General features: G+C 58.9%; 32 protein-coding genes (1 of these 32 running past the window's edge). 19 read left to right on the top strand and 13 right to left on the bottom strand.

All coding sequences use genetic code 11. The features are described 5' to 3' along the window. Positions 1-149: 149 nt before the first annotated feature. The 9 genes from gatB to HMPREF2779_RS02980 form a co-directional block, all read right to left on the bottom strand. Complete coding sequence (gene gatB, locus HMPREF2779_RS03020; protein ID WP_070686403.1) at positions 150-1,655, bottom strand: Asp-tRNA(Asn)/Glu-tRNA(Gln) amidotransferase subunit GatB; 1,506 nt, start codon at positions 1,653-1,655, stop codon at positions 150-152. Then, positions 1,655-3,259, bottom strand: a complete 1,605-nt coding sequence (gene gatA / locus HMPREF2779_RS03015) for an Asp-tRNA(Asn)/Glu-tRNA(Gln) amidotransferase subunit GatA (protein WP_105360794.1) — start codon at positions 3,257-3,259, stop codon at positions 1,655-1,657. Before gatA ends, gatB begins: the two co-directional genes overlap by 1 nt. 15 nt (positions 3,260-3,274) lie before the next feature. Next, positions 3,275-3,571, bottom strand: a complete 297-nt coding sequence (gene gatC / locus HMPREF2779_RS03010) for an Asp-tRNA(Asn)/Glu-tRNA(Gln) amidotransferase subunit GatC (RefSeq protein WP_005507016.1) — start codon at positions 3,569-3,571, stop codon at positions 3,275-3,277. A 217-nt stretch (positions 3,572-3,788) separates the two neighbouring features. Next, a complete protein-coding gene (locus tag HMPREF2779_RS03005) occupies positions 3,789-4,541 on the bottom strand; it encodes a transglycosylase family protein (RefSeq protein ID WP_105360793.1) in 753 nt (250 codons plus the stop codon). 697 nt (positions 4,542-5,238) lie between these two features. Next, entirely contained in the window at positions 5,239-7,470 is a 2,232-nt protein-coding gene (gene ligA / locus HMPREF2779_RS03000) for an NAD-dependent DNA ligase LigA (RefSeq protein ID WP_105360792.1), read from the bottom strand. Positions 7,471-7,681: 211 nt separating this feature from the next. Beyond that, a complete protein-coding gene (locus HMPREF2779_RS02995; protein WP_070686398.1) occupies positions 7,682-8,575 on the bottom strand; it encodes a PP2C family protein-serine/threonine phosphatase in 894 nt (297 codons plus the stop codon). Further along, the gene (locus HMPREF2779_RS02990) at positions 8,572-9,723 is read right to left on the bottom strand and encodes an adenylate/guanylate cyclase domain-containing protein (RefSeq protein WP_105360791.1); all 1,152 of its coding nucleotides are present in this window, start codon (positions 9,721-9,723) and stop codon (positions 8,572-8,574) included. The genes HMPREF2779_RS02995 and HMPREF2779_RS02990 overlap by 4 nt, the downstream gene beginning before the upstream one ends. Before the next feature lie 324 nt (positions 9,724-10,047). Further along, the gene (locus HMPREF2779_RS02985) at positions 10,048-10,536 is read right to left on the bottom strand and encodes a glucose ABC transporter permease (RefSeq protein WP_105360790.1); all 489 of its coding nucleotides are present in this window, start codon (positions 10,534-10,536) and stop codon (positions 10,048-10,050) included. Between the two features lie 122 nt (positions 10,537-10,658). After that, positions 10,659-11,600 (bottom strand): biotin--[acetyl-CoA-carboxylase] ligase, encoded by a 942-nt coding sequence (locus HMPREF2779_RS02980; RefSeq protein ID WP_105360789.1) that lies wholly within the window; start codon positions 11,598-11,600, stop codon positions 10,659-10,661. 220 nt (positions 11,601-11,820) lie between these two features. Here HMPREF2779_RS02980 and HMPREF2779_RS02975 point away from each other — a divergent pair, with 220 nt between their 5' ends. The 6 genes from HMPREF2779_RS02975 to HMPREF2779_RS02950 all read left to right on the top strand — a co-directional run bounded on the left by HMPREF2779_RS02975 (position 11,821) and on the right by HMPREF2779_RS02950 (position 20,780). After that, positions 11,821-12,102, top strand: coding sequence for a YciI family protein (locus HMPREF2779_RS02975; RefSeq protein WP_070686390.1), 282 nt, complete (start codon positions 11,821-11,823; stop codon positions 12,100-12,102). Positions 12,103-12,412: 310 nt separating this feature from the next. Further along, on the top strand, positions 12,413-14,014 hold the full coding sequence (locus HMPREF2779_RS02970) for an acyl-CoA carboxylase subunit beta (protein ID WP_105360788.1): 1,602 nt from the start codon (positions 12,413-12,415) through the stop codon (positions 14,012-14,014). A 66-nt stretch (positions 14,015-14,080) separates the two neighbouring features. After that, entirely contained in the window at positions 14,081-14,479 is a 399-nt protein-coding gene (locus tag HMPREF2779_RS02965; protein ID WP_233992230.1) for an acyl-CoA carboxylase subunit epsilon, read from the top strand. A gap of 297 nt (positions 14,480-14,776) precedes the next feature. Continuing rightward, the gene (locus tag HMPREF2779_RS02960) at positions 14,777-15,865 is read left to right on the top strand and encodes a restriction endonuclease (protein ID WP_233992228.1); all 1,089 of its coding nucleotides are present in this window, start codon (positions 14,777-14,779) and stop codon (positions 15,863-15,865) included. 460 nt (positions 15,866-16,325) lie between these two features. Further along, positions 16,326-18,788 carry a restriction endonuclease gene (locus HMPREF2779_RS02955; protein WP_105360787.1) on the top strand — a complete coding sequence of 821 codons (2,463 nt, stop codon included), beginning with the start codon at positions 16,326-16,328 and terminating at the stop codon, positions 18,786-18,788. Between the two features lie 231 nt (positions 18,789-19,019). Then, entirely contained in the window at positions 19,020-20,780 is a 1,761-nt protein-coding gene (locus HMPREF2779_RS02950; RefSeq protein WP_105360786.1) for a DUF885 domain-containing protein, read from the top strand. Between the two features lie 172 nt (positions 20,781-20,952). Here the strand turns inward: HMPREF2779_RS02950 and HMPREF2779_RS02945 are convergent, their stop codons facing one another. Together HMPREF2779_RS02945 and HMPREF2779_RS02940 are read right to left on the bottom strand one after the other, a co-directional pair. Continuing rightward, positions 20,953-22,245, bottom strand: coding sequence for a glutathionylspermidine synthase family protein (locus HMPREF2779_RS02945; protein ID WP_105360785.1), 1,293 nt, complete (start codon positions 22,243-22,245; stop codon positions 20,953-20,955). Between the two features lie 134 nt (positions 22,246-22,379). Beyond that, positions 22,380-23,306, bottom strand: a complete 927-nt coding sequence (locus tag HMPREF2779_RS02940; protein ID WP_105360784.1) for a hypothetical protein — start codon at positions 23,304-23,306, stop codon at positions 22,380-22,382. Positions 23,307-23,746: 440 nt separating this feature from the next. On the opposite strand from HMPREF2779_RS02940, the gene HMPREF2779_RS02935 reads away from it, so the two are divergent. The 4 genes from HMPREF2779_RS02935 (at position 23,747) to HMPREF2779_RS02920 (ending at position 29,934) form a co-directional block, all read left to right on the top strand. Beyond that, the gene (locus tag HMPREF2779_RS02935) at positions 23,747-25,165 is read left to right on the top strand and encodes a dicarboxylate/amino acid:cation symporter (RefSeq protein ID WP_105360783.1); all 1,419 of its coding nucleotides are present in this window, start codon (positions 23,747-23,749) and stop codon (positions 25,163-25,165) included. Positions 25,166-25,479: 314 nt separating this feature from the next. Further along, entirely contained in the window at positions 25,480-26,187 is a 708-nt protein-coding gene (locus tag HMPREF2779_RS02930; RefSeq protein ID WP_070686370.1) for a Maf family protein, read from the top strand. Positions 26,188-26,338: 151 nt separating this feature from the next. After that, a complete protein-coding gene (locus HMPREF2779_RS02925; RefSeq protein WP_105360782.1) occupies positions 26,339-28,159 on the top strand; it encodes an acetyl/propionyl/methylcrotonyl-CoA carboxylase subunit alpha in 1,821 nt (606 codons plus the stop codon). A gap of 374 nt (positions 28,160-28,533) precedes the next feature. Then, entirely contained in the window at positions 28,534-29,934 is a 1,401-nt protein-coding gene (locus HMPREF2779_RS02920) for an MFS transporter (RefSeq protein ID WP_070686366.1), read from the top strand. A gap of 153 nt (positions 29,935-30,087) precedes the next feature. On the opposite strand, the gene HMPREF2779_RS02915 is transcribed toward HMPREF2779_RS02920, so the two are convergent. Then, positions 30,088-31,506 (bottom strand): NAD(P)H-quinone dehydrogenase, encoded by a 1,419-nt coding sequence (locus HMPREF2779_RS02915; protein WP_012903993.1) that lies wholly within the window; start codon positions 31,504-31,506, stop codon positions 30,088-30,090. Positions 31,507-31,662: 156 nt separating this feature from the next. Then, complete coding sequence (mfd, locus tag HMPREF2779_RS02910; RefSeq protein ID WP_105360781.1) at positions 31,663-35,409, bottom strand: transcription-repair coupling factor; 3,747 nt, start codon at positions 35,407-35,409, stop codon at positions 31,663-31,665. A gap of 547 nt (positions 35,410-35,956) precedes the next feature. On the opposite strand from mfd, the gene HMPREF2779_RS02905 reads away from it, so the two are divergent. The 9 genes from HMPREF2779_RS02905 to HMPREF2779_RS09115 all read left to right on the top strand — a co-directional run. Beyond that, positions 35,957-38,323 (top strand): fibrinogen-like YCDxxxxGGGW domain-containing protein, encoded by a 2,367-nt coding sequence (locus HMPREF2779_RS02905; protein ID WP_105360780.1) that lies wholly within the window; start codon positions 35,957-35,959, stop codon positions 38,321-38,323. Positions 38,324-38,850: 527 nt separating this feature from the next. After that, positions 38,851-41,316: a fibrinogen-like YCDxxxxGGGW domain-containing protein gene (locus HMPREF2779_RS02900; RefSeq protein ID WP_105360779.1), complete on the top strand. Its 2,466-nt coding sequence runs from the start codon at positions 38,851-38,853 to the stop codon at positions 41,314-41,316. 346 nt (positions 41,317-41,662) lie between these two features. Further along, positions 41,663-42,529, top strand: coding sequence for a hypothetical protein (locus tag HMPREF2779_RS02895; protein WP_105360778.1), 867 nt, complete (start codon positions 41,663-41,665; stop codon positions 42,527-42,529). A 189-nt stretch (positions 42,530-42,718) separates the two neighbouring features. Continuing rightward, the gene (locus HMPREF2779_RS02890) at positions 42,719-46,201 is read left to right on the top strand and encodes a fibrinogen-like YCDxxxxGGGW domain-containing protein (RefSeq protein WP_233992226.1); all 3,483 of its coding nucleotides are present in this window, start codon (positions 42,719-42,721) and stop codon (positions 46,199-46,201) included. A 477-nt stretch (positions 46,202-46,678) separates the two neighbouring features. Further along, a complete protein-coding gene (locus HMPREF2779_RS02885; protein WP_070847254.1) occupies positions 46,679-47,467 on the top strand; it encodes a CDP-alcohol phosphatidyltransferase family protein in 789 nt (262 codons plus the stop codon). 11 nt (positions 47,468-47,478) lie between these two features. Next, positions 47,479-48,429, top strand: a complete 951-nt coding sequence (locus tag HMPREF2779_RS02880) for a glycosyltransferase family 2 protein (RefSeq protein ID WP_049355040.1) — start codon at positions 47,479-47,481, stop codon at positions 48,427-48,429. A 17-nt stretch (positions 48,430-48,446) separates the two neighbouring features. After that, positions 48,447-49,802 (top strand): O-antigen ligase family protein, encoded by a 1,356-nt coding sequence (locus HMPREF2779_RS02875; RefSeq protein WP_105360776.1) that lies wholly within the window; start codon positions 48,447-48,449, stop codon positions 49,800-49,802. After that, positions 49,799-51,793 (top strand): oligosaccharide flippase family protein, encoded by a 1,995-nt coding sequence (locus HMPREF2779_RS09120; protein WP_233992224.1) that lies wholly within the window; start codon positions 49,799-49,801, stop codon positions 51,791-51,793. The genes HMPREF2779_RS02875 and HMPREF2779_RS09120 overlap by 4 nt, the downstream gene beginning before the upstream one ends. A gap of 66 nt (positions 51,794-51,859) precedes the next feature. Then, a protein-coding gene (locus HMPREF2779_RS09115; RefSeq protein WP_049355037.1) for a Wzz/FepE/Etk N-terminal domain-containing protein crosses the window boundary here: on the top strand, positions 51,860-52,439 show its beginning. It continues 653 nt past the right edge of the window; only the first 580 of its 1,233 coding nucleotides appear in the window; its start codon is at positions 51,860-51,862; its stop codon lies off the right edge, out of view.

Here is a 52,439-nt window from a genome sequence, read left to right as displayed (position 1 = left end):
TAGCGCACCCACCCCCTACCTGTAGGAACGAGAACGATAACCGCCTTTCCAAGCGGAACCATGCGGGACTAGAGAGCACAAAAGAGGCGCCGCCTCCCACCTCGGGAGACGGCGCCTCTATTACGTTAGAGCCGGGTCAGCGGAAAAGCTTAGCCTTCCACGCCGCACTCAGCCAGAATCAGCTCACGCACGCGGGCGGCGTCAGCCTGACCGCGGGTAGCCTTCATGACCTGACCGACGATAGCGCCAGCAGCCTGAACCTTACCGGCACGAATCTTGTCGGCAACGTCGGGCATTGCTGCCAGTGCTTCCTGAACAGCTGCGGTGAGCGCACCGTCGTCAGAGACCACAGCGAGGCCGCGTGCCTCAACGATTTCGGCGGGGGTGCCTTCACCGGCGAGGACGAACTCAAGCACCTGGCGGGCGATCTTGTCGTTGATCTTGCCTTCGGAGATGAGCGCTTCGAGGGCGACCACGGTTGCGGGCTCCACGCCGAGGGCGGTGAGCTCAACTTCAGCCTGCTTTGCGCGGCGGGCGATTTCGCCCATCCACCACTTGCGGGCTGCTGCTGCGGTTGCGCCTGCGGCGACGGTCTCTTCGATAACGTCGAGTGCGCCAGCGTTGACTACGTCGCGGAACTCTTCGTCAGAGTAGCCCCACTCGCCCTTGAGGCGGCGGCGGCGCTCTGCCGGGGGTTCGGGCAGTTCGGCGCGCAGACGCTCAATCCACTCGCTGTTGGTGACGACCGGTACGAGGTCCGGTTCGGGGAAGTAACGGTAGTCGTCGGCGTCGGACTTGGGGCGACCCGAGGAGGTTTCGCGGGTGTCTTCGTGCCAGTGGCGGGTCTCCTGGGTGACCTTCTCGCCGCGTTCGAGGATCGCTGAGTGGCGGCGAATCTCGTAGCGGACGGCTCGCTCGACGGAACGGAGGGAGTTCACGTTCTTGGTTTCGGAGCGGGTGCCGAACTTCTCTGCGCCCTTGGGCATGAGGGAGACGTTGGCGTCGCATCGGACGTTACCGCGTTCCATGCGGGCGTCGGAGATGCCGAGGGAGCGTACGATGTCGCGGATTGCGGCAACGTAGGCGCGTGCCAGTTCGGGTGCGCGCTCGCCGGCACCGACGATGGGTCGGGTGACGATCTCGATCAGGGGCACGCCTGCGCGGTTGTAGTCGACCAGAGAGGAGGTTGCACCCTGGATTCGGCCGTCTGCGCCGCCGACGTGGGTGAGCTTGCCTGCATCTTCTTCCATGTGGGCGCGCTCAATTTCGACGGTGAAGATGGTGCCGTCTTCGAGCTCGACGTCCAGGGAGCCGTTTTCCGCGATGGGGCCGCCAGCCTGGGAGGTCTGGAAGTTCTTCGGGGAGTCCGGGTAGAAGTAGTTCTTGCGGGCGAAGTAGGACTTGTCTGCAATGTCGCAGCCCAGTGCCAGGCCGAGCTTGATGGCGGACTCAACAGCGGTCTTGTTCACCATGGGCAGTGCGCCGGGCAGGCCGAGCGATACGGGGGTGACGTTGGTGTTGGGTTCGTCGCCGAACTCGTTGGGTGCGGAGTCGAACATCTTGGTTTTGGTGTTGAGTTCGACGTGCACCTCGAAGCCGAGGACCGGGTCGTATTTTTCGATGGCTTCTTCGAAGCTGAGGACTTCTTCACTCATTACTTGGTTCCCCCAAAGTCAAAGTCGCGGATCAGAGTTTCGGTGTCGGGCAGGCTCTTGTAGAGCGGTGCGCCCCATTTTGCGGTGAGCAGTTCTTCCAGTGCTGCGCCGACGCGGTACAGGCGTGCGTCTTCGCGTGCGGGTGCGGTGAACTGGATGCCGACGGGCAGGTTGTTCTCTTCGGAGAGGCCGCCGGGCAGGGAGAGCGCCGGGACGCCTGCCAGGTTGACGGGCACGGTTGCGACGTCACCCAGGTACATTGCCATGGGGTCGCCTTCGGTCTTCTCGCCGAGCTTGAACGCGGTGGAGGGCGCGGTCGGGGAGATGAGCACGTCGCACTTTTCGAATGCTGCTGCATAGTCGCGCTGGATGAGGGTGCGTACGCGCAGTGCGGCGCCGTAGTAGGCGTCGAAGTTACCTGCGGACAGTGCGTAGGTGCCGAGGATGATGCGGCGCTTGACCTCGTGGCCGAAACCTGCGGAGCGGGTTGCGGACATGACGCGTTCGATGGTGACGGGGCCGTCTTCGGGTACGACGCGCAGGCCGTAGCGGACGCCGTCGTAGCGTGCCAGGTTGGAGGACACCTCGGAGGACATGATCATGTAGTAGGCGCTGATGGCTTCGGTGACGGAGGGCAGGGAGACCTCGATGATCTCTGCACCTGCTGCACGAAGTTCTTCGACGGATTCGCGGAAGCGTGCGAGGACGCCTGCTTCGAAGCCTTCGCCGTCGCCGCCACCGAGTTCCTTGATGACGCCGATGCGCAGGTCGGACAGGTCGCCCTTGCGTGCGGCTTCTGCGCCTGCCTTGGCTTCTTCAACGAAGTTGCCGGGCTCATCGGGCAGGGAGGTTGCGTCGAGCGGGTCGTGGCCTGCGATTGCTTCGTGGAGCAGCGCGGTGTCCAGAACGGTGCGGGCGACAGGGCCTACCTGGTCGAGGGAGGATGCCATGGCGATGACGCCGTAACGGGAGACGGAGCCGTAGGTGGGCTTGACGCCGACGCTACCGGTCAGCGCTGCGGGCTGGCGGATGGAGCCGCCGGTGTCGGTGCCGAGCGCCAGGGGTGCCTGGAAGGCGGTGACGGCTGCTGCGGAGCCGCCGCCGGAGCCGCCGGGTGCGCGGTCGAGTGCCCAGGGGTTGCGGACTACGCCGAATGCGGAGTGCTCGTTGGAGGAGCCCATTGCGAATTCGTCGAGGTTGGTCTTGCCGAGGATGGGCATGCGTGCTTCGCGGACCTTGCGGGTGACGGTACCGTCGTAGGGGCTCATCCAACCTTCGAGCATGCGCGATGCTGCGGTGGTGGGCTGGCCCTTGGTGACGATGAGGTCCTTGACGGCGATGGGTACGCCTGCGAGCGGGGGCAGTTCCTTGCCTGCTGCGCGGTCTGCGTCCACTGCTGCTGCGGTGGCAAGTGCTTCTTCGGCGTTGATGTGCAGGAAGGCGTTGAGGCCGTTCTTGCCGTCTGCTCGGTTGTCGCTCAGGGGTGCGCCGTCGGTGGCTGCGATGCGGTCCAGGTGTGCCTGGGTGAGCTCGACGGAGGTGATTTCGCCGGATGCGAGCTTTTCTGCTGCTTCTGCGGCGGTGAGCTGGATCAGTTCGTTCACTTGGTTGTTCTCCTCTTAGTCTTCGTCGAGGATTGCCGGCACGCGGAACTTGCCGTCCTGTGCGTCGGGGGCGCCGGAGAGCGCCTCTTCCTGGGTGAGGGTGGTGACGGGTACGTCTTCGCGGAAGACGTTCTCGAGGGGGATGGGGTGGCTGGTCGCGGGGATGTCGGCAGTTGCTTTCTGCGACATGGTCTCAACGGATGCGACGATGACGTCCAGCTCAGACGCCATCGCGGTGAGTTCTTCATCGGTCATCTCAATGAGTGCCAGCGATGCCAGGTGCTTTACCTGTTCAAAGGTGATGGCAGACATGGTTCTCCCGTAGTTTGTTTTTCTTGTCTCTTCTCTAGTGTAGTGGAGGTTGCGTTTTCCGTCTCATTGGGGGTTGGAGGGTTTACCTGCTGGTTTGTGTGTTCAGGCGGTGTTCTCCCTCCCCTGTTTTCGGGTTAAATGCTCAACGCCCCGCTCCTCGTGTGAGGTGCGGGGCGTTGGGCTACAACGTGTCCACGTTACGCTTAAGGGTTAATCCTTAGGCGGGGATGGTCAGAACCTGGCCGGGGAAGATCAGGTCAACGTTGTAGATGATGTCGGTGTTCGCAGCTGCGATTGCCTGGTAGCCGCCTGCAACGCCGAGCTTTGCAGCGATCAGCGAGAGGGAGTCACCGGGAACCACGGTGTAGGTGCCTGCTGCAGCCTTGGGAGCTGCTGCTACGGGAGCCTCAACTGCCGGTGCTGCTGCGGGAGCTGCGGGAGCCTCAACTGCGGGTGCAGCGGGTGCTACCGGTGCAGCGGGAGCTGCTGCGGGTGCCTCAACTGCTGCGGGTGCAGCCTGAGCTGCAGGAGCTGCGGGTGCAGCCTGTGCCGCGGGAGCGGTGTAGGTCTGCTGGGTCTGCGACTGTGCAGCCACGGTGGTGGTGGGCTCGGTGTAGGTGGGAGCTGCGCCGGTCTTGCCGTAGAGGCCAAGCTTAGCGGAGCATGCGGGCCATGCGCCCCAGCCCTGGATAGCGAGCAGACGCTCGCCAGCCTCGATCTGCTGTGCACGGGTAGCGGTCGCGGGGGAGCCGGACATGCCGACGCCGTTCCAGGACTGCTGGGTGAACTGCAGACCGCCGTAGAAGCCGTTACCGGTGTTGATGGACCAGTTGCCACCGGACTCGCACTGTGCCAGTGCGTCCCAGGTAGCACCGTCTACTGCGTTTGCAGCGGGCATCGACATGGTAGCTGCTGCAACGCCACCGATGGCGAGAGCTGCTGCGGTACGACGAATGGAAGTGTTCTTCATAATGCTCCTTGGGGCCGTCCCCGCTCGTTCCGTCCCCGGAACTCTAGCGCGCCGCCGCTCACCCTTTGATAACGAAGTAGGTTACTCATGTTCTGGCTCTACCATGTGAGCGGCTCTCCACCGATTTCATGTCACCGTGAGCGATTCTGCACTAGTGTGCGGAATCCGGGTGGCACTTCCTCGATGGGGACGTGCGGTAGAACCGGGCATCGTTTCAAGCATTCCAAGCTTGAAACCACACAGGCGATTCCCTTGCGAGAATCTATCTGGTCTCCAAGATAGCCGAGGTTTTTTATGATTCCAACCCGATTTCAAGTTCACAGCGAACGCCCCGGGTTCTCCCAGGGTTCTTCCAGGTTAAAAGTGCAGGAAACATTAATTAAGACCTCGAGCCCCACGTGCCTCATGGGCTTTACCCCGGAATTTCGGGGTTTTCTAGGGGTTGAACTCGGAGGCGCTCCCCCTGCCGAGTTTTCCGATTCGGGGTTGACGGGCGCAACCTTTAAGGGTTTTGAACGGCGTGTAAATATTTTTTAAATATTTCTTCGCTTTGGGAGTGTTTTAAGGCGCTTCCGCCTTAAAAGCTGTGGTAATTACAAATGCCAGAAATTGGCATTCAGGCTCTGAAGCACGCACTCCAGAGCCTGAATGCTCTATATATTGCAGGGGTCAGATTCAGGTGACCCCGCTACCGGGTCTACTCGGCGGTAGCTTCAACAGCCTCCGGACCACCCTCAAGCAGAGCGGTGAAGCCCTCCTCATCCAGCACCTTCAGTCCCAGTTGCTGAGCCTTATCCAGCTTCGAACCGGCGTTCGCGCCAGCAACCACAAAGTGGGTCCTCTTAGATACAGAACCGGATGCCTTACCGCCGCGAGAAATAATGGCTTCCTTCGCACCGTCACGGGTGTAACCGTTCAGGGTGCCGGTCACAACCACGGTCAAGCCCTCCAGGGTGCGTTCCATGGACTCGTCACGAGTATCTTCCATGCGTACGCCGGCGGCGGCCCAGGAGTCCACAATCTCAGCGTGCCAGTCCTCAGCGAACCACTCAATAATCGAATCGGCAATCGTGGTGCCCACACCGTCCACAGCGGCAAGGCGTTCACGGTCAGCCTCGCGGATCGCCTGCATCGAACCGAACTCCGCGGCGAGCGCGCGGGCAGCGGTCGGGCCCACGTGGCGAATCGAGAGGGCAACCAGTACGCGCCACAGCGGCTGCTGCTTTGCCTTCTCCAGCTCGGCGAAGAGGTTCAGCGTATTCTTCGTGGGCTTCGGCTCGGGGCGTGCCTTGGTCGGCTTGGTGTAGAAGTAGGGCACGCGCTCCATCTTTCCGGTGCCCATGCCCTTGACCTTCTTCTCACGTTCAATGGTGACCTCGCGCAGGTCCTCAATGTTGAGGCTGAACAGGTGCGCTTCGGTGGTCAGCGGAGGGGTGTCCGGGGTTGCGGGGCTGGTGAGGGCCTTTGCTGCTTCGAAGCCGAGCGCCTCAATGTCGAAGGCACCGCGGCTTGCCGCATAGTACACGCGCTCGGTCAGCTGCGCGGGGCAGGAGCGCGGGTTCGTGCAGCGCAGGTCCACGTCGCCTTCCTTGCCGGGGGCAAGGGGCGAACCGCAGGAGGGGCACTCGCTGGGCATGACGAACTCGCGTTCGGTGCCGTCACGTAGGGCAACCACGGGGGCTACAATCTCGGGGATCACGTCGCCTGCCTTGCGCAGCACCACGGTGTCACCGATGAGCACGCCCTTAGCCTTGACCACGTCCTGGTTGTGCAGGGTGGCGCGTTCGACAGTCGAGCCGGAGACGAACACGGGCTCCATGACTCCGTAGGGGGTCACGCGGCCGGTGCGTCCCACGTCCATGCGGATGTCCACTAGCTTGGTGTTCACCTCTTCGGGCGGGTACTTGTACGCCACGGCCCAGCGCGGCACGCGGGAGGTGTAGCCCAGCTGAGCCTGTGTCGCGAAGTCATTGACCTTAATGACAATGCCGTCGATTTCGTGCACCAGGGAGTGGCGCTGCTCGCCGTACTTGTTAATGAAGTCGAACACCGCCTCGGTGTTGGCGGCGATTTCGCTGTAGGGGCTCACGGGCAGACCCCAGGAGGCGAGCAGGTCGTAAGTCTCGTACTGAGTGGCAATATCCAAGCCGGTGCGCGAACCGATGCCGTGCACGTACATGCTCAGCGGGCGCGAGGCGGTAATCGCCGCGTCCTTCTGGCGCAGCGAGCCTGCCGCGGCGTTACGCGGGTTCGCGAAGGGGTTCTTGCCGGAGGCAATCATGGACTCGTTGAGCTTCTCAAAATCGGCGGAGGAGATGAACACTTCGCCGCGGATTTCAATCTCTTCGGGGTGGTTCTCGCCGGTCAGCTGCTGCGGGATGCTCGCAATGGTGCGCACGTTGTGGGTGACGTCTTCGCCGGTGGTACCGTCGCCGCGAGTTGCCGCGCGTACGAGGGTGCCGTTGCGGTAGAGCAGGTTCACCGCCAGGCCGTCGATTTTCAGCTCGGTCAGCCACTGCGGTGCGCTACCGGTGAGGTTCCGGGAGCTCTCTTCGGTCTTGGTCAACCAGGTGCGCAGCTCTTCGAAGGAGAAGACGTCCTCGAGGGAGTACATGCGCTGCAGGTGGGTGACGGGTGCGAAGGCCTCGATGGCTTCGCCGCCGACTTCCTGGGTGGGCGAGTCGTTGGCGATGATGAGCGGGTGCTCCGCCTCAATGATTTCGAGGCGGCGGTAGAGCTTATCGTACTCGGCATCGGAGAGGAAGGGTGCGTCCTCGTTGTAGTAGGCGCGGCGGGCGGCACGAATCTTATCGGTCAGTTCCGCGTACTCGGCACGCAGGGCCTCGGTAATCTCCACGGAGTTTTCTGCGGGGCTCGCTGCTCGAGTCTCGGCGGGGGCAGTCTGCTGGGTGGTGTTGTTCTCAGTCACCCGTCCAGTCTAGCGTTTTTGCTCCGCCTCTCCCCTATCGCTCGTCATATTGGCGGGTTCCGCGAGCGCGAACGATGAGGCAAGAGCGCCGTAGCCACTTACCGAGTCACGCTTCCTTAGTTTCTGTGCGCGGATGCAGTTCACCCCCGCCTCCTGCAGGCGCTCAATCAAGCGCCCGAAGAAAACGGGGATGAATCATAAGGTATGAAGTTTAGGCTTCGACAGCGTCGGCAACAATCACGGTAATGTTGTCGCGGCCGCCGGAACGCAGCGCCTCGTGCTGGAGCACGTCAGCGGCATCCTGCGGGTGGCGGATCGAGGTGAGTACGCGCGCCATGTATTCGTGCGAAAGCTCACCGGAAAGACCATCGGAGCAGAGCATCAGGCGGTCACCGGCGCGGGCGGGCAGAACCCAGAAGTCCGGTTCCCAGTAGTTGCCGGTACCCAGCGCGCGGGTAATCACGTTGCGGCGCGGGTGGGTCAGCGCCTCCAGGGCGGTAATCTGACCCTCGTCGACCAGGTACTGCACCTCGGAGTGGTCAGTGGTGACCTGCTCCAGCGAGGCGGAACCCTCGGAACCGGGTAGCTTCTCCATGGCGGAGTGGTGAATACCATCGTCCTCACGCAACAGGCGGTAGGTTCGGGAGTCACCCACGTTGAAGATAACCCACAGGTTGCGGTCGCCAATACGGGTCAGCCATGCACCGGTCAGGGTCGTACCGCCGGAGCGGGAAAGCGCCTGCTTAATTTCTTCGTTGGTTTCGCCAATGATGTCGTGCAGGCGGTTGAGGGTGCCCACAATTTCGTTGTTGAGCAGGGTGTTCGCGCGGCGGCGGCGCTTGGTGGGGTCTTCCTCGTCAATAGCGGCGAGGCGCTCAGCATATGTCTGCTGTTCCTCTTCGCTACGGCCACCGGGCATGGTGAAGAAGGGCGAGTAGGCGAGCTGACGCACGCACAGGCGCGAAGCAACCTCGCCCGCCTCGTGGCCTCCCATACCGTCCGCGACCACGCAAAGAGAACCTGCGACGACCATCGAATCTTCGTTGTTTTCTCGATGTGCGCCGCGGTGCGTTGCACCACCGGTACGTAGTTTCAGTTCAGTCATGAGAGGTCTATCTCCATTGTGTAGTTCACGCGACGAGTCACCGCCACGGGGTCTACGTTACCAAAGCTTCTAACATTTCGCGTTCCCTGAGAGGTGAGATTGTAGCGATTTCCCACCTGTCGGAGCGTGTTTGCTGTCTCATTATCGGTCAGCACAGTACCCGGTTCAGCCAGGGAAACCAGGCGAGCAGCCAGGTTCACGCTGGAGCCGTACACATCACCGCGGTTAGCCAGGACCTCGCCCCAGATGAAGGCGACGCGGGAGTCCGGCAGCTGCGGGTCGGCACCAATCTTTTCGGAGAGCTGCAGGCTGATTTCTGCGATAGCGTCCGGGGTTTCGGTGAGGAAGAAAACTTCGTCACCGAGAGTCTTAATAATGCGACCACCCAGGGGTGCGATAACGTCCAGGCAGCTCTGCTCAAAGTGGTTGATGAGCTGAGAAAGAGCCGCTGCGTCTAGGTTACGTACCAGAGAGGTGTACGAGACCAGATCCACGAATCCCACGCCGCGCACCAGGGGCAGGCGGGAAAGGCCGGAGGTGGTCACATTGTTCTCACGCAATCCCAGGCGCAGGATTCCGGCGTACATCTGACGACGGTATGCGTATAGCGCCAGACGCTCGAGAACCTCGAGGTAGCGCGGGAAGTCTTTGAGGAGCTTGCGGCGGGCATCATTATCGCTGAGGTTTTCGGTGACCATGATGTTGTGCACGAGCGCCTCAATCTGCCAGGCGACGGTGCGGTCGGTCAGTTGACCTTCGGCGCGCACGAGGGATGCCACATATTCCATGCGGATGTCGCCTTCTGCGTCCAACTTCTGTAGGTCGGCGAGCATCTGCACGTCTGTTTCGGTGAAGTATGGCGAGTGGTTGGGAATAGTCGGGAAGCCCATGTTGTGCCAGATGCGCTGGGCGGTTTCGAAGGGAAGTCCGGCGCATTCTGCGGCTTCTACGGGGGTGTAGCGGCGCCCCTGTCCCAGGAGCGACTTTTCGAGGGCTCGGATTCCTGCTTTGGATTCCTCGTCGCGGTAGATATTGTTCTGCGCGAGATTCTGCAGGATTTTGAGGTTGAGCATTTGGGTTTCGGGGCCCATGGTGGCGCCGGTGCCCTGCGGAGAGTGCGCAGGTTCATGGTGGTCTGCCGTGCTCATTGCCGCTGCCGCTCCTTTCATCTCTGCCGGAAAATACTGTCTGGTTTACACCGTGGTGGCACGAGGTTACGAGGTGCCTCGTTACGCTCTGTGGGTTTTGCATTGCGTCACTGCGATGATGCTCACCGTGTAGCGCCTTGTTAATATACCCCTCCGCTGTGGTGTTTGGGTCGCAAAAGCGCCCGCACCCTAGGATAGTTTAGTGGAGTAATTCACATTTAAGAATACTCTAATCCGCATTTTTTCGGCAGATTTGGCGGCTGATTTAGGCTCTGAGCCAACCCGACAGCTCCCGCCCGAGTCGGCGACGGGAGCGAAGAAGCTCTAAATATAGCGAGAGCGCAGGGCGTAGTAGTCGCGTCGAGCGGATTTAATTTCTTTTTCGAAACGCTTGGGTTCAGGCACATAGGTCAGGCGGTGGTGCGCTCCGCGGCAGACCACGTACACAGAGCCGTAGCCCAACCAGGCACCCGGTCCGCGTTGTTTTACCCAGCGCTCCCCCATGGAATCCAGGTAGAGGGATTCGTCTCCGGTTCGGGTCATCACACCGCGGCGAACCACGAGCCGGTGGGTGGTCAGCAGGTAGTAGGTGGTTACCCAACGCCAGGCGGTGCGCACAGCACCGAGCAGGGTACCTACCGCGCAGATCATGCCGAGAGTCCACAGAATCGGTGAGGACCGTGCCGTGGAGGCGAAGGTTGATGCGGCAATCGCAACCAGCAGATAGGCAAGCGTGGGCAGCAGGGCACCGTAGTGCTGTCGGGTCGCAATGATGACATGCTCACCGGGGTTAAGTTTTCCGCGCAAACGCATGGTGGTCCTTAGCTGTGCTGGTTGTTATATTCCGGCTGGAGGCGCCGGTTGAGGTGGTGTGGGTTGAGGGGTGCTGCCGTGCCGGGCAGAAATTTTGTGGGCTGAAATTTTAGGGGTTGGTTCTAGTGTGCCTGCTGAAAATCTCCGTAGCTACCGTTGGCGGGGCGAAGGTGCTCAATATCGCCCACCGCGTAGGGCTCTAGGGCCCTGTCCTCGCGGCGGATGAGGATGCGCCCCTGCGCGTCGAGGTCTTCAGCGGTGCCTTCTACGGTGCTTCCGTCGGGCAGACTCATGCGCACGCTGGCGCCGAGGGTTGCGGTGGCAGCGCGCGCCTGGTCAAGCAGGCTGAGGCTATCAGGGGTGAGCGGGTCGGGGCGTTCGGGGTCGCCGCCGGCGCGCACGAAGGCGCGGTAGCGGCGGGCGAAGATGCCAAGCAGTCGGGTGAGCACCTCGGAGGAGTCAATCACAGTACCGGTGCACAGGCTCAGGCTCGTGGCGGTGGGTACGGGCAACTGCTCGGCGGACATGTTCGTGTTCTGGCCGATGCCCACAATAATGCTGCGCTGCCCCTCGTTAGCGCCGCTTTCAGGAACGAGCTGGGCGAGAATTCCGCACCCCTTAGCGCCCTGCGCGATGACGTCGTTGGGCCATTTGAGGGCGGCATCCACGCCGTATCTGCGCCAAATATCGACCACGCTGAGCCCGGCGATGAGGGTCATCCAGTGGTAGCTGTCTTCGGGTAGCTCTCGGGCGAGCGGGTCTGCGGAGGCGTGCGGGCGCACCACGATACTTGCGGCGAGGCAGGCTCCGGGAGGGGCGGTCCAGGCTCGGGCGAGGCGGCCACGTCCGGCGCTTTGGTAGAGGCTGGCGTAGACGGAGAGCTCGCCAAGCTGTTCGCGTTCGGGGTCGGTGCCGTCCATGAGTAGTTCGCGGGCGCGGGTGGTGGTGGAGTCAACTTCATCGTAGAGGTTTACGTTGGAGTAGCCCGCCTCCAGCGCGATGGTGCGGATGCGCGGTGCATCCAAAACCGAATGATCGCTCTCGGTGTACATATTCTCCTCCATAGCTTGCGCCTTTCTACCCTGTCCGAAACTGCCCTGCAGTATGCCGACCCGTCACCGAAACCTACAAGCTTCAGCCGAGTCACGCTGATTTCTCACCATATCAATTTCTTGCCGCCGGTGATGCCCACCCGGTACCCGAGACGGTACATTAGACAGTGAGGGTGCATCAAGCACCGACCGGCTGCGGAGGTTCCTCCGCCCTGCTCGAAAGAAGAACGCTATGGCTTATTACGCAATTACTTACGTTTACGCTGCTCCCGAGGAGCAGGCGAAGTACCGTCCGGCTCACCGCGAGTACCTTGGTTCGCAGATTGAGGCGGGCAACCTGATTGTTTCCGGTCCCCTGCTGGATGGCGAGACCCCCGCCGGCGCTCTGCTGATTGCAAAGGTCGACTCCGTTGAGGCAGCTGAGAAGCTGGTTGTTGGCGACCCGATGAACATTGGTGGCGCGGTTTTGTCTCACACCATCACCGAGTGGAACCCGGTCCTGGGCACTATCTAAATTTCGCAAAGTTCAAGTAGCTTGAACCCCCTTTCGCCGACAAGGATTGCCGGTGCGAGAGGGGGTTTTCTGCATCGTGTCTTTGCATTCTAGATGCCTCTTCCGCGCTCTTCGCGCATCATTGCGGGTAGTGTGTGCATAAAAGTGTATCTAGTGTTGGTATTCTGGCTTCTCACCTGGCATATGTGCCCTAGTTCGCACTATAGTTGAAAGATATGCACATTGTTCAAGAGTGCCTTTCGGGGCACCTGAGCAGCCATCACCGCAACCACTGGCTCCCGACAATCGGGTGGAGCAGGAACGAGGAATAATGTCCGAGAACCTCCAGCAGGATTTTGACTTGAGCACCACCGCCGGTAAGCTCGCTGATTTTTATGCACGTCGAGAGCGTAGCTTCGCGCCCAGCGGTGAGGCAGCTATTGAAAAGCAGCACGCACGCGGTAAGAACACCGCCCGCGAGCGCATCGACATGCTTCTGGACGAGGGTTCTTTCGTAGAGTTTGATGCCCTCGCCCGCCACCGCACCACCGCGTTCGGCATGGAGGCGAAGAAGCCTCTGGGTGACGGCTTGGTCTCCGGTTACGGCACCGTGGATGGTCGCCTGGTTGCCGTGTATTCGCAGGATTTCACCGTCTACGGCGGTTCTCTCTCGCAGGTGAACGGCGAGAAGATTGTGAAGGTGCAGAAGTTCGCGCTGAAGAACGGCTGCCCGGTTATCGGCATTAACGATGGCGGTGGCGCCCGTATTCAGGAGGGCGTGGCTTCCCTGGCGATGTTTGCCGATATTTTCCGCATGAACGTGCGCGCCTCCGGTGTGGTTCCGCAGATTTCGGTCATTATGGGCCCCTGCGCTGGCGGTGCCGCGTACTCCCCCGCTCTGACTGACTACATCATCATGGTGGATAAGACTTCACACATGTTCATTACCGGCCCGGACGTCATTAAGACCGTGACCGGTGAGGACGTGGACATGGAAACCCTCGGCGGTGCGCGTCAGCATAACGCTGTGACCGGTACCAGCACCTACCTGGCTGAGGATGAAGAAGACGCGTTCGATTTTGTGCGTGAGCTCCTAGAGTTCCTACCCTCGAACAACCTTGCGGAGCCTCTGCCCCTGGAGCATGACCAGGAGCCCGTGGTAACCGTAGATGATTTGGATTTGGATACTCTCATCCCGGATTCGGCGAACCAGCCTTACGATATGCGCGCGGTCATTGAGTCCGTCGTGGATGACGGTCATTTCCTGGAGATGCAGGCGATGTACGCCCCGAACGTGATGATTGGTTACGCCCGTGTTGAGGGCCACACGGTCGGTATTGTGGCGAACCAGCCGATGCAGTTCGCTGGTTGCCTGGACATTTCTGCCTCCGAGAAGGCTGCCCGTTTTGTGCGTCATTGCGATGCGTTCAACATTCCGATTCTGACTTTTGTGGATGTTCCCGGCTTCCTGCCCGGTACCGATCAGGAGTTCAACGGCATTATTCGCCGCGGCGCTAAGCTGCTCTACGCTTACGCGGAGGCGACCGTTCCGCTGGTTACCGTCATTACCCGTAAGGCGTACGGCGGCGCGTACATTGTGATGGGTTCGAAGAAGCTGGGTGCCGATATTAACCTGGCGTGGCCCACCGCTCAAATTGGTGTGATGGGTGCTCAGGGTGCGGTGAATATTCTGTACCGCCGTGAGCTGGCTGCTCTGGCGGCTGAGGGCGGCGATGTTGAGGGCCGCCGCGCTGAGCTGATTACCAAGTATGAGGAAGAGCTGCTGAACCCGTACCAGGCTGCTGAGCTAGGTTACATTGACGAGGTTATTGCCCCGAGTGAGACTCGCGTGCGCATTATTTCTTCGCTGCGGGCCCTGCACGATAAGCGTGCGTCTACCCCGGCAAAGAAGCACGGCAACATCCCGCTGTAGGCTTCCGTTGCGCCCGCACCATTTGTGGCACGGGCATTCACTGGATTTTAGGTTTTCTAAGGAGGCGTGCCTTTGGCAGGATACAACCCGCTGAGTTATTTCTCATTCGGCAAAAAGAAGGATAGTTCGGAGGCTGCTGAGAGCTCCGAGCAGCTTGAGCGTAGCTCCGCACATTCTTCTGCGCACGCAGATACCGCACCCAGTGCCCCGCCGAAGGATTCCGTTCAGTCTTCGGTAGATACTGACGCTGAGCAGGAGCCTCTGCTGAAAGTGGTTAAGGGCTCCCCCACTCCGGAGGAGATTGCCGCCCTCACCGCTGTGGTTGCGATGATGCAGGCGAATGCCGCGCAGCAGGAGCAGAACTTGCTGGTCGGTGCCGCTTCGCGCATCCTGAACCGCGGTCAGCGCCTGGGTGTTTCGTTGCGTCCCGGTCCCGGTTCGTGGAGGCGCGCTCGCCCCAGGTAGCGCGAGCGGATAACTCTGCTTCTTATATTCCCGTCACGCCAACTGGTGTGGCGGGAATATATTGTTTTGCTTTAAATTTGAGATTTATATTGCGCTATTGAACATCTAATGCGCTGATTCTTGCGATTTTGTCATATTAGAAGCGATAAAGCGATGATGATATGCCCTGATGCTAGGATGTATATATCATCACATAAGTATCAATAATTGGCAGGGACCATGGCAAAGATGCTGAATAAAAACCATAGGCCCCCACCGGATGTCTATATCACGCTTCTGTTGCCGACGCTACGGCGCTTGTCGAAGACTGTGCCCCGCACCGCCGCCTATGTTAGCGAGCAGTTGCGGCAGCAGACTAAGGCGTTGGGGTCGAAGAAGAACCTACCGGCTCTTGAATCCACCGATTTTGCGGTGGCTGTGCGCACCACCTTGAAAATCTTGGTGGCACTTCGTTATGCCCAGCTTATGCCTCGTTTGACCCCGTGGGAGAAGAGGAAGTACCTGCTCACTCCCCTGGGCGCCGAGCTGACCTGCACCCCGCATCTGCACGGTTCGGTGCCGCCGCGTGTGGTGAAGCAGGTGCAGGTGTTGTGTGCGCAGAGTTTGACGGCGAAGAGCGTGAAGAAGCTCAAGAAGCAGGCGAACGCACTCCTGGAGAATGCGCAGGAGGAGCATCGCCTCATTTTTGGTGCTTCCGATGGTGATGCGGTCACCGGTATGGAACCGTTCCTCCCTGCTACCGATGCCGGGGAAGCTGCTGCTGCCCACAAAGCAACCGGTGCGGAGCACCTTGCATATGCTTTGAATTCTGCGGGTACTGCCGAGACCTGGCCTGCCGGTCAGTCTCCGCTGGATATAATTTTGCGTGCCAGCGATTCGCCGGTGATTCACGCTCAGGCTGAGTTTGCGGAGCATTTTACGCAGGATTTGATTCAGCATATTCACGCGGTGACGCCAGAATATTTTGAGCAGATTGTTGCCGATATTTTTACGGCTCTCGGTTTTACGACCGAGGTAACCGGCGGCGCCGACGATAAGGGCGTGGATGTTATTGCCCGCTATTCTGACGGTCTGGATTTTGCGCCGATTTATATTCAGGTGAAGCATTATTGCGGAACTATGAAGGTCACCCCCAACGAGATTCAGAAGCTTGCTGGTGCGGTGCTTCTGCACGGCGGTTTGCAGGGTGTTTTGGTGACCTGCGGCGCTTTTGCGCATCCGGTGCCTGAGTATTTGCAGGGTTTGCCGGGCGCACGCAATATTGCTCTGGTTAATCAGCACCACTTGGTGGAGCTGATGATTCGCCATCGTGTAGGCGTGCTTGATGGTGAGGGCGAGTGCGGTTATCGCATTGATGAGGAGTATTTTGCTCGCGGCATGGAGTAGCCAGGGTGTTTTGAGGTGAGTATTTCTCTCTGAATGTCTCTGGTCTTCGCGCATTTCCTGCTTTATTTCACTTAATGCATTTTCACTTTTCCTTGAGGATATTTTTCATATATCGGCTGGTTTTAGAAATCTAGGTTATTTCTTGAACCAGCCGATACAATGGGAGGGTAATGCGTTATATATACTCGCATTATTTCACGAAGTGTATATACCCGTGACGGTATCATCACTTCACCATAATTTATAGCGTTCTTTCCAAGTGCACGTCATAGAAGACGGTACGTAAGCGAAACGGGCTGAGAAATCCGCCTTTCCTGCTTCTCTTCACGACGGGTTACCAAAGTGCCGACCCAAAAATAAAGATGGTGTCGCCAGTATTGTGTGATTATTTTCCCGCTCGAATGACTGCACTTTATGAAGAATGCCCGCACGATAAATAACACCAGATAAGGAGCCCAGCGTGGCTTTTGTGAATAAAACAATGCTCCATATCGACCATTCCGAATTGCACTCTCTGCAGCAGGAAACCTCGTGGGAGACCCTACCCGAGGAAGCACGCGCTCTCAGCGTTGCGGCGGCTTTCTCCCTGCTCCGCCATTTTGAGCGCGCTCAGGACCGTGGTGAGAAGGTTTTCTTCCCCGATATGTATACCCCCGTAGGTGTGGACCTGGGTTTCAATATGACTCAGCGTTTCATTGCGGTCGGTGACAATGTTCTCTTCCGTGAGGCGCTCAATAAGCTGATCGCGGCGCTGGTCAACGCTGACTATCTTGAGGTGTCCCTCAGCCAGTTGCATCCGGGCAACCTGCACTACACCCTCAGCGAGGCTGGCCGCGAGCTGCTCGGTACCCCGAAGGAACAGCAGGCGCAGGCACTCCTGCCGGTTCTGCCTCTCCTCAGCGGCGTGTACCTCTACTACCTGAAGCAGTTCTACCCGGTTCTGCTCTCGCACATTACGGTGCGTGAGCTTCTGCCCATCGTCCTGAGTGTTACCCCGTCCTACCCCGCAGCGGTGCCCGTGAAGATTCGCGAGCTGGTGCTGCGCGAGTGCGGTTTTGTGCAGGGCTGGTACGGTCTGTCGTACCTGGAGCAGCGCATTATTGAGCCGGTGATTGCTCAGGCGCTGAGCCTGCTGACCCGCGAGGGCTACCTGCGCACCAAGACTATTCACGAGCACACGGACTCTCCGCTGACTCTGTACTCACTGTCGCCTTCGGCGAAGGAGCTGGTGGCACGCCACGAGGAGACCAGCGTGCCGGCAAGCGAGCTGAGCTCCGTGCTGGCGCTAGTGAAGGATGAGGGCGCCTCCATTACGGCTGAGGATATTGCCACAACCGATGCTCTGCTGACCCATATGGGTGTTCTTCTGCTCGACACCCTCAACGACCATGGCGCCGATGTGGAGCTGAGCCTTCCGAGCCTGGAGCAGGTCTTTGACCGCGACGAGCGCATTCAGCAGGCGTCCTCGAACCCCTATTTTGTGCAGATTGACGCGCAGGATTACCTCTACGATGTGCTGATTGCCCACCATTACCTCTCCGAGCGTGAGACTGTCTACTCGCTGGGTCCTGCGTTCGCGCCGGCTCTGGCGCAGATGGTTGAGCCGAGCGTTCAGAAGCTGGTGGCTTCGGCTCTGCTCGATCCTGCGGCGGTGGACGCTCTGCCGTACCCGCATCAGCTGCTGCACCCGATTCTGAAAATTGTTGAGGAGAACCCGCGTATCTCCTACTACGACATTTACGATGAGTTGAAGCTCGCTCTGGATATCCCGTACCTGCAGGGTGAGGTCGCTCCGCACCGTTATAAGCTGACCCCGCGTCTGCGTAACCGCTATTCGGTGGCGATGCACGTGCTCAAGGGCGAACGCTACCTGAACGCTCTGCGTGAGGGTACCGGTCGTACCTCCCGCAAGAACCCGGAGCGTTACGAGCTGAGCGAGGCGGGTAAGGAGCTGCTCAAGCGATTCCCGGAGGGTGCTCCGGAGGCGGTGACCGCCCGCATGGCGCCGCTGCCGCCGCAGTCGCTTAAGCACAAGCTGCCTCAGGATATTGCGGCTCAGTTGCAGGCTCGTGAGGAGGCTCTTCAGGCGGCTAAGGAGGCGCGCGCGGCGGAGCGTCAGGCTCGCCTGGCGGCTCGTGAGGGTGCTTCGCGTGAGCCGTTGGCTCCGGTGCCGGGTGCTTCTCCGGCGTTGTTGGCGCGTCCGGCTGGTTCGCAGGTGGCGGCTCCTACCCAGGCGGCTACTGCCCAGGCACCCGCTGATGTTCCGGCGGCACCGGCCGCTGCGGCTACCGCTCAGTCTGCCGTGCCCGCTCCTGCTGTTTCTGCACCCGTTGTAGCTCCCGTTCAGCCGGTTGTTTCCGCTCCGGCTGGTTCGGCTGCTGAGCCCTCGACCGCGCTGCAGGTGGCTGCCGCTCAGGTGCGTGAGGCACTGAAGCGTTACCGCCAGGTCTTCCGCCGCGAGGCTCTGGCTCCGGCGCTGGCTCAGGTGTCTGAGGAGCGTTTCCGTAGCATTGGTTTCGATCTGTTCCTGATGCGCGGCTACACGGTAGAGACTCTGGAAGCTCAGGGCGTGGACGGCGTGGCAATCCCCGCCACCGGCGAAAAAGAACGCGCATTCTACGTGCGTACTCTGCGCCCGGTAGCTGGCGGTGTTCTCTCCGCAAGCGTTCAGCCGCAGGATATTACCGCGTTCTTCCTGGCGATTCACGCCCGCGGCGGCCAGCTCGGCACCTTCATCACGAACGCACCGTTCAGCGATGAGGCGTACGACGAGTTCATCCGCTGCTCGGCCAAGTACCCGAACATTCTGGTGGATTTGGTGTCCGGCGATGAGCTGCAGGACCGCCTCATTGCCCACCGCCTCGGCGTGGTCGAGGGCACGAACGGTCTGCTGGAACTCAACGGCGAATACTTCGCCAGCTAAGTCGCCAGCTAGCAGCTTGTAGCCCATCTTGGTGGCGCCCCGGTCTTCTCTTTCCTGCACGTTCAGAAGGGGAAAGCCGGGGCGTTTTCGCGCCTGCGTCCCGGTGAGTTGTCCACAGGTGAGCCGTTTTCCTCACGTTCGGTGCCGCTCAGCCCGTAATATTGCCGGTTTAGGCGACCCAAATCACCGAAAATCGTGGTTGAAGGCACACCCCTGCGTTAGGATATGAACATGAGCACTTACCAGGAACTTCCCAGCATCTACCGATTGAAGCGCTCGCTGACCGACGTCGATCAGATTGCTAACGAATACTTTGAAAAGGTCCTCGACCTGAACCCCGTCCAGGCGACCGAGCTTGGCCGTAAAGGCGTAGAGACTCTGTACCCCGATTACTCACCCGCCGGTGAGAAGGCTTTTGCGCGCCTTGCGAAGAAGACTTTGAAGAAGGTCGATAACGTCCTGCCTATTGATGACGTTGACCTGGTCACCCTGGATGCTCTGCAGGAGCGCCTGAGCCTGTACCGCAAGCAGTACAAGGCTGGCTTTGGTGGCTGGCAGATGAACAATATTGCCTCCGTCCCGCAGGAGGTGCGCTCCGTCTTTGACCTGATGAAGCGCAACACCCAGCAGGACTGGGAGCACATTATTGGTCGTATGCACCGCGTGACCGAGGCGCTGGAGGGCTACATCCAGACTCTCGAGGCGGCTCGTGAAGAGGGTAAGGTTGCCCCGCGCCGCCAGGTGGATATTGTCATTGAGCAGACCGCTGCATACTATGCTCCCGGCGGTTTCTTTGACGAGCTTGCCGCCGAGGTTGCCGCAGCTGTGCCCTCTCTGAAGGATGAGGCAGCCGCCGGTGCCGAGGCCGCAAAGGAAGGCTACCGCCGCCTCAACAGCTACCTGGTGGAGAAGCTTCAGCCGGTCGCGCCCTCCCGCGATGCTGTGGGCCGTAAGGCGTACAGCCTGCACTCCCGTTCGTTCCTGGGTACCACCATTGACCTGGATGAAACCTACGCCTGGGGCGTGAAGGAGCTGGAGAGCATTATTGCTCGTCAGCGTGAGGTTGCCGAGGAGATTGAGCCGGGCGCAAGCATTGAGCGTGCGAAGCAGCTGCTCGATGAGGATCCGGCACGTCAGCTGCACGGCACCGATGAGCTGAAGGCGTGGATGCAGAAGCTCGCCGACGCCGCGGTAGAGAACCTGGCGGATACTCACTTTGAAATTGGCGGCCCCATGCGCCGTATTGAGTGCTGCATTGCGCCCACGAACGAGGGCGGTATTTACTACACCGGCCCCTCCCCCGATTTCTCGCGTCCGGGCCGCATGTGGTGGTCGGTTCCCGAAGGTGAGGACACGTTCACTACCTGGCGTGAAACCTCCACTGTGTACCACGAGGGCGTTCCGGGCCACCACCTGCAGATTGCTATCGCCACGGCTCTGAAGGGCACCATGAACTCCTGGCGCACGAACATGCTGTGGGTTTCCGGTCACGGTGAGGGCTGGGCGCTGTACGCCGAGCGCCTCATGGAGGAATTGGGCTATCTGAAGGATCCGGGTGACCGCATGGGTATGCTGAACGCTCAGCGTATGCGCGCCGCCCGCGTGGTCTTCGATATTGGTGTTCACTGCGAGATGCCGATTCCCGCTGAGTGGGCTGAGCAGTTGGGCGTTGAGCCGGGCACCATATGGACTTCTGAGCTGGGTTACGAGTTCTTGAAGCTGAACCTGGACGAGTCTGAGGGTCAGCAGCGTTTCGAGTTCCTGCGTTACCTGGGTTGGCCGGGTCAGACGCCGAGCTACAAGATTGGCGAGCGCCTCTGGCTGGAGCTGCGCGATCAGGCTCTGCGCCGCGGCGATGACATGCGTGCATTCCACACGCGTGCGCTTCTGCTCGGTTCGGTGGGTCTGGACACTCTGCGCCGCGCCCTGACCGATGAGATGATGCTTCCTCTGGATACTGAGGATGACGACGATGAGGATGACGACGAGTAGCCTCTCGTCTGCTTGCCCTTCGACGAGTGGATTTCTGGAGTCTCTATACAAGAATCTCTGAACTGGAGTCTTTAAAAGAGGAACTCTATAGATGAAGCCCTCGCCTCAGCTTTGGCTGAGGCGAGGGCTTCGCTGTATTTTCGTGTCTTCTGGGGGCTATGTCTTCTGAAGGCTATCCGAAGTTTGCGGTGCCGTGGTCGGTGGCGCCGAATCCCATGCCGGTGGAGTCGTTCAGATCCACTAGGTGTGGGGCGAAGCGGCACCAGTAGTCGGTGAGCGCACCGTTCGATTCGCGGATGCCCACGCCTACGGTGCGTCCGTCGACCACCCACACGCCGAGGATGGGGTGGCTGACCGGGTTGATAATGCCTTCGTAGCGCGGTGCCGGGATGTACTCCTGGTAGATGAATTCGCTTTCGGGGGCGTTGGCGAAGAAGTCGTCGTCTTCGGGCTTGATGAAGACGTCGTAGTCGGGGGCGTAGATTTCTACGCCGTCGCCTTCGCGTCCGAAGATAGGCTTGCGAACCCAGTTGCGCATGCCGCCGCGGTGACCCGCGTAGGTGGGTACGAGGTTCGGGTGGCCCGGGTACTTATCCCATAGCGCGGCGAGCAGCAGCTTATTGGAGAGGAACATCTTCCACGCTGGCTCAATCCAGCGGTCCATGGCGCCGTGGTAGGCGAAGAGGAGCTTGTCGTAGCCTGCTTCGCTGTCGGTGACCAGGTCTTCCCAGGGGTAGAGCTTGAAGAGGTTAGTGATGGCGCGCCCGTAGGCGTCTTCCCAGCTCTTGGTTTCATCGTTGAAGATGATTTCGTCGATGGGAATCATATGGGTTTTGATGCCCGCCTGCTGCGCCGAGTAGGCGATGAGCCAGAGATTGTTGTAGTCCTCGTTGTTCTCGTCAATCTCGGAGGGAACATGCGCCAGGTGCAGTACGGGCTGCACGCCCGCGGTGATTTCGGGGGCGAAGATGTGGCGCCAACGGTTGGTGAAGGCTTCGCCGATTTCACCCCAGTGGGCGTAGCCGCAGGTGTCGAGGCGCTGGTCTTTCGCCCAGGTTTTCTGGCTGACTGCCGCCTCCACGATGCCGGTGGGGGTGTCGGCGTTGTATTCGAGCAGTTTCATGGGGTCGCCGGGCACACCCGAGTAGGTGAAGTCGAAGCGTCCGTAGAAGTCGGCGTCGCGGCGGTTCCAGGATTCTACGGCGAGGTTGAATGCCGCCTGGGGCAGGCCGAGGGTACCGAACGCGCCGGAGGCAATGTACTCGACGGTTTCCAGGCACATGCGGTGCATTTCTTCTGCCTGGGCGCGCACAGAGTCCATTTCTTGCGGGCTGAAAATGTAGGCGGCGTATTCGTTCCAGTAGTGGTCGGTGTCGTGGGGGCCGTCCACGCTGTAGGTGAGGCCTTCCTCAATGATGACGTTCTCCCAGTCGGGTCGGCCGACGGGAAATTCTTCGCGGCGCATGAGGGGCTAGGCTCCTTCGAAGTAGTGAATGGAAAGCGGTGTTGTTACGTCACCGCGGGTTTGGTTGTTCTAATGAGGAAAATGCGGGCGGGACCGTTCAGTCCCTGCCCGCATTCAGTGTGATGGCTTATGGCTTAGCCGCCGGAGGTACCGCCGCCGGACTTCGAGCCGCCACCGAAACCGCCCTTGCTACCGGACTTCGACGAAGAGCCAGACTTCGAGGACGAACCCGACTTGGAGCCGGACTTCGAGGTGTTCGACTTGCTATAGGAGCCGGTGCTACCGCTATTGCTGGTGCCCTGCTTACCGCTGGAGACCGAGCCGGTGGTCTTATTACGCACCGAGGAGGTCTTTCCGGAGTTATTGGTGCTGGTCACCTTGCCGGAGGAAACGGTGGAGGACTTCTTCGCGGTGCGGTAGGAGTCCTCGAAGCCGCCGCCCTTGGAGGACACGCCGCTGTAGACGGTGCCGTTGCTGGGGCGGGTGGTGCTGCCTCCGGAAAGCTTGGAGCCTACAGGAGGAATGTAGTGGGATCCGGAAGAATTAGCGGCACTTTGGCGACCCAGGTAGTACCAGAGGAACGCATTCGAATTATTGTGGGTGGTGGTCGAACCGGAAGTGCCCGACGACCCAGAAGAGCCCGAAGAGCTGGAGGAACCGGAAGACCCAGAAGAGCTTGAGGACTCCGTGGAAGAGGCCGAGGGCGAGTCGGTCGGCTCCTGAACGCCTGCCTTCTCACATTCGCTATCTTCCACGCGCAGGCCGGTCTTCGCGTCCTGGCAGACGCGGGCGTACTCTTCGCCCTGCGACAGGAATGCGTTCTCTTCCTGGTGCATGGAGTTGTAGGCGAAGATGCCACCGCCAACCAGCAGCACGCCAGCACCCGCTACGGCAATCATCTTGGCGATGCCGGGGCGGGTAGCACCCAGGTTCAGGGTCTGCTGGGCTGAGGTCTGTGCGGCGCGGGTAGCAAAATCTGCAACCGCTTCCATGCGATTGCGGGGCTTCTTCGGGCCGTTAGGGGTGGTGGTTCCGCCGGGGTATTTGGGAGCAGAACTCATGCATCTCTCCTTGAAAGGTGGTGCGTGGCGTAACGCTCAACGCGTACATGAAGCTGAGTGGGTATAGCATTATCCGGCGACTTTCGCCGGACTATCGGTGTGGTTCCAGCATATCAAGCTCTAGCTTTCGGATTATTAGCTGACGGCAAAATCTCAGCAAGCTTCCCCGCATGTTGCGCAGTTGTTTCCTTTCTGTTTGCTTTTGCGGCGATTCCTAATTAACTATCAGCCAATTTAACCGCCTATGTGGGGGGCAACTGGCGGCGTTGCTGGTTGGGCAGCTGGGTTGGGCTGCGTTGCTGGTTAGACTGCGGGATGTACAGCCGAAAGATGCCACAGGATGGTCACGGTTCGTCACACATCCCCTACACTGCACCGGATTGAAACACTTCTTCACACAAACTCGCGCCGGAGCGCGCAAAAGTTTTAGAGTATGCCACATGTCTACACCGCATGCATCATCTCGTTCACGTCTGCCCAAGTGGGCTACTTCTTTCGGCAACCAAATCATTTCTTCCCTCATTCTGGGCATTGTTCTCGGCGCGCACGCCCTCGCACTGGGTGGGGACGCAAAGAGCAGCCCCAACTGGCTCATGGTGACCTTAGATACCATCGGCTCCTCCTACGTCACCCTGCTGAAGGCGGCGGTTGTTCCGCTGATTTTCACCGCCGTGGTCGCCTCCATCTCTAACCTGTCGCAGGTGACTAACGCGGCGCGCCTGGCGGTCAACACGCTCATCTGGTTTGCGATTACCGCATTCTTCGCGGTGCTCATCGGTATTGCGATGGGCCTGATCGTTCAGCCGGGCGTGGGCGCGCAGGTGCAAGGCAAGGCGTACACCGGCTCGACCGGCTCGTGGACCGCGTTCCTGACCGGTCTGATTCCGGTGAACTTCCTGGGTCTGGGCGTCAGCGCTAAGTCAGGTGATTCCGGCATCACCGCCTCGGCATCCTTCAACGTGCTGCAGGTCCTGGTCATTTCCGGCGCGGTCGGTATTGCCGCGCTGAAGGTCGGTGAGGCAGCCAAGCCGTTCATTGATGTGGTCAAGAGCGCCCTGGCAATTATTCAGAAGATTCTGTGGTGGATTATTCGCCTAGCACCGCTGGGTACCGTGGGTCTGATTGCTAAGGCAGTGTTCGCGTACGGTTGGGCGTCGATGGGTTCGCTGGTCGCGTTCGTCATCGCCCTCTACATTGGCCTACTGCTGGTCTTCCTCGTGGTCTACCCGATTATTGTTCGCGCAAACGGCCTGTCGGTCCGCCAGTACTTCTCAGGCGTGTGGCCGGCGCTCCAGCTGGGCTTCGTGTCCCGCTCTTCGATGGGTTCGATGCCGATGACCCAGACTGTTGCCGAACGCAACCTGGGTGTTCCCCGCGCCTACGCATCCTTCGCGGTTCCGCTGGGTGCAACCACCAAGATGGACGGCTGCGCTTCGGTTTACCCGGCTCTTGCCGCAATCTTCGTGGCTCAGTTCTACGGTATTCAGCTGGACTTCACCCAGTACCTGCTCATTGTGATGGTGTCCGTGCTCGGTTCGGCTGCGACCGCCGGTACGACCGGCGCTATCGTGATGCTGACCCTGACCCTTTCCACTCTGGGTCTGCCGCTGGACGGCGTGGGTCTGCTCCTGGCGATTGACCCGATCGTTGACATGGGTCGTACCGCTCTGAACGTTGCCGGTCAGGCTCTGGTTCCCGCGATTGTGGCTCGCCGCGAGGACATCTTGGATGAGGAGCTCTACAACGCTCCCCGTTCGGAGGGCGGCTTCGTGGCTCAGGAATTCTACGATGAGCGCATTGCCGGTGAGGCGCAGCGACTTCACGAGGTGGAAGACAACACCGCCGCGGCACACCGCTAATCTGACGAAGGCTCACGCACACGGCGCTAGGCGGTACCGCTTAGCACCGTGTAGCTTCTCCACCACCCATGCCCCAGCATGGACAAAATACATTTGTCAAACGTCATAAAAGTGTCACTATTGATTCTTTTTTCTTTAAGGTTTGAGAAGAGTTATGATTTTGAACGGCGTGTTCCATCTCCTACGTGGTTGAGGGGGATGGGACACGCTCTTTTCGTCTCCCCTTACTTTTCCGCCCATTCCCCCAGCTTCTTGACACCCTTCAATCTGCACTCGAGGGTAAGGCTCACCCGCAAGGCTCTAAAATAGAACCTATGAGTACCACACCGATCCGTTTGATTCTTGCTTCTGCCTCCCCGGCGCGCCGCAAGCTCCTGGAAGATTCCCGCATCGCGTTCACGGTGCGCGTCTCCTCCGTAGATGAGGACGCCGCACTTGCCGCCGCTAACGAACAGGCACGCACCCAGGGTCGGAAAGGACTCACCCCGGCTGAGACCGCTTCCCTGCTGGCGCAGCTGAAAGCGCAGGCAGTTGCCGCCGAACTCGCCGCCGAGGGGGTGCGCGATGCGCTGGTTCTGGGCTGCGATTCGGTGTTCGAGTTTGACGGCATTGCCTACGGTAAACCGCACACTGCCGAGGCGGCACGCGAGCGCATCAGCGCAATGAGCGGCAACTACGGTGTGCTGCATACCGGTCACGCTCTAGTGGATTTGCGCGGTCTTGAACCGGGTGCCGAGCTATCCGCTACTTCTGAGCTGCCCACCGTTTCTGAGTTGCGCAGCGCTACCGTCCACTTTGATACGCTCAGCCCCGAAGAAATCGAGGCGTACATTGCTACCGGTGAGCCGCTCTGGGTAGCCGGTTCCTTTACCCTGGACGGTTACGGTTCGGCATTTATTCGCGGTATTGAGGGTGAGTTCCACACGGTGGTGGGCCTGTCCACCCACGCGCTACGCGATATGTTGCGCCGCCGCGAGGTTGCGGTGACCGAGCTGTGGCTGGCGCCCCAAAATGAAGATTAGATTCAGCGCAATCGTATAAATCTGTCTCAAAGCGTGCCCTGAAATACACATTATTGAACACCAATCGATAAGATAGAACAGTATGATGCGCGTTATATTCGCCAATCCTGCCGATGTATCCTTGGAGCAGGAGATTAAAGGAGAGCTTTAAGTGACTCAGCACCAGGCAGAAGCCGCCAAGAAATTTACTGCAGTCCCCGGCCGTCACACCGGCCCGGTCAGCAAGATTCTGATCGCTAACCGCGGCGAAATTGCTGTCCGCGTGATTCGTGCAGCCCGCGATGAGGGTCTGCAGACCGTCGCTGTCTACGCTGACCCCGACCGCGACTCCCAGCACGTGAAGCTCGCCGATGAAGCCTACGCTCTCGGCGGCGCCACCGCGGCACAGTCCTACCTGGTCATGGACAAGCTCATTGAAATCGCTCGCCGCTCCGGTGCTGACGCTGTGCACCCCGGCTACGGTTTCCTTTCTGAGAACGCACAGTTCGCGCAGAAGTGCATTGACGCTGGCTTGACCTGGATTGGCCCCTCCCCCGAGTCCATTACCCAGCTGGGCGATAAGGTGGCGGCACGCCACATCGCGCAGAAGGTGGGCGCTCCCCTGGTGCCCGGCACCAAGGACCCGGTCAAGTCCGCCGATGAGGTTGTTGCCTTCGCGGATGAGCACGGTCTGCCCATCGCGGTGAAGGCCGCATTTGGTGGCGGTGGCCGCGGCATTAAGGTGGCGCGTGACCGCGAGAGCATTGTTGAGATGTACGAGTCCGCTGTTCGTGAGGCTACCGCGGCGTTCGGTCGCGGTGAGTGCTTCATCGAGCGTTTCCTGGATTCGCCCCGCCACGTTGAGACCCAGTGCTTGGCGGATGCACACGGCAACGTTGTGGTGGTTTCCACCCGTGACTGCTCTCTGCAGCGCCGTAACCAGAAGCTCGTTGAGGAGGCACCCGCCCCCTACCTGAGCGATGAGCAGAACGAGCGCCTGTACGAGGCGTCCCGCGCGATTCTGCGCGAGGCTGGCTACCAGGGTGCCGGCACCTGTGAGTTCCTGGTCGGTACCGACGGCACTATCTCCTTCCTTGAGGTCAACACTCGACTGCAGGTGGAGCACCCCGTCTCCGAGGAGATTTCCGGTCTGGACCTGGTTCGTGAGCAGTTCCGTATTGCCCGCGGCGAGAAGATTGAGGAGAAGGACCCGGTTCTGCGCGGTCACTCCTTCGAGTTCCGTATTAATGGTGAGGATGCGGGCCGTTCCTTTATGCCTGCCCCCGGCACGATCGAGAAGATGACCGTGCCCACCGGCCCTGGCGTGCGCTGGGATTCCGGCTTCGTGGCTGGCGACGTTATCGGTGGTAACTTCGACTCCATGCTGGCTAAGCTCATTGTTACCGGCGCGGATCGTGAGCAGGCTCTGCAGCGTGCCCGCCGGGCCCTGGCTGAGCTGACCATTGAGGGTATGCCCACCGTCATTCCGTTCCACCGCGTCGTGCTGGATGATCCCGCCTTCGCGCCGGCTGAGGGCGGCGAGTTCAAGGTGCACACCCGCTGGATTGAGACCGAGTTCAACAACACTATCCCCATGTACTCCGGTGCGCCCGGCAGCGTGGACTCCGATGAGGACGAGCGCACCACCGTGGTTGTTGAGGTTAACGGCAAGCGCATGGAGGTGTCTCTGCCCGATCTGGGCGGTGGCGCGAAGCCTGCCGCTAAGCCCGCCGCCAAGACCCGCAAGTCCCGTTCGGCACGTAGCGCGGCAAAGGGTGGCGGCGACGAGCTGACCAGCCCCATGCAGGGCACCATCGTGAAGGTGGCAGCTTCTGATGGCGACACCGTCGCTGAGGGCGACCTGATTCTGGTGCTGGAGGCGATGAAGATGGAGCAGCCCATTACCGCGCACAAGGCGGGTAAGGTTTCGGGACTGTCGGCTAAGGCCGGCGATACCGTCACCTCCGGTGCGGTGCTGGCGACCATCAAGTAACGTTTCGCTCGATTCTGAGGTCTCGCGACTGCGAGCGCTATAGGCGATAGGAATCCCCCGGAAGGGTATGAGGTAATGTCTTGTATCTTTCCGGGGGATTTTCCATGTCCGCTCTTATCTGTTTCTGTGGGGTTTGAGCGGCCCACCTATTGCGATTACGTCCAGATAGTGGCTGTATTTGTTGGGTCTTTTCTGAACAGAGTTATAATGTTGCACTTTAGAGGAGCCTTTCAGATTCCTACGCCCACCGCACCCACCCGGTGCGGTCACGGCACCCGATACGCGCCTACGGCACACCCGCCTCACGCGCTGACCGGTAACGGACGCCCCGGCTCCACCTGTACACACAGTTCACCATTTCGGGAGTTTTCCTTATGAGCACCTCTGCACCCGACACGAAAGTGTCTGCTGCATCGGTGAAGAATACGACTCCTCGCAGTCGAGTTATTCTCGCCTCGCTCGTTGGTACCACCATCGAGTTCTACGATTTCTACATTTACGCCACCGCAGCAGTGGCTGTGTTCCCCGTGCTGTTCTTCCCTGCGAAGGACGCAACCACCGAGCTTCTGGCTTCCTTCGCGACCTTCGGCGTCGCCTTCATCGCCCGTCCTCTCGGTTCCATAATCTTCGGTCACTTCGGTGACAAGATCGGTCGTAAAGCAACCCTCGTTGGTGCGCTACTGACCATGGGTCTGGCGACCTTCATCATCGGCCTGCTGCCCACCTACCACCAGATTGGTCTGTGGGCGCCGACCATGCTGACCATTATGCGTTTCTGCCAGGGCCTGGGTCTGGGCGGCGAATGGTCCGGCGCGGCACTGCTTGCCAGCGAATACGCTGAGGAAGGTAAGCGTGCACGCGCCGCCATGTGGCCTCAACTCGGTGCGCCCATCGGCTTCGTCTTCGCCAACGGCTTCATGCTGCTGCTGACCAGCTGGATTTCCTTCAACTCCGCAACCGACGGCAAGAACCTTGATCACCCCTTCCTCATCTGGGGTTGGCGTATTCCGTTCCTGCTGTCCATCGTGATGGTCGCCGTTGGCCTGTACGTTCGTTTCAAGCTGGAGGAGACCCCCGTCTTCGCCAAGGCTGCCGCTAACAACGAGAAGGTTAAGACCCCGCTCGTTGAGGCGTTCAAGGTCGCCTGGTGGCCCATGATTCAGGGTACCTTCATCATGGTGGCGTGCTACGTGCTGTTCTACCTGATGACCGCGTGGGTTCTCTCCTACGGTATCGGCAAGGCCGATAAGGGCGGTCTGGCTATCCCCTACCGCGAGTTCCTGATTATTCAGCTGATCTCCATTACTGGCTTCGCGATCTTCATCCCGATTTCGGGTTGGCTGGCTGATAAGTACGGCCGCCGCACCCAGCAGTTGTGGACCACCGTCGCGATGGCGGTCTTCGGTCTGTCCTTCGGTCTGTTCATCTCCCCCTCCGTTGTTGGTACCGGTGAGAACGCAAACGCCGCAGTGGTTACCCTCTTCATCTTTATCGGTATGTGCCTGATGGGTCTGTCCTTCGGTTCCATGTCCGCGTACCTGCCGGAGCTGTACCCCACCAATGTGCGTTACACCGCCAGCGGTATCGCCTACAACGTGGCGTCCATCCTCGGTGCAGCGCTGACCCCGTTTGTGGCTGTTTGGCTGAACACCTCCTACGGTGTGGGTGCCGTGGGCGGCTACCTGGCGTTCGCCTCGATCCTGAGCGTTGTCTTCATCCTGCTCACTCACGAGACCCGTGACGTGGACATGAACGCTGTCAGCACCACGAAGTAAAGCTTCGAGTAGCTAACGCGTCTCTACGGCAAAGCGGTGGGGGTCGCCTCCTGAATCTAAGGGATTCAGGAGGCGACCCCCACCGCTTTTATACTGTTCCGGGATGCTGCGCCGGGCGGGGAAGGCCCGGCTCAGCACCTAAGAGGTTGACGCCTACAGACCGCGAGTGTGCAACTTGCGTGCCGCCTCAGCAATAGAGCCAGAGAGCGAGGGGTAGACCGTGAAAGTATCCGCCAGATCATCCACCGCAAGCTTCTTCTCCACCGCCAGGGCAATGGGGTAAATCAGCTCTGAAGCACGCTGGCCAACCACCACGCCACCAATGACGGTGCCGGAGTGACGGCGAGCAAAAATCTTCACGAAGCCATCGCGCATCGCCATCATCTTCGCGCGCGGGTTGGTACTCAACTGCAGGGTCACCGCATCGCCACGGTAGGCGCCCTCAGCAAGATCTTTCTCGCTCACACCCACGGTCGCAATCTCCGGGGAGGTGAAGATGTTCGCGGCAACCTTATCGGTGCGCAGCGGGCGCACCGCATCACCGAGGATGTGCGCCATAGCGATACGGCCCTGCATCGCAGCCACGGAAGCCAGCGGGTACACGCCCGTGCAGTCACCGGCGGCGTAAATGCTGTTCACGCTCGTGCGGGACACGCCGTCCACCTTAATATGGCCGCTCGGGGTCTGCTCAACACCGATGTCTTCCAGACCCAAATCTTCAGTGTTCGGAATCGAACCAATAGCAACCAGACAGTGAGTGCCAGAAACCTTACGACCATCCGACAGGGTCACGATAACGCCGGAGCCATCCTCAGTACGCTCAACAGCAGCCGCACGGGAACGCGGCATCACTCGCACACCGCGACGCTCAAAGACGTCCTCCAGCACGCGAGCTGCGTCCTCGTCCTCACCGGGAAGCACACGGTCACGCGAAGACACCAGAGTCACCTTAGAACCCAGACCGTTATACGCCGACGCGAACTCGGCACCGGTCACACCCGAACCAATCACAATCAGTTCCTCGGGAACCTCGGAGAGGTTGTACAGCTGAGTCCAGGTCAGGATGCGCTCGCCATCAGGCATACCGGTCGCCATTTCACGCGGATGCGTACCCACCGACAACAGCACAAAGTCCGCGTGCAGGGGGTAGACCAGGCCCGCCTCATCAGTCACCTGCACGGTGTGGCGGTCAAGGAGCTTACCGGTACCGTGAATAATCTTCACGCCTGCAGAAGCCAGGGCACGCTTAATGTCGGCAGACTGTTGCTGGGCCAGGTCACGGACTCGGCGGTTCACGCGGTCCATATCAACACGCAACTGGGGTGCCTTACCCTTCGTGTTTTCAATGCCCAGGCTACCCGCCTCGGAGAAGCGGGTCATCATATCCGCCGTAGCAATCAGGGTTTTAGAGGGCACAACGTCAGTCAGAACGGCGGAGCCACCAATGGCATTGCGTTCGATCAGAGTCACGTCCGCGTTGGATGCGGCAGCCACCATCGCCGCCTCGTAGCCGCCGGGGCCACCACCAATAATTACAATTCGCTGAGATGCATAGTTCACCGTTGAAGTCATGCCTTAATTGTGAGCTATGCCGCCCCTACGGGGCAAACGCACTCGCCGTGCAGATATGCCATATTGTGGCAACCTGCACGGCGAGCATTCTCTTGGGGTGCCGGCTAAACAGGGCGCTCCCCTGTTCTTCCAGCCTATACCCTATTCTTCTAACCTCTACTCCTCGAGAGCCTGCGGTTTCTCGGCATAAATCGAGTTGATGAACTTCTCAGCCCACTGCAGCATCGCGCCGTCCACCAGGTCCTTACCGCCCACCGGCATGGTCTTCGGGCGCGGAACCAGCGTCAGCCAGGTGTCCATACCCTTCGGCTGGGCGTGCGTGGAGCCAGGGTACACGCGCTTCAGGCGCATCTGGCGGGACTCCGGCAGCGGCATAGCGGTTACCACGCGAACCTTCGGACCCAACACCACCAGCTCATGAATACCGGCGGCACGAGCGTGCATACGCACCGTCGCCACGGCAAGCAGGTTCTCTACCGCCTCCGGCAGCTCGCCGTAACGGTCGACCAGTTCCTCACGAGCCTCCGCGATCTTCTCTTCAGTATCGGCGGCAGCAATCTGACGGTATGCCTGCAAGCGCAGACGCTCAGAATCAATGTAGGTGTGCAGAATATGCGCGTTGACGGGCAGGTCAATCTTCGTCTCGACCTCGCGCTCTTCCTTCTCGCCGCGGTAGTTTGCGACCGCCTCGCCGACCAGGCGCAGGTACAGGTCAAAACCGACACCGGCAATATGGCCGGACTGCTCGCCGCCGAGCAGGTTGCCGGCACCGCGAATCTCCAGGTCCTTCATGGCGAGCTGCAGGCCCGCACCCAGCTCGTTATGCGTTGCCACAGCCTTCAGACGCTCGTGCGCAATCTCGCCGAGAGTCTTATCCACCGGGTACAGGAAGTAGGCGTAGGCGCGCTCGCGGCCACGACCCACGCGTCCACGCAGCTGGTGTAGCTGGCTCAGACCGTAGTTCTGGGCGTGGTCGACAATGAGGGTGTTCGCGTTCGAAATATCCAGGCCGGTCTCCACAATGGTGGTGCACACCAGCACGTCAAAGCGGCGCTCCCAGAAGTCTACAATAATCTGTTCCAGGCGCGATTCACTCATGCGGCCGTGGGCGGTGGCGATGCGCGCCTCCGGCACGAGCTTGCCGATTTCCGCGGCAACATCGTCGATGTCAGCCACGCGGTTGTGCACGAAAAACACCTGTCCTTCACGCATGAGCTCGCGGCGGATTGCGGCGGTAATCTGACTGTCGGTTCGCGGACCGACGAAGGTCAGCACGGGGTGGCGTTCCTCCGGCGCGGTGGCAAGGGTGGAGGTCTCGCGAATACCGGTTAGCGACATTTCCAGGGTGCGCGGAATGGGGGTTGCACTCATGGCGAGCACGTCCACGTTGGTGCGCATCTGCTTGAGCTTTTCCTTGTGCTCCACGCCAAAGCGCTGTTCCTCGTCAATGATGACCAGGCCCAGGTCCTTGAATACCACGCTGTCCGAGAGAATGCGGTGGGTACCAATCACCACGTCCACCGCGCCGGATGCGATTTCTTCGGTAATCTGGCGGGTTTCTTTCGCCTTCTGGAAGCGGGATAGCACGCGAATCTTCACGGGGAATCCCGAGAAGCGCTCGCTGAACGTCTCGTAGTGCTGCTGTGCCAGCAGGGTCGTGGGTACGAGCACGGCAACCTGTTTGCCGTCCTGCACCGCCTTGAATGCGGCACGTACGGCGACCTCAGTTTTGCCGAAGCCCACATCACCAGAGATGAGACGGTCCATGGGGATTTCTTTCTCCATGTCCTCCTTTACCTCGTGGATGGCGGTGAGCTGGTCAGGAGTCTCGTTGTAGGGGAAGGACTCTTCCAGCTCTCGCTGCCAGGGGGTATCTGCGGTGAAGGCGTGACCGCGCGATGCCTGGCGTGCCGAATAGAGTTTCACCAGGTCGGCGGCGATTTCCTTGACTGCCTTGCGAGCGCGGGATTTGGTCTTAGCCCAGTCGCTACCGCCCATCTTGGACAGGCTCGGGTTCTCGCCACCCACGTAGTTGGAGATCAGGTCCAGCTGGTCGGAGGGCACGAAGAGGCGGTCGGGCGCGCCACCGCGCTTGGCGGGGGCGTACTCGATGACCAGGTATTCCTTCATGGGCTGTACGCCGTTGACCGGGGATGCACCAGCCACCGGGCGGGAGGTCATCTCGACGAACCTGCCGATGCCGTGACGCTCGTGCACCACGTAGTCACCGGGGTTCAGCGCGAGCGGGTCAACTGCGTTGCGGCGGCGGCGTGTCTTGAATTTCTGTCCGGCGGCGCCTCGGGGTGCGTAGGTGCCACGGCGGCCGAGCAGTTCGGCTTCGGTGAAGACGGCGAGCTTCGCCTCCTCGATGAGGAAGCCTGCGGAGGCGGGTGCCTCGCAGACCTCGACGATGCCGTGTTCGAGGTCCCCGGCGGGGTCGGCTTCGAGGCTGGTTCGGCGGGCTGCGGGTACAGCGGGTGCCCCTTCGCCGGAGTGGAAGAGGTCGATGAGGCGGTCGGTGGAGCCGCGGCCGTTGGTGAGGGCTAGGACGGTCCACTGTTGGCGGATGAGATCGCCGACCTGGCTGAGCATGCGTTCGACGGAACCGTTGAATGCAGTTGCGGGGGTGGCGTTGACGGTGTAGGTGTCGATTCCGTCTTCGATGGCGTCGGCGATGGTCTGGTTCTGGAGTGCCCCGGCGGCGTCTTCGAGTAGGTCTGCGTCGGTGACGAGTTCGGTGATTTCCCACCAGCTGAGCTTGGCTTCGAGCACCTGTGCGGTGGTTTGGTCGATGGTGCGGAATCCGCTGTCGCTCATGCGGAGCTGGCCGAGGTCGATGGGTGCTACTGCGTTGGCTTCTGCGGAGGTGTCCCATGCTGCGGCGAGGAATTCTTCGTTGGTTGCGACGAGGTCTTCGGCGCGGGCGCGCACACGCTCGGGTTCGACGTTAATGATCATGGACCCTGCCGGCAGTAGCTCGGTAAGGGTATTCATGGATTCGATGAGCAGCGGGGTGAGCGATTCCATGCCTTCGACATAGATTCCACCAGCAATCTTTTCGAGCATGGCTGCGGCTGCCGGGTAGTCGGCTTTCAGGCGGGCGGCACGGCTCATGACCTCGGAGGTGATGAGCAGTTCGCGGCAGGGCAGCAGGGTGAGTTCAGTGAGCTCTTCTCCCCCGCTGAGGGTGCGCTGGTCGGCGACAGAGAAGTGGCGCATTTCGTCGAGTTCGTCACCGAAGAATTCGAGGCGGACGGGGGTGGTTGCGGTGGGTGGGAAGACGTCGATGATGCCGCCGCGTACGGCGTATTCGCCGCGCTTGGCAACCAGGTCTACGCGGGAGTATGCGGCGTCGTTGAGGCCTCGCACTACGTCTTTGAAGGGGTATTCTTCGCCGCGAACCAGGTGTACGGGTTCAAGTTTTTCGATGCCGGTAACGATGGGCTGGATGACAGCGCGCACGGGTGCGATGACGACTTGGGGGCGTTTGGCCGCTTCCCCGGTCATGGCGCGTAGTACCTGCAGGCGGCGGCCTACGGTGTCGGAACGCGGTGAGAGGCGTTCGTGGGGCAGGGTTTCCCAGGCGGGGAAGAGCGCAATGTCGGCGGCGGGCAAGTAGGAGCACAGGGCTGCGGCGAGGTCTTCTGCTTGGCGGTCGGTGGGTGCGACGATGAGGCTGAGCGCTTCGGGGGTGGTTGCGCGTACGGCGGCGGAGATGTCGGCAATGAGCGCGGCGTGTGTTCCTCCGACGGTGCCGATGAGGGTGCGTGCGCTACGTTCAGTGGGGTGTACGGAGGCGGCGGTTCGGATTGCGGCCCAGCTGCTGAGTTGGTTGAGGGTTTTCAGGAGGGGGTGCAGGGGCGCTTCGATGGGCTGTGCGGTAGCTTTTCGGGTGGTGCTCACGGGTTCTCCTGAATCTGCTGTCCTCGGTTCCGGCGGTTTGGCTGGTGGAGGGTGTCGACGGGTGGTCGGTGTGAGGTGGTGTCGGGTGGGGTGCCCGAGTGTTTTATTTTGAGGAATTTTATGTGCACTTTTTGGTGATGTGCGCGGCTTTTCTATTGTAGGTCTACTCTGCTTTTTGTGGCATTTTTCTTTCGTGGGCTTCTTTGGCCGCAGATATAGCTTTTTGCACCCGATTGTCGCTTTCATTGGCGATATATGAGTATGGTTTTCTTCTGTGTCATTTCTTGTACCACAACACCGATTCTACAGGATGCAAATCACACTCCCATCCGCATTTTTACACTTTGTGCACCATTATTTTCACAGCTTAATCCTGTAACCTAATCAATAACACTTACGGAAAAACCGCACCGTATCTTCCTTCCGGAATCTGAAATACCTTAAATACCAGCCTCAAGGTTTTCAGTTTTTACGACAGCTTTTCTAGTGCAATAATTCACCGTTTCTTTCGATGTTTCTTCCGGAACGTCGCATCAGAAAGACACAAATGACAACCACATACACGAACAATCCCATTGAAAAGCCCCATGCCCATTCATGGTCTGCTAAGAAGTGGGCTGCTTTCGCACTCGCTTTTGGTACTGCTTTTACTGCGGCACCGCTTACTCCTACTACTCCCGCTTCGGCTGCTACCGGCACCCATGATGGTTCCAGTAGCGATAAGGCGGCTGCTTCCTGCTACGAGGTCAAGCAGGTTAATCCTTCCGCCTCTTCTGGCACTTATTGGCTGTACACTCCGCAGATGAGTGGCCCGGCACAGTTCCACTGCGACCAGGAAACTAATGGCGGCGGCTGGGTCATGATTGGCCGCGGTCGTGAGGGCTGGACCGAATCCTACAATGGCACCGGCGACCCGAATCAGCTGCACCAGAACCCCACCGGACCTTCCGCTTTTACCCCGGTCCAGCTTCCCGCAAACACTGTCGATGCGCTACTGAACGGCATTAAGCCTCAGGATCTTCCCGACGACATGCGTCTGCACCGTGTTCACAATGCGAGGGGCACCCAGTGGCAGAACGTTTACGTTCAGCGTCCTCAGACTGAGCAGTGGACCTGGGCGATGAGCTACGGTCAGCGTTGGGGCACCGTGAAGTTCACCGGTGCCGGCATTAACCGCACCGCTCATATGGGCGGTTCTCCCTCGGAAATGGCTCCGGGTATTACCACTAGCTCGGTTCGTTTCTTCGCGAACCCGAACCAGGGCTACCAGATTGGTTTTGCGTACGGTTCACTGGTGAACTTCGGTAATGATCGTGCCGATTCTTATATTTATAAGAAGCGCGGTTCTGCCGGTTATTCGATTCCGTTCACCCAGGTGTTCCTGCGTCCGAAGCTGACTCAGCGTGACTTGAATTTCTCGCAGATTGGTTCTGGCTCTGCCGCCAGCAGCCGTCGTGCTCTGCCCAATAGCTACACGATGCCCGTTCGTTGGCGTACCAGTGAGCAGACTGGCACCGGCAAGAAGAACGAGATGAACACCTACGTTCAGACTATTACTCAGGTGGGCGATACTGTCTTCACCGGTGGCGACTTCAAGTATGTTGAATCTGCTGGCGGCGAGCGCATTGATCAGTCGTACCTGGCTGGCTACAACGTGGATTCGGGTGAGCCGGTTCGTTCCTTCCGCCCGACTTTCAACGGTCAGATTAAGGCCCTGGAGGCTCTGCCGAATAACCGTCTGGCAGTTGGTGGCGAGTTCACCGAGGTTAATGGCGAGAAGGTTAACCACTTCGTCATTCTGGATGCGACCACCGGTCAGATTGACCGCACGTGGGATGTTCAGGTTCAGCGCCGTAATGGTGCTGCCACGCAGGTGAAGACTCTGCTGGTTCAGGATGGTTACCTCTACATTGGCGGTAACTTCACCCATGTGAAGGGCAATACTTCTAAGGCGCACGCTTACTCGCGTGGTGCCGCTCGTATTAAGCTTTCGAACGGTGCGGTGGATTGGAATTGGCGCCCGAACTTCAACGGTACGGTCAACGGCATTACTGCTGCCTCCGATAATTCCACTGTTCACGCTGCGGGTTACTTCACTGAGCTGAATAACCAGCGTGCTTTCCGCCTGGCTGCTCTGAACGGCTCGGATGCTTCGAACATTAAGTGGGAGTGGGAGCCTTCGCTGAAGCTGAACATTACTGACCGTATTGTGTACGCGTTCCAGTTCGATGTTCAGGATGCTGGCTCGACCGTGTGGACTGCCGGTGCTGACCACCTGATTTCTAACTATTCGAAGAATGGTTACGGCCGTATCTCCACCGCGATTTCTAAGTACGGTGGCGATTGGCAGGATCTGCACCTGAGCGGTGATACCATTTACGGTGCGTGCCACTGCGGTGACGTGCTCTTCGAGGGCTCTACCGGTTACCACACCTACTGGAAGGAGTCGAAGGCGGTTCACCGTATGCGCCTGGTCGCAGCGTTCGATAAGGACAGCGGCGAGGTTGTTGGCGAGTTCAGCCCGGTTCTGAAGGGTGCTAGTGGCTTTGGTGTGTGGGAGTCCTTCGTGGATTCTCGCGGCAACCTGTGGGTTGGTGGCGACATCAACCGTTCGCTGGGCGCTAATGGTGAGCAGCGTACTGTCGGTTTCGCTCGCTTTGCTCCTCGCGATGTGACCGCCCCGTCGATTCCGTCTAACCTGTCGGTTCAGCGTGATGGTTCGATGGATAAGCTGTCCTGGTCTGGCGTTCGCGAGAATGGTGCTCGCTACCAGGTGCTGCGTAATGACCGTGTGGTTGCTACCGTCTCTGGTACCAGCTACGAGGTTGAGCACACAGATGGTGCTCGCTACTACGTGCGTTCCATTGATGCTTCTGAGAATTTCTCGGCATCTACGGGAGCTGTTCAGGCTTAGGTCATTAGGTAATCTAGGTTTTTTCTACCGCTGCTTCGGGTTCTGCAGGGTTTGCAGGGTTCGGGGCAGGCGGTGGTACACCCGGGGTGCATGCCCCCCTAGTTTTGGTTTGGCTTGTGTGACCGGTTTGTTATTGTGTTGCTTCTGTAGCAGCTATGATGGGCTGGGATTCTTTTGTATTGGTCAGGTTGCTTCCTCCTTTCCGACACAGGCCGAATCTTTATCTGTGACACTTTTTCGCTATTGATACTGGTGGGAAGGTTTCACAGATTTTTTGACGTTCTGTTTCCGCTGAGTGTGCCGTTTTGCGCGGTATGATTCAGGGGTTCGCGGAACGTATTCATTCAATTTCCGATAACTACACTCACTGATTCCGGCAGCAGACATGCTGTTAGTACAGTTCATACAGGTACTCTTTGCACTGAGCCTAAGTCACTATGCTGTGACTTTGAGGCGGTTGTGTATGTGGGTCTTGTGCGGGCTGTGTGTTTCTGTCTTATGCCGGTTGAGGTCTCCAGGAGAGACAAATGAATTTTCTTCCGTTCATGCGTGGAGAGCGTTCGCAGGATTCTGTAGCCTCCGCTGCTGAGAGCTCTCGCGCATCTTCGCGTTCTGGCGCTCGCGCTTTGGGCGCGACTGCTGCTTCGTTCGCGATGGTTTTGGGTTCTTTGGGCCCTATTGCGACCGGCGCTCAGGCTGTTGATGCCCGTTATTACGATGGTTCTTCGAGCGAGCGAGCTGCGGCGAGCTGCTGGGAGGTCAAGCAGAATAACCCGCAGGCGAAGAGTGGTGCGTACTGGCTGTACACCACTGAGATGAGCGCTCCTGAGCAGTTCTATTGCGATCAGGAAACTGAAGGTGGCGGCTGGGTCATGATTGGCCGCGGTCGTGAGAGCTGGACTGAGAACTACTATGGTCGCGGTAAGGCCGAGCAGTTGTATCAGAACCCGACCGGTTTTGATGCTGTGCAGCTTCCTGCGAATAAGGTGGATGCTCTGCTGAATGGTAATCGCCCGCAGGATTTGGCGGATGGCGTGCGTTTCCACCGTTCGTTGAACGTTGGAGGAACTAAGTGGCAGGATCTCACTGCTAAGCGTGTGGCGAGCCCCCAGTGGTCCTGGTCTTTGCGTGCGAGGATGTACTGGTCGGATGTTACGATCAAGAACCCGTTCCCGTACACTCAATACAACTATTCTTCCCACGAGTCGCAGATGGGTCGTATCTTCTCCCATGATTCGTATGACTTCCGCGGCTTGTACTTTGTGGAGCAAGCCTCTCAGGGTTATAAGCAGGGCTTCTCGTACGGCGTGCATGCCCGTATTACTAGCTGGTTTACTGCGCACAAGATGAACAACCAGTCCTCGTACATTTACCGTCCGGCGAATGACTCGAATCCTCCTCTGGTGTTCACTCAGATGTTCTTGCGTCCGAAGGTGACTCAGAGCGATTTGGTAGCTAAGGGTCTGCGCGCCTACGGCCAGCAGGGTGCTGCGGCAAGTGACCGCCGTGCGTTGCCCAATAGCTACTCTGAGAAGTGGAAGTGGCGCACCAGTGCTGATACCGGTACCGGTAAGAACGGCGAGATGAACACCCAGGTTGAGGCTATCACAGAGGCTGGTGGCGCTGTCTTTACCGGTGGCGATTTCGCGTACGTTGAGTCGGCAAGCGGCGAGAAGGTCGAGCAGGCTTTCTTGGCGGGTTACGAGGTGGGTACCGGCGAACTGCGCCGTTCCTTCCGCCCGAAGATTAACGGTCAGGTGAAGTCTGTTGATGCTCTGCCGAACGGTCTGCTTGCTGTGGGCGGCTCCTTCAACCAGGTGAACGGTGAGTACTACAACGGTTTCGTGATTTTGGATCCGCAGACCGGTCAGGTAGCTAAGGACTGGGATATCCGCCCGGTGAGCCGTATTGCTTCTGTTCCGGTGCAGATTAAGACTCTGCATGTGCGTGATGGCTACCTGTACATTGGTGGCTCCTTCACTCACTTGAAGGGTCAGACCTCCCCCACTTATGCGTACGCTAGGAACCTGGCTCGTATTAAGTTGAGCAATGGTGAGGTGGACTGGAATTGGCGTCCGGTCTTTAACGGTACGGTCAATGGCGTGAGCGCTTCTGAGGGTAACACCGACGTTTATGTTGCAGGCTACTTCACTCAGCTCAATGGTGCTGAGGCTTTCCGTATTGCACACATGAAGTCGGGCTCTCAGAAGGGCGGCAATTGGAAGCACCAGCCTTCGCATATTCCTGAGAGCGCCCGCCTGAATGATCTGAAGAATGAGCGTCTGATGTGGGGCTTCCAGTTCGACGTTCAGGATGCAGGTTCTTCGGTGTGGCTTGGCGGTACTGAGCATATGATTAGCCGTTACGATAAGGCGACCATGCACCGCACTTACAGCGCGATTACTCGTGAGGGTGGCGATTTCCAGGATCTGCACCTGAACGGCAACACTATTTACGGTGCCTGCCACTGTGGTGATTACATCTACCAGAACTCCACTACCTGGGAGAAGGCTTGGGAGAGCGCAAAGGATGCCCAGACTATCCGTCTGGTAGCTGCGTTCGATAAGGACACCGGCCAGGTTCTGCCGGAGTTCGCACCGATTATGAACGGTGCGCATGGCTACGGCGTGTGGGAGTCTTTCGTGGATTCGACCGGCACTCTGTGGGTTGGTGGCGATATCCGTAAGTCGCTGGGTGCTAATGGTGTGCAGCAGACTATTGGTTTCGCTCGTTATACTCCTCGTGATGTGGCCCCTCCGGTTACTCCTAGCAACCTGAAGGTTACGACGAACGGTTCGAAGGATCAGCTGACCTGGTCTGATATTTCCGAGCGTAGGGTGAAGTACCAGGTTCTGCGCGATGATCGTCCTATTGCGACGGTTACGGGTACGAGCTATTCGGTGGATCACCGCGATGGCGCCCGCTATTATGTGCGTGCGGTAGATACTGCGGATAACTATTCGGCAAGTACCGAGGCTGTTCAGGCGGCATAACCCCTCATCAGGGCGATATCCACTTTTACGACAAAGATTTTTAGTGATGTTCGCCCTATTATCCCGGGTTGGTTTTATAACCAACCCGGGATTTTTCTGCACAAAGTGAATCTATTTCACTCATTTACATGAAGGTTCTTTCATTCGACGATATACATTTACCTTCAAGTTGGGCGCCAATAGAGCATTTTTTAGGTTCTATTCTCATAAGTTATAAAAACGTTATTTTTACGAGTCTAAGTATTCTCCCAGCTTTACATGTTAGCCTATAGGTGCCCTGCCACCGTGCAAGGTATTATCTTCCGGAATATAGTCATTCTCACTCCAACCACTAAAGAGGCTTCCTATGTCAGCATTTTTCAAGCAGTCATCCCAATCCCGCCTTTTGGGTACCCTGGGCACCGTTGCTGTATCTGCTCTAATTCTGAGCGGTTGCGCCACCGAGAACCCGAGCTCCGATAGTTCTTCTTCAGCTTCTGTATCTGCGAGCGCTTCTGCTCACGCTTCTTCTGCACAGTCTTCTAGCGCTTCTCCCCGTGTTTCCGATCAGGGCACTGCTGAGGCATCCCCTGAGGCTTCCTCCAACGCCTCCACCGAAGCTTCGGCTGAAGCAAAGACTGAGGCGACTTCCTCTGATGGTCAGAAGCTTGAAGAGGTTTACACCGGTTCTGAAGAGATGAAGAATGCTTCTTCTGTGGCCGTTGACAGCGAAGAGGTTAAGAAGACTACCGAGCTAGTCAATTCCTATGAAAATATTCTGACTAAGGTCAAGGCCGCTCCTTCTGCTGCTCCTTCCCCTGAGAACGCTGCTGAACCGACCAGCGATGAGGAAGCTGAGCGACAGAACGTTGAGCAGGCTCGCGCTGTTCTTGACGATGAGACGATTCGTTCTATCGAGGCAGTAGCCGTAGATTCCGCTGCGGCTGAGTTTGCTGTGCAGGCTTCCGAGTACGCTCTGGCTGGCTGGCACTATGAAGGTTCTTCCACTGTGGTGGACACTCCCCGTATGACTGAAACCCAGTACAAGGGTCAGCCCGCACGCATGCTGGAAGTATGCATGGACTCTTCTGCGGTGAAGATCTATGACGAGAATAATCAGCCTGTTAAGGATGACAATTCTCCGAAGCGTTCGCTCAATATTTATACCCTTGTTCAGGTTGATGGTCAGTGGAAGATTGCAACCCACGATTTCCCGAACAACGCCGACTGCTAGGGTTTAATAAAAAATGCCGGTTTCCAACTAAGATTCGTTGGAAACCGTGCATTGTCGTTCATAGCGTATTAATGTTGATGCGCACTTGATAACATTTCTTGGCATTCATTTGGAGATATTATGAAAGCCCACCTTGGCATGACGGGCTCCGGCTTTTCACGTTCTGCTATAACTCGCTCAACTCTTTGCTTGAGCATTGCTACGGCTTTGGCTTTGCCTTTGGCTATCCCCGCTATTACGCCGAGTACCGCTGTCGAACAGGCTGCGGAAAAAAGGGACTCTGCTTTCTACAACGGCACGACCTCTGAGCGTGCTGCCGCCAGCTGTTGGGAAGCCAAGCAGGCTGACCCCGAGGCAAAGAGCGGCGCCTATTGGCTGTACACTCCTTCGATGAGCCAGCCGACTCAGTTCTACTGCGATCAGGAAACTGATGGTGGCGGCTGGGTCAAGATTGGTGAGGGCCGCGACGGCTGGACTGAAAACTATGAAGGTCAGGGTGACACTTCACAGCTCTACAGCGATGCCGCACCCGCATCTTCCGGTATGACTCTTGAACAGGGCAAGGCGCTGAGCTCCTTGCCCGCTGCGAAGACCCCGATTCAGCTTTCGGGCACCACTATTTCTCAGCTGCTTAACGGTACTCGCCCCGATCAGCTGCCTGACGGCTACCGTTTCCGCCGTGCCTTGAACACTTCGGGCACCAAGTGGCAGGAGGCGACGGTGGAGCGCCGTCAGACCTCCGAGTGGACCTGGGCTCTGCGTTCGAACGCTGTCTGGTCTAACGCGGTCGTCACGAACCCTAGCGAGTTCTCTTCCTACGACGAGAATGGCCGCAGGGACTGGCTTAACGGCGAGTGGCAGGACCATATGCTGGGCGGCCAGAACTACGGCTTCAGGACGATGCTCTTTGAGGAAATGGCCTCGCAGGATTACCGTATGGGCTTCCGTTACGGTGCGAACGCTCCCATTTCGCAGGATGGCTCTGAGCCGGCGATGACCGACGCGCAGAACTCCTACATCTACGGCAAGGAAAGCAAAGGTGAAACCTCTTTCGGTTACACCCAGATGTTCCTGCGCCCGAAGCTGACCCAGAACGATTTGCATCTGGGCGCTATCCCGGATTCCGGTACTCAGGCGAGCGCTCGTCGTGCCCTGCCCAGTAGCCGTTCGGCGGATTGGCGCTGGCGCACCAGTGCTAAGACCGCCTCCGGTAAAACCGGCGAGATGAACACCTATGTTGAGGCCATCACCGAGGTCGATCACGGCAACGGCACCTCCAGTGTGTTCATCGGCGGCGACTTCGAGTACCTTGAGTCCTCTACCGGTGAGCATGTTGCGCAATCTAATATTGCTGCTTTTGACCCGGAAACCGGCGAGTTGCGCCGCGATTTCAAGCTGACTGTTGATGGTCAGGTGAAGGCTGTTGAGGCTCTGCCGAATAACCGTCTGGCGGTTGGCGGCACCTTTACCCTGGTTAACGGTAAGAAGCATGGGAGCTTCGTCGTTGTTGACGCTACGACCGGTGAAGTTGCCCCTGAATGGGCCCAGGTTAAAGTCGAAGATCGCATTCGTACCGAGGTCATGACGGTGAAGACCATTCACCGTCAGGGTGACTACGTGTATATTGGCGGCACCTTTACCCACATTTATGAAAGTGAAAAGGCGGGTGAGGCGTATTCGCGCAATATTGCCCGTTTTAAGTTGGGCGAGCCTTCTAACGGTGTGCCCGGTATTGTGAGTATAGACCGTAACTGGCGCCAGGTGTTCAACGGTACTGTCAACGGTATTAGCGCCTCCGCTGATAACTCTCATGTTTACGTAGCCGGTTACTTCACCTGGCTCAACGGCGGCCTTGCCTACCGCGTGGCTGATATTACTCAGCATATGCAGAAGGGCAGCCCGTGGGCGTACCAGCATTCTGAGATTCCTGCCGGCGCTAATGTCTCTGACCTGCGCAACGAAACCAAGATCTGGGGTTTCCAGTTCGACGTTCAGGATGCCGGTTCTGGTGTCTGGGTGGGCGGTACTGAGCACCTCATCTCTCGCTACGATAAGGCCTCCCTGAGCCCCACCTACACCGCGATTACCCGCGACGGTGGAGACTTCCAGGATCTGCATCTGCACGGCAACACCATTTACGGCGCCTGCCACTGCGGCGACTTCCTCTACCAGGATTCGCGTAACAAGCAGGCCCCCGTGGGCGGTTCGAGCGTGATTCACTCGGTCAAGCTGGTTGCTGCGTTCGATAAGGACAGCGGTAAGATGCTGCCGGAGTTCTCCCCCGCTATTAAGGGTGACCACGGCTTCGGTATCTGGGAGTCTTTCGTTGATTCGAAGGGCACCCTGTGGGTTGGTGGCGATATCCACCGTTCGCTGGGTGTTCACGGCACTCAGGATACCGTTGGTTTTGCGCGCTTTGAGGCTCGCGATGTGACTCCTCCGGCTACCCCGCAGAACCTGCAGGTTGAGCTGAAGGACGATAAGGACGTTCTAACCTGGGATGTTGTGCAGGATACCGGTAGTGTCCGCTACCAGATTCTGCGTGACGACCGCGTCATTGCAAGCACTTCGGGTACGAAGTTCGAGATTGACCACACCGATAACGCACGTTACTTTGTGCGTGCAGTGGACAGCTCGGATAACTACTCTGCATCCACTCCGGTTCAGGTAGCTCCGGTTCGCCCGACTCCTACCCCCACGGAGACCGCAACCGAGACTCCTACCGCTGACCCGACGGCAAGTGTGGATCCGACTGCAGCTGCTGACCCGACCGCGAGCGCTGACCCCAGTACTTCGGCAAGCGCTACCCCGAGTGCAGAAGCGACTACTGAGGCACCGAAGGTCCAGGATCCGGACCCGAAGGTTGAGGAGCCTAAGCCCGCCGATCCCAAGCCTGAGAATCCGAAGGAAGAAACTCCTAAGGACGATCAGAAGGACGAGGCCGCTAAGGACCAGATTGTTCTGCCCTACACGTCCGAGTGGAAGTACATGGTCTCCAGCAAGGCTCCTAACCGTAAGTACGGTTGGAAGTACAACTTCCACTTCAGCTTGGAAGATATCGCGCAGGAAGCATGGCAGACCGGCAAGACCCCGATTGGTGTCGGTACCGGTAACCTCAACACCTCCGTTAATGTTCCGCTCGTGCGTACCCGCCACAACATCTACGCCTACACCACCATCCAGCTCACTCGTGAGCAGGCGAGCCGCGACCTGGTGCTGACCACCTACGCGGATGACGCTATTGCGGTGGGTGTCAACGGTGAAGAGGTTGGTCGTTCCAACTTCGACACCAGGGGCAAGCTGTGGAATAGCGTGGTAGCTTCCAGCTCGGTAGATACCGCTGAGGCCCAGAAGACTCCGGTGACCTTCACGGTTCCGGCTTCTCAGCTGAAGGCTGGCGAGAACCTGATTGCTGTTGAGGTTCACCCGGCATTCACTCGACGCAATATTCTACCGAACGTGAGCTTCGATCTGCAGGCTACTTCCAAGGCACCGGTTGCTGAGCAGCCCGCCGAGAAGGAAGCCGACAAGGAGGCGGAGGCTCCCGCCGCAAACGAGGCTGAGCAGCCCGTGGTCGATAACGCGAACAACGCAGCAGCCGACCAGGGCGAGCGACGCGTCGCCAATAACGGAGTCGGAACCCGCGTTCCGATGCAGTCCCGAAGGAACTAATACCTTCTAGACAATCTCAGCTAAATGGGGTTTGATTTTCTGAACGATTCAGGAAATCAAACCCCATTTGCGTATGCTCCCCACTTTTCTGTGTTTTTTGCATCATTTATTCCCATTATTTGTGATTCTGTTATGTGTGTCTCTGCACAATGTTCAGAAATATTTTCTAAAGCCAGAATTCACAGGAACAAAGCGCCGATAACCCCGCCTAACAGCACGCCGAACCCACCTAATGAATCCCGCAAATCTGCACTAAAGCGCATTGTCAGAGGGTTTTTACGACACAATTATTGACCCTGACCACACCCACCCTGTCGCACTTTATCTCGTTGTAAAATATCTATATAGTGGTGTATGTGAAAAAGGGACCAACCACCTCTTTTTTCGCGTGCGGGACTTCCGGACTTTCTCGCAACCGCCCCGAAAGGGAGTAATTCACTCTCCTTCACTCCTCTCACCGATTAAAAAGGAATGTGCATGTCCACCTCTGAGGCACCTCACGCCCCGAACTCCGCGCCCGCATCGGGATTTGCCGCGAAGTTCTCCCACACCCTGCGCTCCCTTGAGGCAGCGCAGAAGCCCGGCATTGGCGTTCCCGCCTACACCCGCTGGGTCAACCGCCGAGTAGCACGCTACTTCGCTGCGGCAGCTGTCGCACTGGGCATCACTCCCAACGGCGTCACCGCAATTTCCGCTGCATGTTCTGCAGCTGGTCTCATCGTTCTGATTACCTGCCCGCCTAGCGTTGGTGTGGGTATCTGCGTTGCATTGCTTTTCGCTCTCGGTTACGGTCTGGATTCCGCTGACGGCCAGGTTGCTCGCGTGACCGGTGCGTCTTCTCCCGCCGGTGAGTGGCTCGACCACGTGGTCGACTCCATCCGTGTGCCCTCCGTGCACATGGCGACTCTACTCTCCTTCCTGCTGTACCCGGCACACTACTCTTTCACCGGTTCCAGCGCATTCAACGGCTGGATTATTGCTATGCCGATGATTTTCACCGCGCTGACCGCCGGTCACTTCATGAGCCAGATTCTGGCTGAGCAGCTGCGCAACAACCGCAAGACCGCGGCTCCTCCGACCGGTGGCCCCCTGCGTTCCTTCATCAACCTGCACATGGACGCTGGCACCCTCTGCTGGATCTACATTTTCGTTGGTTTCGGCCCCGTATTCGTCATCGTCTACGCGCTGCTTCTGCTGGCTAACGCCGCAACCGTTCTGCTGTCCATGCGTCGCAAGTACGTTAGCCTCGCGACCCCCGCTGAGTAAGGAGAAACCCAATGATGCACTTCACCTCTCGCACCCCCGCTGTTTCCGCCGTAATCGCAACCAACGGCAAGCGCCCCGAACTGCTGCGCGTGGCGGTCCGCTCCATCCTTGAGCAGAGCTACCGCGGTTTCGTTGAAGTTGTTGTCGTCTTTGATCGTGTTGAGCCCGACCGCCTCGAAGATATTGAGGTTAGCGAAAACCGTGCCCTGAAGATCGTCTCCAACACCCGCTCCGGCGGTCTGGCTGGCGGCCGCAACAGCGGCATTATTGCCTCCAGCGGCGAGATGATTGGCTTCTGCGATGACGACGACTACTGGATGCCGTCCAAGCTCACCCAGCAGGTCGCTCTCTGGCGTGAAAACCCCGAAGCAGCCGCTATCTCTTCGGGTATTACCGTCCGTTCCGGCGGTCAGGACATCGTGCGCCTGGCGCCCGAGCGCGCAACCTTCGCGGACTTCCTGCGTTCGCGCATTACCGAAATTCACCCCTCCGCCATGCTGTACTCCCGCGAGGACCTGCTCGGTGTTGACGGTGAGCCCGCTCGCATCGGCCTGGTCGATGAGGAGCTGCCCGCTGCCTACGGTGAAGACTACGACCTGCTGCTACGTGCAACCCGCCACGGCGATGTACTGAGCGTGCCCGAGCCGCTGATTCTGGTGCTCTGGGACCGCCCCTCCTTCTTCTCCGGCAAGTGGCAGTCCATGGTTGACGGCCTGAGCTACATTCTGCGTAAGTTCCCCGAATTTGAGCAGGATCCCAAGGGCCTGGCACGTATTGCCGGTCAGATTGCCTACGCTCAGGCTTCTCTGGGCAACAACAAGGAGGCGCGTGCTTACGCTCGTGCCGCTCTGCGCCGTGACCCCAAGCAGCTTCGTGCATGGGCGGCATATGTTGTGTCCACCGGTGTTATTAAGCCCGCTACTCTTCTTGATCTCGTCCAGAAGACCGGTCGAGGTCTCTAACCAGGTATCGCACAGACATGGTTTCTTCTTCCGTTCTTTCTCATCCGGGTGCTTCGCCCGTGGCGCTAAAGGATTCCGCGGGGTCGGCTAGTACGCCGCCCAGCGGTATTCTGCGTGCTCGCGCGCGTAACCGCCCGGTATCTACGGCGCAGAAGAAGCTCCCCGCCTGGCCTCTGCTGGCATTGCTGTACGGCTTCCCGGCGCTGTGGGCTTTGGGTGTGCTTCAGATTGCACCGCTGGTACTGGCAGCGATCATGCTTTTTTACCTCATTATTCGAGGTAATGTGCGTGTGCCCGGCTCCCTATGGGTGTGGGGCGCATTCTGCGTGTGGGTTGTTGTTGCGGCCCTTGCGCTGACCCGTTCCACCGACATTATTGGTTGGGGTCTGCGCTTTGTAAATATTCTCAGTGCCGGCATTTACGCCCTGTACTACTACAACGCGCGATCCTCTATTAGCATCAATAGGCTGCTGGGTGGTCTGGCGACTCTGTGGGTGACCCTGATTGTTCTGGGTTACGGTGGTGTTCTCTTCCCCGAGTTCCGTCTGCGTACTCCGATGAGCTTCATCATGCCTGCTGGTTTTATGCAGAACCCGCTGGTGCGCGACTATATGCTTCCTCCCCTGGCTGAGGTTCAGCGTCCTTGGGGTGCGCCCGAGGCGTATATTCGCCCCTCCGCGCCCTTCCCTTACGCGAATAGTTGGGGTCTGGCGTACACCCTGCTCACCCCGGTGATGCTGGCGTGTTTGCTTCGCTTGCGTTCCATCTGGCTACGTATTGCGTTGCTGATCGGTATGGCGCTTTCTACCGTGCCGGCGATTGCGACCAGTAACCGCGGTATGTTCATTGGTCTGGGTATCAGCGCAGCATACGTACTACTGCGTCAGTTCCTGGCGGCTAATTGGCGTGCGGTGGGTATGGGCGTTGCGGCAATCGCAGCTGTGGTTATGACGCTCTTTGCGTCGGGCACCGTGGACAATATTCTGGGTCGTCAGGACTACTCGGACTCCACCGGTGGCCGTGCGGCGCTATACAGCGCCACCTGGAAGGCGACCTTGGAGTCCCCGATTATTGGTTACGGCACTCCGCGTATGGAACCGAGCATTGGTGTGTCGATGGGTACCCAGGGTTACCTGTGGACTCTGATGTTCTGCTTCGGTTTCGTGGGCCTGGCCCTGTTCGCGCTCTTCATGGTGTGCACTGTGGCAAGCGGCGCGCGAGTGAAGACTACGTCCGGGTACTGGCTGCATAGCGTGCCGGTCGCATGTTGCGTCGTCTTTATCTTCTACAGTTTCGATATTGCTCAGCTGACCATTCTGATGCTCGCATCGATGGCGTGTATCCGTTCCATCCGGGATGGTGAGGGGCTATGACGAAGAATCAGTCCCCTCGTGGTTTAGAGACTTCTGCGGTTTCATCTTTCGAGGATGCGTATTCGACGGGTGGTCATCCTAGCCGCCGTGCGCGTCTGCGTGAGAGCGGCGAGTACGTGGAGCCGGTGACGGAGCAGGCTGAGCCTGCTGCTGATGAGTTTGCTCCGACGGTGGACGATATCCGTTCCGGTCGTTTTCCTGCGACCACGGCGCTGTCGATTGTGCCTCCGGCTCGAGGCTTTGCTTCTGAGGAATCGTTGCCCGATTCTGTGGAGGCAGGTTCTTTGGGGTCAGGTACTTCGGCAGCAGGTTCCTCAGCGGCGAACGCTACCGCTGTAGCGGGTGCTCATCTGGCTGGTTCCCGGCGGGTTGCCCCGGCTACTGCTGAGTCTGTAGAAAAGGCACAGGAAGAAAAGACGCCGAATGAGAAGGCTAAGCCTTCCGCGTCAGGTGCTCAGGCCGATAGCGCATCCGCGAAGAGCGTGCCGGTTAAGAAAGCTCCCGGAAAGGCTAAGCAGCCCAGCCTCGCGAAGAGCGGCTCTCTTGCTTCTCTGTGCGTGATGTACGGCGCGGGTATCGCGTTTGTGACCACGATGGTGGTGTCGAACGGTATTGGTGCTGAGGGTTCGGGCGAGTTTTTCCGTCTGATGGCGTTGTTCGCGATTGCGATTTCGCTGGTGACCTTCGGCGCGGATACTGGCTTGGTTCGTACGATGAGTGCGCAACGTGCGCTGGGTCGTTACGGTGTGCTTCCGCAGCTGATCCGTTACGGTCTGATTCCTTCGCTGGTGACTTCGGTGCTTCTGGTGGCGGGTGTGTACATCTACACCGAAATGGTGCCGATGGCTCCGGAGTATCAGGCGGCGATGCGTGTCAGCTCGGCTTTCGTGCTGATAGCGGCTCTGATGACGGTGTTCTTCGGCGCTCTGCGTGGCCTGCATCGTGTGGTGACTTTTACGGTTCTGCAGAATGTTCTGCTTCCTACTCTGCGTTTTGCGGCGGTGGGTTTGGTGGTTCTTTTCTCGGGTCAGCTCATGGATTTGGTGTACGCCTGGACCATCCCGGTGGCGATTACTGCGGTAGTTGCCCTGTGGCTTTTGGAGCGGGCGTTCCCCAACGAGGAGCATGTGGAGGTTCTTCCTTCTGAGGATTCTCCGACTGAGACGTTCCGTTCGTTCTGGGGTTTCAGCTCTGCACGCGGTGTCGCAACCGTTGTGGAAACGATTCTGGAGTGGATTGACGTGCTGGTGGTGACGGCGTTCTTAGGTGCTGCTGCAGGTGGTGTCTATGGTGCTGTGAACCGTTGTGTTCGTGTGGGTGCCATGATTGAGCACACCGGACGTGTGGTGACCGGCCCGTCGATTAGTGCGGCGTTGGCGACTCGTCAGCTCGATCGTGCTCGAGAGATTTTCCTATCGACTACTCGCGTGTTGACTGCTCTGTCTTGGCCGTTCTACCTCTCCTTGGCGTTCTTTGGTCCGGTTCTTCTGGGCTTCTTCGGTAAGGGTTTTGAGGCTGGCGCCGGTATTCTCTGGGTGATTTGCCCGGCGGCGATGCTGTCGATGAGTGCCGGTGGTGTGCAGTCTGTTCTGCTGATGAGCGGTAAGAGTCGCTGGCAGCTGTTGAACAAGCTCTCCTCGCTGGTGGTGGCTGTGACTTTGAACTTCACCTTGGTTCCGGTCTGGGGCCTGTACGGTGCGGTGACGGCGTGGGCATCGGCTCTGCTGATTGATACCTTCCTGGCGAGCTACCAGGTGTTCCGTTTGGTGGGTATTCGCGCTTCGGTCCGTGAGATGGCTCCTTCGCTCTTCTTGGGTGCGGCTGTTCCGACGGCGTGTGCTCTGGTGTCTTTGACTTTCTTGGGTCAGAGCGTATTGGGCGTCATCGTGTACGTGGTGCTACTGGTGCCGGTGTACGGTGCGGTACTGTACCGATTCCGTAAGGCTCTCGGTATTGAGCGTTTCCTTTCCGCCCGCCGCGCGAAGTCTTAGCCTTCCGCTTCTTCTACGTTTTTCTCCGATATATAGTGTCCGTTTCTCTTCCTCTAGGATGTCCTCATGGATAACACCTCTCATTCCTCCTCGGTTACCCTTGGCAGCCAGGTACGTCGCATTTTCCGACACCCTCTGCTAATTCTGCTGTCAGTCGTGGTTTTCGCTGTGGCGGGTGCCGTCTACGGCTACATGACCAATAGCAAGTACACTTCTAAGGCTTCGCTGGTTGTTTACCCGCTGGTGGTTGATCCCGCCGGTACCGGTAGCGCTAACTCCGCGAAGGTGGATATTGCGACCGAGTCTCGTGTTGCTTCCTCTCGCGAGGTTGCACAGAACGCGGCAAAGTCTCTGATTGCTAATGGCGATACCCTCTCTGAGGCTCAGCTGACCAGCCGCCTCATGAACTCCGTCAAGGTGACCGGTACCTCCCAGACTGCTGTTCTGGATATTGAGGTGACCCGCCCCAACGGCACGGATGCGGCACGTTACGCTAACGCTATGGCGAACGCGTACCTGCAGGTTCGTTCCGAGTCGCTGAAGAGCAGTGTTGATTCTGCTCTGCACCAGATTGATGAGCAGATTTCTGCCCTCGAGGGTGACAATAACCGTGCGGGTCTGCTCTCTCAGTTGCAGGACCGTCGCG

Origin of the sequence: Rothia sp. HMSC069C03 (assembly GCF_001811075.1) — a bacterium.
GTDB classification, from domain to species: domain Bacteria; phylum Actinomycetota; class Actinomycetes; order Actinomycetales; family Micrococcaceae; genus Rothia; species Rothia mucilaginosa.
This window is presented reverse-complemented; position numbering and strand designations above follow the sequence as displayed.

Coding starts and splice junctions, on each gene's coding strand:
- HMPREF2779_RS03005 (WP_105360793.1), bottom strand. CDS start 4,541: ATGAAGAACACTTCCATTCGTCGTACCGCAGCAGCTCTCGCCATCGGT.
- HMPREF2779_RS02995 (WP_070686398.1), bottom strand. CDS start 8,575: ATGACTGAACTGAAACTACGTACCGGTGGTGCAACGCACCGCGGCGCA.
- HMPREF2779_RS02900 (WP_105360779.1), top strand. CDS start 38,851: ATGAATTTTCTTCCGTTCATGCGTGGAGAGCGTTCGCAGGATTCTGTA.
- HMPREF2779_RS02970 (WP_105360788.1), top strand. CDS start 12,413: ATGTCCGAGAACCTCCAGCAGGATTTTGACTTGAGCACCACCGCCGGT.
- gatB (WP_070686403.1), bottom strand. CDS start 1,655: ATGAGTGAAGAAGTCCTCAGCTTCGAAGAAGCCATCGAAAAATACGAC.
- HMPREF2779_RS02990 (WP_105360791.1), bottom strand. CDS start 9,723: ATGAGCACGGCAGACCACCATGAACCTGCGCACTCTCCGCAGGGCACC.
- HMPREF2779_RS02940 (WP_105360784.1), bottom strand. CDS start 23,306: ATGAGTTCTGCTCCCAAATACCCCGGCGGAACCACCACCCCTAACGGC.
- HMPREF2779_RS02885 (WP_070847254.1), top strand. CDS start 46,679: ATGTCCACCTCTGAGGCACCTCACGCCCCGAACTCCGCGCCCGCATCG.
- HMPREF2779_RS02980 (WP_105360789.1), bottom strand. CDS start 11,600: ATGGAGGAGAATATGTACACCGAGAGCGATCATTCGGTTTTGGATGCA.
- HMPREF2779_RS02875 (WP_105360776.1), top strand. CDS start 48,447: ATGGTTTCTTCTTCCGTTCTTTCTCATCCGGGTGCTTCGCCCGTGGCG.
- HMPREF2779_RS02945 (WP_105360785.1), bottom strand. CDS start 22,245: ATGCGCCGCGAAGAATTTCCCGTCGGCCGACCCGACTGGGAGAACGTC.
- gatC (WP_005507016.1), bottom strand. CDS start 3,571: ATGTCTGCCATCACCTTTGAACAGGTAAAGCACCTGGCATCGCTGGCA.
- HMPREF2779_RS02920 (WP_070686366.1), top strand. CDS start 28,534: ATGAGCACCTCTGCACCCGACACGAAAGTGTCTGCTGCATCGGTGAAG.
- HMPREF2779_RS02930 (WP_070686370.1), top strand. CDS start 25,480: ATGAGTACCACACCGATCCGTTTGATTCTTGCTTCTGCCTCCCCGGCG.
- HMPREF2779_RS02985 (WP_105360790.1), bottom strand. CDS start 10,536: ATGCGTTTGCGCGGAAAACTTAACCCCGGTGAGCATGTCATCATTGCG.
- HMPREF2779_RS02905 (WP_105360780.1), top strand. CDS start 35,957: ATGACAACCACATACACGAACAATCCCATTGAAAAGCCCCATGCCCAT.
- HMPREF2779_RS02880 (WP_049355040.1), top strand. CDS start 47,479: ATGATGCACTTCACCTCTCGCACCCCCGCTGTTTCCGCCGTAATCGCA.
- HMPREF2779_RS02935 (WP_105360783.1), top strand. CDS start 23,747: ATGTCTACACCGCATGCATCATCTCGTTCACGTCTGCCCAAGTGGGCT.
- HMPREF2779_RS09120 (WP_233992224.1), top strand. CDS start 49,799: ATGACGAAGAATCAGTCCCCTCGTGGTTTAGAGACTTCTGCGGTTTCA.
- HMPREF2779_RS02950 (WP_105360786.1), top strand. CDS start 19,020: ATGAGCACTTACCAGGAACTTCCCAGCATCTACCGATTGAAGCGCTCG.
- HMPREF2779_RS02975 (WP_070686390.1), top strand. CDS start 11,821: ATGGCTTATTACGCAATTACTTACGTTTACGCTGCTCCCGAGGAGCAG.
- HMPREF2779_RS02915 (WP_012903993.1), bottom strand. CDS start 31,506: ATGACTTCAACGGTGAACTATGCATCTCAGCGAATTGTAATTATTGGT.
- HMPREF2779_RS02895 (WP_105360778.1), top strand. CDS start 41,663: ATGTCAGCATTTTTCAAGCAGTCATCCCAATCCCGCCTTTTGGGTACC.